Source organism: Arthrobacter monumenti (assembly GCF_054511255.1).
The window spans coordinates 56,550-113,683 of the sequence record NZ_JBTNCY010000004.1; the positions used below are offsets into that span (position 1 = coordinate 56,550).

Below are 57,134 nucleotides of genomic sequence, written 5' to 3' on the forward strand. Positions count from 1 at the left end.
GCGGATTCGGCGTACTGCTGGCGTTGGGCATCCTCGTACATTGCCCAGGCGATACCGGCGGTCAGGCACAGGACGAAGATCAGTTGGCCGGCGAAAAACCGGCGGGCGATACTCCAGGAATGCAAAAAGGGTCCGTTCTCAGCAAGGGCGTTTCAGTTGCGCCATGAACATTATGAACTCAAGCGTGATGGTCGTCACTGGTTCAAGCAACATGGTGGCTGAAGTAGTAAGGCCAACCGGCGCCCGTTTCCGGACATAAGGACACACGTTGAGCGACACACTGATATTGATCCACACAGCCATCTCCATCCTGATTATCGTCGGGTTGATTCTCGGCGCCAAAATGCACGAAATCCTCGCCATCACCATCGGCGCCCTCTATCTGGGCGTCGCAACCGGACTGGGTTTCCTCAACACAGCCGAAACTGTCTCTATCGGATTCGGCGACATCATGGCCGATATCGGGCTGTTGATCGTTTTCGGCGTGCTGCTGGGTTCCCTCCTATCGGCCGTCGGCGCCCTGGAAAGACTCACCTCCGCACTGCTGAGAGTGTTCGGAGCGGAACGATCACCGTACGTATTCGGCATGTCCATGAGCACCGTTTTCCCCGCCATCTACACCGACGTCCTGCTGGTTCTCACCGCTCCGCTGGGTAACAAGATTGCCCCTCGGATCCAACGAAATGGAACGCCGTCGATGGCCGCGGCTCTGGTGCTCGGCTCCGAGCTGGGGCTCGTCCTGGTCGTGCCGGGTGCAGGAGCGCTGGCCGTTGCAGGTCTGTTGGATGTGCCGCTGAGCCAGATGCTCCTCTGGGGATTGGTGGTTGCGCTGCCGACGGCTTTCGTCAGTATTTTCGTCTACCGGTGGCTTCTAAAGCGTGGGCTGTGGAACGCAGAAAAGGACGAGATTCCCGCAGCAACCGAAGATGTAATCGTGGAACGCGATGATGAGCAGCAGTCCCGGCTTCCGCTTCCCGTACTCCTGTTGCCACTGCTGATCTCCGTCGCTCTCATCGCCATGGGAGGCATCGCGGCGGCGGCCGGAATTGAAACCGGAGTCATCGCATTCCTCGGTCATCCAATGGTGGCGCTCCTCCTCGGCCTGTTGTTCGCGTACTTCATTGCGTGGCGTTCGCTGGGCAACGACGTCATCAACAAAGCGTTGGATAAAGCACTCCGTGATGGAGGCCCGATTCTGGTCATCACAGGATTGGGTGGAGCCCTCGGCGCCGTGATCAGCGAGAGTGGACTCGAGGACATCCTCGCCGGCTACTTCTCGGTCAACGCACTCTCGCCCCTGATTCTGGCCTGGCTGATCGCCGTCATCCTGCACGCAGCAATCGGCTCCACCTCGGTCGCTGCGATTACCGCGGCGGGTATCCTTGCTCCCGTGATGGGTCAGATCGGCGTCTCGCCACTGCTCATTGCCCTGGCCGCCGGTTCCGGTGCTCTATTCGCACTGCACGTCAACAGCAACTTCTTCTGGATGACGCAGAAACTGTTGAACCTTTCCACGCAGGGGACTCTGAAGGTCTGCACGATCATCACCTCGATCGCCTCTGTCGTCTCGCTGCTCTGCGTGCTCGGACTCAGCCTGGCTCTCTGATCGGGAGCCGGCGGGCAGGCGAAATTCGGGGGATAGGAGAGTCGAAAATGGAGCACGTCGGAATTAGCGGTTCCGGGTATTTCTCACAGAATTATGTCCCGCCCGGAGTCGCTGTCGCGCTCCAGATCGAGTTCGACGTCGAAATGGGCACTCAGGAGGTACTCAATCAATGACTCCTTGCGGCTCCAAAGATTGTCCTGCGTCTGCGATTCCTTCACGGCAGCACCTTCCTGATGGTCTGAGACCACCATAAGCACCTTCTCACTGATTTTCGAGAGGACGAGTACGCAGTCAGAGGAAAGCAGAGCAGCCGCCTATCGCAAAGGGGCTGTCCTCCGGTGGGAGGACAGCCCCTTTGCGGCATGTGGTTCTACGGCGCCATGCTCATGCTCATGGTCCCAATCAAGACCATGAAGATGATGATGCTCAGAATGCCGAAGACGACGTCGATCCAACCAAGAATTTTGCCAGCCGATGATGGCACGTTGAGGGCCTCGGCCTTCTTCGCCTGGACGATGGCCAGCGGGCCAAAAACGATGCCCAGGAAGAAAAGCCCGATGATGCCGAAAACCAGCGAGGTCTGGGCGTGCTTGGAGCCTTCCATGTATTGGCGGGACTGATCGTGTTGGAAGGACTGGTAGTAGCCCGGATTCTGCGGAGCTGATTGAGGCGTGCCGTATGGATTGTTGGTCATAGTTTTCCCCTGGTGATGCTCATGAGTGATCACTGACTGCTGTCAGCGCTGTCAGACTATAGGAGCCCACGCGGAGTGTCTACGAGCCGCGTCCACGGGTTCTAATATGTCAGGCTGCGGCTGTCCTGCTCTGTCTTTGGGGGCCGAATTCTGCGAGCGGATTGCGCAGGACGCCGGATTTCTGCAGCGCGCCGGAGGGGTCCGCGAGATCTACCATCTGCTGGTTATTGCGCAACTGCAGCCGGTTCAGGCAGGACAATTCGAATTCCTCCGCGAACAGGTCGTATTTGGCAAAGGCTTCGGTCAGTTCCGGGTGCTGGTCTTGATAATCGACGACGACGGCGGCGACCGTGCGCCAGAAGTCCTCCTGGTCCAAACGGCCGTCCTCGTCGAGTGTGGCGGCCAGGAAGCGGAAGAAGCAGTCGAAGACGTCCGTGAAGATGGACAATATTTTCTCGCCTTCGGGCACCTCGACCCGGATCCGGGCGACGTCGTCGGGCAGCGTGGACGTATCGCCGAAGAAGGCGATTTCCTCACCGATGTCCTTCATGATTGCGCGCTCCGGGACGCCGTCGCGCAGGACCAGGATCAGATTCTCGCCATGCGGCATGTAGACGAGTTCATGACGGTAGAAGCAGTGCAGCAGTGGAACGAGGTACGCATCCAGATACCTCCGCAACCAGTCGGCAGCGCCCATTCCGGACCGGTCAACCAACGCCGACACGAAAGAGTGGCCGGCTGCGTCCCGGTGCAGGAGGGAAGCCATCGTCGCGAGTTGCCGTCCGGGCTCGAGCGAGGGCAGCGGACTCTCCCTCCACAACGCCGAGAGCATCTTCCGGTAGGGGGATCCGCTTTCGGCCGCGGCTTCGTAATAGTGATTGTGGTATCCGACGGCGGCCGTCTCGCGCAGGATGCTGAAGCCGTGCTGCTGCAAGGTGGCGTCGGAACGGACAAGGTCGTGCACCCAGTCGTTGATGGCCGGAGTGGCGCGCATGTATTCGGGGGAGAGTCCGCGCATGAACCCCATATTGAGAACGGACAGCGCGGTTTTGACGTAACTGGCGGCAGGCCGGTCACGGTTGAAGAAGGTGCGGATGGACTGCTGCGCCTGATAGGTATCAGCACCGGTACCGAGATGGACGATCCGGCGTTGAGCCAGTTCCGCGGCGAAGGTCACGGCGAGTTTGTTCTCCAACTGCCAGGGATGGACCGGCATAAGGAGGTAGTCGGATGGAGAGAGGCCAAGCTCGGTGAGCCGGGCGTCGAAGGAGGCCAGCATCTCTGCGCCAAGCTCCGACTCGAGGTGGCCGCGGTAGCTAAGCAACGGCGTCGAACTGAATACCGCGTTGTCCCGGTGGACGGCCAGCCAGTGCAGTTGGACCGGTGCTCCCGTTTCGGGGGCATACGCGTGGTAGTCGCCGATCCCGAAGCCGAGCCGGCCATTGTTGGCGACGAAGCAGGGGTGGCCTTCGGTCATGGATCGTTCGATGGCTTGGAAATCCTCCGCAGGGTTTGACCCGCGGGTGATGCCGGCTGCGAGTTCGCTGGAGCTGAGCGGGGCGCCGGAGCTGAACGGAGCGCCGGGACTGGCGGGCGCGCCGGAGCTGGCCGGGACAGCCGCGTTCTTGTAGGCATGCCCAGCCAGGGTGCTGCTGATTTCCTCGAGATAGACCGGCAGCATGTCCGGGGGAATGCCAAGCGAAAGCCGGAAATCCATGATGAATTCCAAAGCGTCCAACGGGTGCTCCCGCCCGTCGATGCTGCGCGTGATGCCGTCCGCTTCGATGCTCCAATGGTCGAGCTTGAGGAGGCGTGCGGAAAAGCGGTACTCGGTGCCGTCGTCGTCGGACTGCAGGCAGTAAACGTCGCCTCCCAATGCTTCCGGTGCCAGGAGCCGTTCATGCGAAAACTCGGCGATGGCCTTGCGGACCAGGTGCCGGTTGGCCGCGGCCCAGCGTTCGGGAGTGAGGTGGGAGGTCGGAGTGGTCGTTGCAGTCATGGTGGTGGCGGGTGCCATGGTGGTCGTCGAGGTCATGGATGTGCTCCTTCGGAAACGCCGGCCGGAACGGCGGCAGCGAATTGTTGACGGGTGCAGAAAGACAGCCAGGCGTCCTTGCTATCGACGTGGATGACGCGGTCCTTTTCGAACCCCATGCGGGCATTCAGCGCCTGGATTTTTGTATTGCCGACGTCGGGTTCGACGACGACGCGGTTCACGGCAGGATCGGCGAACAGGAAGTTCAGGACGGAGGTGAAGACGGCCGTCGTGTAGCCGGTGCGAGGGGTGGTGGCCGGGGCGACCAGCAGGTGCATGCCGACGTCGCCGGTCTGCACTGCGTAGTGGTCGCGGAGGGGCGAGTGTCCGGGGGCATAGCGTTCCATCAGGAAGGCCGGCTCCGTGGCTGAGTCGTCGAGCTGCGGAATTTCGAGTCCGAGCCACGCCTCGTGATGCGGGTTGGCGGCGATGCGGGAGTGCTCCTGCTCGACGTCGGCGACGGTGGCCGAGCCCATGCCCCAGAACCGGGCGTACTCCTGGATCATCCAGCCATGCAGCAGCTCTGAATGCCGGGCGGGATCGACGGGAATGAAGGCGAATTTCATTGCGGCACCTCCGCCCCTGCGCCGGCCAGTTCGGGCTCTTCCGGCACGCCGTCCGGAGCGCCGAACTGCTGAAACGCGATCGAACGTTCCACCGGGTAGTACTCCCAGCCGAGCATCTCGCGGATGATGCAGGCGTTGCGGTAGGCGGCCATGCCGAGGTCCGGGGTGGCGAACCCATGCGTGTGCAGTTCGGCGTTTTGCACGTACAGTTCCCCGGGTTCGACGCCGATGCTGTAGTCGCGGCCGACGTCGAACCGACCGTCGTCATCGCGGCGGATCCGGTCCGCGATCCCGGCCAGGAACGGCGGCTCACGGTAGGTGTAACCGGTGGCGAGGACGACGGCGCCGGTCTCCAAGGTGAAACTGCGGTCCTGTTCGCCGTGCCGGAGGTCCAGGATGTGAGAGCCCGCGAGGGGATCGTACCGGGCGGCTTCCAGCGAGGAGTGGGTCAGCAACCGGGTCCGCGGGGGAGCATCCAGGCTCTTGATGTAGAGCAGATCGTAAATTTCGTTGATCAGGTCCTCGTCGATCCCCTTGTAGAGATTCTTCTGCGACTCGTTAACCGCTCCGCGGACGTCCGCCGGCAGGGCGTGGAAGTAGTCGACGTACTCCGGTGACGTCATCTCGAGCGTGAGCTTCGTGTATTCAAGCGGGAAGAACCGTCCGGAGCGGGTCACCCAGTTCAGCTCGTACCCGTACACATCAATCTCCTGCAGCAGGTCCCGGTACAGCTCAGCGGCGCTCTGGCCACTGCCGACAATGGTGATGCTGGACTGGCGCTGCAGTTCCGCCTTGCGCGGTAGGTAGTCGGCGGTGTGCAGGACCAGGCCGCCGGTATTGAGGATGGAAGTGCACGACGACGGCACGTGCGGCTGGGTACCGGTGCCGAGCACGAGCCGGCGGGCATAGCGCACCGTCTCGCCGTTTCCCATGTGTATGGAACGGACTTCGTAGACGCCGTTCCGGTACCGCACTGCGGTCACGCGCTCGCCGAAATGCACGGTGGGCAGCTGCGCGGCGACCCACTGGCAGTACTTATTGAACTCGGCGCGCAGGGGATAGAAGTTTTCCCGGATGTAGAAGCGGTACAGCCGGTCCGATTCCTTCAGGTAGTTCAGGAAGGAGTACCGGGAAGTCGGGTCCGCCATCGTTACCAGGTCCGCCAGGAACGGGACCTGCAGGTGGGCACTGTCCAGCATCATGCCCGGATGCCAGTCGAAGCCGGCGCCTTCGTCGAGGAAGACACCATCGAGTTCGGAAATCGGTGCCGTCAGCGCCGCCAGGCCCAGATTGAAGGGGCCGGCACCGATACCGATGAAGTCGTGGACGTGCGTGCTCATCGTGTCCCTCCTGCAAGGTAGTCATCGCCGACGCGGCGGATCATCCCGAGGATTTCGCGCACGTCGCCGAGGGTGGTTTCGGCGTTGAGCAGCGTCAGTTTCAGATAGTGCCGGCCGGCGGACTTGGTGCCGGCGATCATGGCTTCGCCGGAGCTGGCCAGGGTGCGGCGGATGTGGAGATTGACGACGTCGGCCGCGTCGCCGTCGAGCCCGTCCGGGCAATAGCGGAAGACGAGCGTGCTCAACTGCACCGGGGCGGCCAGCTCGAACTCGCAGTCGGCAGCCACCATCCGGCCGGCGTGTTGGGCCAGGTCGATGGCCTCATCCAGCAGCACGCCAATGCCGTCCGCGCCCAGGGTGCGCAAGGTCAGCCAGAGCTTCAGCGCGTCGAAACGCCGGGTGGTCTGCAGGCTCTTATCCACCTGGTTCGGAATGTCCTCGCGGGCCGCACTTTCCGGATTCAAATAGTCGGCGTGGTAGGTGACGTGCTGGAGCATTGTGCGGTCGCGGACCAGGACGGCGCTGGAGCTAACGGGCTGGAAGAACGTCTTGTGGTAATCCACGGTCACCGAGTCGGCGTCGCCGATCCCGTCCAGGAGATGCCGGTGGCGCAGCGAGGTCAACAACCCGCCGCCGTAGGCCGCATCGACATGGAGCCAACTGCCATGTTGGCGGCTGAGCCGGGAGAGGTCCGGGAGCGGATCGAAGCTGCCGAAGTCGGTGGTTCCGGCTGTCGCCACCACCGCCATTGGAACCTCGCCGCGTTTGGCACTGGCCGCCATCGCTGACTCCAGGGCTGCCGGTTTCATCCGCTGATTCGCGTCGCATTCGACCGGAACAACGGCGTCGTAGCCCAGCCCGAGCAGAGAGGCGGATTTCCGGATGCTGAAGTGGCTGACCTCGGAGGTGAAGATCCGCAGTCGCTCCAACAGCGCCGGAAGCCGGGCGGCTCGCAGGGTTGGATCCCGCCGAAGGATGGCGACGGCCTGGTTGCGGGCAATCAGCAGTGCCTGGAGGTTGGACTGGCTGCCGCCGCTGGTGAAGACGCCGTCGGCCGCGGCGCCGAGGCCCAACCGGTCCGCTGTCCAGCTGATCAGGCGGCGCTCGATCAGTGTGGCGCCGGCGCTCTGATCCCACGTGTCCAATGAGGAATTCACCGCGGAAAGAATGGCTTCACCGACCAAGGCCGGTATGACGACCGGGCAGTTCAGGTGGGCGGCGTATTTACTGTTGTGGAAGTAGACCGCGTCGCGCAGATAGAGATCCTCCAACTCGGCGAGGGCGGACGGCATGTCCTCGATGGGCGAGTCCAGGTCCACCGCCTCCACGAGAGGAGCCAACCCGTCCGGGGTGATACCGGTGAAGGGCTTTGCCGTGCGGGAAATTTTGTCGGCAACGAGGTTCACCCCCTGTTGGACTTCGTCGGCGTACCGGGACACGTTGCGTTGGTTGAAAAGCTGGTTTCCGGCAGCAAGCGCCAACTCAACCCCCGAACCGAAGTCCTCGCGGGTTTCTGTAGCGGAGTTCAAGGTCATACGACTCCCTCAATAACTGTGATCGACAAGAAGTGCCCACAAGTTGGTGGGCAGGATAGGTAACCCTTACTTTGGTAAGCCTTACCTATGTCGACCTTTGGCGTCAAGCCGATGACGCGGTACGGGAGGGACTGGTGTTAGCTGTCGAGCAGGCCGCGCACGTCCTCGGCGGTGAGCTGCGTGGAGAAGACCGCGTCGTCGTCGAGCACGGACGAGAAGAGCTGGCTCTTGCGTTCCTTCAGCGCCATGACCTTTTCCTCGATGGTGTCCTTGGCCACCATCCGGTAGACCATGACGTTCTTGGTCTGGCCGATCCGGTGGGTCCGGTCGACGGCCTGGGCTTCGGTGGCGGGATTCCACCAGGGGTCCAGCAGGAAGCAATAGTCTGCTTCGGTCAGATTCAGGCCGAACCCACCGGCCTTGAGGCTGATCAAAAACACCGGCGCCTTGCCGTCCTTGAACTTGGCGATCACTTCGGCCCGCCGCCGGGTGGAGCCGTCGAGGTAGCAATAGTCGATGCCGGCCGCGTCGAGCCGTTCGGCGGCTTTCTTCAGGAAGCTGGTGAACTGGCTGAAGATCAACGAGCGGTGTCCCTCGGCGACGACGTCCTCGAGTTGCTCGAACAGCACATCGAGTTTGCTGGACGGGACGGCGGCGTACTCCTCGTCCACAAGCGACGCATCCAGGCTGAGCAGCCTTAGCAGGGTCAGGGATTGGAAGATCGTGAACCGGTTCTTGTCCATATCCTCGACCAGGCGCAGGATCTTCTGCCGCTCACGTTGCAGGTGCGTCTGATAGATTTTCTGGTGCTTGGCTCCGAGCTCCACATCGAGCACTTGCTCCTGCTTCTCGGGCAGGTCGGAGGCCACGGCTTCCTTGGTGCGGCGCATCATCAGCGGCCGGATCCGGCGTCGTAATTGGCCCAGCAGTTCCTTGTTCTCGCTGCGCTCGATCGGACGCTGATACAACTCCGCGAACTTGGTGCTGATCGGAAAGAGGCCGGGCGCGACGATCGAGAAGATCGAATGCAGCTCCATCAGGTTGTTCTCCATCGGCGTGCCGGTGATCGCCAGCTTGAACGGCACGTCCAGATCCTTGGCGCAGCGGTGCACCTTCGCCGTCCGGTTCTTGACGAACTGAGCCTCGTCCAGGATCAACCCGCCCCACCCGTGTTTTTGATAGGCGGCAAAATCGAGCCGGAACAGGGTGTAGGAAGTGATGACGACGTCGGCCCCGGCAGTAATTTCCGCCAGCGGACGGCGGCCGCGGGCTTGAGTATCGGTAATACCGACGACGTTGAGGCCGGGCGCGAACCGGTTGGCTTCGGAAACCCAGTTGGGCACCACCGACGTCGGTGCGACGACGAGGAACGGCTGCACAGGGTTTGCAGCGGGCTGACCCGGGATTGTTGGGCGATGCCCCGGGTTCGCGGTGGAAGACGCCGTCGCCCGTTCCTTGCGGTGGACCAACAGAGCCAGCGCCTGCAGCGTCTTGCCCAGTCCCATATCGTCGGCCAGCACACCGCCCAACCCGTGATGCCAGAGGAACGCCAGCCAGTTGAAGCCGTCCAGCTGGTACGGGCGCAGTTCGGCATGAACCCCGGCCGGAACCGGGGTTTGCTCCACCGCTTCAAGTTCCAACAGCCCGGTTACCGAAGCCCGCCAGGCACGTGCCTGCTCGGTCTCCTCCGCCAGTTCCTCCAGCTCCGCCCACAGTCCAGCCTGGTAGCGGCTGATCCGCAGTCCGTTCTCCACATCCGCGCCGGGTTCCTCGCCCCGGACGCCGCGCAACTGGCCGGTCTTCCGGTCCTGCAAGGTGAGCGCCTCGTCGATGAGGCCGCGCAGCCGGTCGAAAACCGGTTGGTCCATCGACAGGTACGTCTTATCCACCAGCAAGAGCTTCTTAGCCCCCTTGGTCAGCGCCTTGAAGATGTCGTTGAACGGAATCTTCCGTCCGGCCACCGTGACGATAACGCCCAGATCGAACCAGTCGCTCTGCTCGGTCTCGACCGTGCTCACGGTGAGTTCCGGAGTCTCGGTAAGTTCCCGGTAGTCAGGGCGCTCGCCGACGATGTCGACGCGGACGCCGTCGAGCTCTTCGATCCGGGGCAGGGTCTGTTCGGTGAAGTCCACGGCGTCGAAATTCTGGAAGGTGGACTTGGCCGGCAGTTCGCTGCTGTGCAGGACCTTGCACACCGCTCCGGTCAATTCGGTCTCTGCCGCATTGTCCCGGTAGCCGGTTTCACCCGGTTCCGGATAGAGACCCTTGCGGCCGGTGGTCCCGCCGTGGACGTACTCCCAGTCCCAATTGGTTTCGAGCGTGTGGGCTGGCCCGTAGGTGGCGGTGAGGACCAGAACCGGCGGAACGATTTCGGGGAAATCGACGGAGGAGTCGCTGCTGGTGATCTCGACGGTCCTGCTCAGCGGCGGGTAGAAATCCTCGAGGAACTTTTCCACCTCGGGTGCCGGAATCGCCACGGTTTTGCCGCTCAGCAGCAGTTGGCGTTCCTGCTCGGAAATAGGTTTCGCGGTTGGCGCCAGCGTGATGACCCGGGGGTTGGCGGGCGTGTAGCTGTAGACGCCGTGATGGTTGATGGCGCCGGAGGTTTCCAGCGGGTGGCGGTGGCCGTCGATCTCGAGGGTCGGCGTCAGGCTGAGCCCGCCGTCGTCGTCGCCGTTAATTTGTTCTTTCCGCGCGTCGAGTCCCAGCACGGCCTGCCGTCCGACGACGATAGTCAGGTCTTTGCGCGCGCCCACCAGTTCGATTCCGAGCCGCTCCGCCTCGGCGAAGAGCTGCCAGAGCAGGGGGCTGCTGAATTCGTCGAGGTAGAGCCAGTCGTTGTCCTCGCCGTAATACGCAAGGCCGTTTGCGCGGTGCAGCGGTGCGAACTGGCTGAACCAGCGGTGCTGCTCCGGGTCGAAGTTCAGGCCATACGTCTTGTAGCTGATGGTGTTCCAGCGCAGGTTGTTCTTGACCCAGCGGCCCTTGCTGTTCCACATCACCGGACGGACTGCCGGCCGGAGACGGTCCACGGTGGTGTCCCGTTCCCGGGAACCTCCCGAGCGCCACGGCAAGGGGACGCGCGACGGCGGTGCGGCCAGGTCGAATTGCAAGCCCAGCCGTGTGGTTGCTGATCCAGCTGAGCCGGTTCCTGTGGGAGCTGCCGGAGAAGCCCGGGCGCCGTCGTCGTTCCCGCTGATCAGGCCGGTCAGCGACTGCTGCCAGTCAGGTCTTGAGGCGGGTTCCGGTTCCGGCTCATGGAATGAGTTGGCTGCCATGACGTGGGCCGTGTTGGCGTCGAGCAGGGTCGCGGCTACGTGCTTGCAATCGAAACGCATGGGGCAACTGCACGAGCTGAAATCCGTGCGGAAGCGGCCATTGTTCAGGCGGATTAGTTGGATCCTGCAGCGGTAGGGGACCGCGGCGGTTCCGTGCACCGTGCTGCGCAGTTGCCCGGAGCCTTCATCCCACTCCATATCGGCAATTGCGCCGCCCTTGGCGTACCCCTGTGCCCGCGCGAACGCGGCACCGCCGACCAGGCGGATGATCTCGTTGACGTCCACTAAGGGAAAGCTCGAGGATGGCACGGAAATCATCCTTCCACGTGCATCCGACACGGTATCGAACTGTTATGAAACAGGCGTTGACAGGGAGGGCGGACGGGCAGACACTGTAGGCAGTTGCACGGGCACCGAATTGCAGCAGTAGTTCCCGCCCGTACACATGGGGTTGGGGAAAAGCTGGTTTGTGATGCATTACCGTCATGCCATTCTATCTGCATTGTCTGCGTTGGCTCTTGCCATCGGCGTCCTGATACCGGCGGCGCCATCGGCGTCGGCTGCGACTTACAACATAAACCGCGGGCCCAACTACACGGGCCGTGTTGTGCTGACCTTCGACGACTGTCCGCGAACGTTGAGCGCGTATGTGAATGTCATGGCCTGGGCCAGGCGGACCAACACCGGGCTGGTGGTGGCTCCGACCGGCGATTGCCAACGGAAATTCCGCACGCTCAACGGTGTGAATCTGGCAACGGTCGCCAGGCAAAACGGGCAGTACGCCATCAACCACAGCATCAGCCATCCGGACCTGCGCACCCTCAGTTGTGCCGGCGTCGCGCGTCAACTGGGGGCGCCCGGCGTCGTTACCAACTACGGCCGGCCACCTTACGGGGCGATGAACGCGGCGGTCTCGTGTGGTTACCGGCTCGCGGGGATGCGGCCGTGGCTGTGGAACGTGGATACTCAGGACTGGACAGGCCGGACCCGCGCGCAGGTCGTCGCCCACACGGTCCGGTTCGCTACCCGCGGCAGCACCGTGCTGATGCACATGCAATGGAACGGTTTCAATCCGACGGCGATTGCCCAGATGAAATCCGGACTTGCCGCAAGGGGGCTACGGGTCTGCCGGGCCTATCGGGGGACAGACAATGTGGGGCCAGTGGTGGCCAGTCCGACCTACCTGCCGGCCAGGCTGCAGTGCTGATTCGGTGCTTCGATTATCCGGCCCTGGTCCGGCTGCCAAAAACTCACAGCTGGCATTAAGGTTCTACCGGGTCTTTTCCCTGACTCGGTCCGTACATTCTTAATTACCTCATGAAGGTGCGAGTGATGAGGATCGGTCTTCCCCCAGACTGATCCCGGTGCCGGTGAACGACTGGAGTGTTTCCCCCAACTACTCCGACCGCTCACCGGCACCATTCTCATTTAAGGTCAGGCTATTGAGTCGGTCCTCGCAGAATCATTCCTCTCAGAGCATGTTCAACCCCCCTACATTCGCGGCAGATCTACGATCCATCATTTATCCTGAGCCGATGAGGAAGTGGACGGTGCTGACATCGGCGGCGTTGGGACTTGCCGGACTCGCGGCGTTTCTGACGTGGCGCGGGCCTCGTCTGCCGCCCGGCACCGAGAGAACGATTGCCCGCATCCGCGCCGGCCCAGTGACGGGAGTCGTCAACGGCAAATCGGGGTACGCCCAGTCCGGCGGGGTCCAGATCTGGTACGAATCCATTCCTCCTGTCGGGGCGGAGAAGGGTGTCGTACTACTCAACTCCTCACTCGGTGTGGGCTCGTTGTTCTGGCCGCCCGCGTTCCTGCGCGCCCTGTTGGCGGCGGGATACCGCGTGGTCAGGTACGACCATCGGGGGACCGGTGCGTCGAGTTGGATGACGGACTGGAGCCGAAAGCATCCGTACTCGCTGGTCGACATGGCCAACGATGCGATCGCCGTCCTCGACGAGCTTCGCATCGACCGCGTTCACATGCTCGGGGTCTCCCTAGGTGGTTTCGTCGCCCAAGAGGTCGCGATCGCATACCCCGGGCGTGTCCACTCTCTGACCCTCATGTCAACATCGGCGGATCCAACCGATGCCTCTATGCCCGGGCCTCAGGCCTGGCCACTGATCCGGTCGGCGATAGCGGGCTTTCCGCTGCTGCGGTACCGCTTGCTCGGCGGCGAAACAAATCTCGTGAAGGAGCTCCTCGCGGGGCTGATCGCGCAAGGCGGAGACGAGCCTGTCGACGTGGAAGAGTGGACCAGGATCGTTCTTTACGACCTGCGCGAACGAAACGGACTCAACCTCCGTGCACTGCTGCAGCACCAGGTTGCTGTCGCCGTGACACGCTCCCGATACCCGCTGCTGGCCACGATCACGGCACCCACGCTTGTGGTACACGGGAACGCCGATGCGTTCTCGCCGATCGAGCACGGCCGCCGACTCGCCGCAGCCATCCCAACCGCTTGCGGCCTTTGGCTGGAAGACGCTGGTCACCCGTTTCCATACCCCGACATGTCCGAGGTGATGACGGCGATCACGAGCCACCTCGACGCTGCAGATGGCCCAGGGTAAGGACTGTTCTGGAATCCTGGGCGGGCTACGTTGATCTCTACAACGACGTGGCGCCCCGGAGTTGCTCCTCCGTCTTCTCATTCTGTCGGTGTTCGGTATCAGGATTCAATATTCACGGCTGGCGTTGAGGTCCTATTGAGCCTTTTCCCTGACTCGGTCCGTACATTCTTAATTACCTCTTGTTAGGTGCGAGTGATGAGGACCGGTCTTCCCCCGGACTGGTCCCGGTGCCGGTGAACAATTGGAGTGTTTCCCCCAACTACTCCGACCGTTCACCGGCACCATTCTCTTTAACAACTCCCATTCGCTCCGCTTCCAGGCGGATGGCTTCCTCGCCGCCGATCGCTTCACCCCGGGCCACCATTCCAGCCGTGTCGGACAGCGGAATCTGCTTGAGCTTCAATGCCAGCAGGAACGCGATAACCAGGAATGGAATCAGGTACCAGAAGACGGGCGCCAGCGAGTCCGCGTACGCCGCGACAATCCCATTCTGAACCGTCTCGGGCAGCTGAGCCATCGCGTCGGGACCGAGATTCGCCGTCGCGGATTCCGCGTCGGCGGGTGCGGCGCCGGAGCTGGCAAAGGTCTCTGTCAGGGCATCTCCCAACCGCGAGGTAAAGATGGATCCGAAAACAGCCACACCCAGGGCGGCCCCGACCTCGCGGAAGTAGTTGTTGGTGCTGGTTGCAGTGCCGACGATCGAGGCAGGTACCGCATTCTGCACGACCAGGACGACGACCTGCATGATCAGCCCGAGCCCGGCGCCGAAGAAGAAAAGCATCGCGCAGATAACCCAGATGGGAGTCTCAGCCGTCAACGTCGTCATCCACAACATGGAAGCGACGGTGAGCAGGGTCCCGGCGATCGGATACTTTCGGTAGTTGCCGCTGCGCGTGATGGCGATGCCGGAGTAAATCGACGTTCCCATCATGCCGACCATCATGGGCAGCATCAGCAGGCCGGAAACCGCTGCGGACGTGCCGGAGGACATCTGCAGGAACGTCGGCATGAAGGCCAGGGCGGAGAACATGCCGAGCCCCAGCGTGAACCCGATGGCGGTGCTGTTGACGAAGACCTTGTTCTTGAACAGGCCCAACGGGATCACCGGATCCTCGGCTCGGCGTTCGACGGCGACAAACAGTGCCGCTGACACGACCATGCCTGCGCCGAACAACCAGGTCAGCGGTGAATCCCATCCCTGGTCCTCATTGCCACCGAAGTCGGTGAAGAAGATCAGGCAGGCGGTTGCGATGGACAGCAGCGCGACGCCGGGCAGGTCCAGCTTCTTTTCCGCCCGCTTGTTCGGAATGGTCAAGGCGAAGTAGGCGAGGACGAACGCGGCAATGCCGACCGGAATGTTCACGTAAAAGCACCACTGCCAGCTCAGGTGGTCCACGAAGAAGCCGCCCAATAGAGGACCGGCGACGGCGGATAACCCGAAGATGCCGCCGAGCGGTCCCATATACTTACCGCGCTCGTTGGCGGGAACGATGTCGGCAATGATCGCCTGCGACAGGATCATCAAGCCGCCGCCGCCCAGGCCCTGCACCGCGCGGAAGATCACGAAGCTCCAGAAATCGGTGGCGAGCGAACAAGCCACGGACGCGACGGTGAACAGGGCGATGGCGAAGAGGAAGAGGTTCCGCCGTCCGAGTACGTCGCCGAACTTGCCGTAGATCGGCATCACGATCGTCGTCGCCAGCAGGTAGGAGGTGACAATCCACGCCTGATGTTCGACGCCGCCAAGCTCACCGACGATGGTGGGCATCGCAGTGGAAACAATCGTCTGGTCCAGGCTGGCCAGCAGCATGCCGGCGATCAGGGCGGAGAAGATAATCCAGATCCGTCGCTGGGTGAGCAGGATCGGCTCGGTGCCGGGCGTGGCAGTGATGGTCATGAAGTTCCTTTGAGACTGAGGTGTATAACCGTCGGCAGCTCTCCGTGCAGGAGGAACGGACGGTCAGGAGGCGCGGACGGTCAGGAGGTGAAGAGCGACCGTGCGGCCGCGACGTAATTGGTGAGAATCGTGCGGTAGCTGTCCGAATTGTCCGGGCTGAAATAACGGTGCCCGGCTTTGTGGGACAGACTGGTGAAAACTGTCGTCGTGGCGGTGACTAATGGGTCATCCGCCTCGATCCGCTCCCGTTCGGCGATGAGCGCGGCGATTTCGGATTCCCACTTATCGCGGCTGCCGACAATCTTGAGCAGTAGTGCCGGCTCCTTTTCGACGGCGGCAATCAGCTGGCGGTATTGCGTCCGGTCCAGCGGGGACTGCTCAGCCATGCCGCAGGCGAGATCGATCAGGTCATCGACCAGTCCCGGCGATAGCCGACCGGACGGGGAGTCTTCACCGCCGTTCAGGAATACCTCGGCGACGTGGTCAGGCACGCCGTCTTCATGGTGGCCGATGAGGGCGTCTTCTTTGCTGGGAAAGTAATTGAAGAAGGTTCGCCGGGAGATGCCGACCTGTTCACAGAGCTGCTCGATGGTGAAGTTCGAGAAACCGTACTCCAGCGTCAAGGCGCGTGCCGCATCACTGATGGCGGCTCGCTGGGCTACGCGCTTGCGCTCGCGCAATCCGCCGGAGGTATGAATATCTGCACTATTTGACACAAAGTGTATTTTTGCACCATCAGACCTATGGTGCAAAGTAATGTGCGCACCTTCACACCCGGAGGAGCCTACCCGTCGCGGGGGTATTCATCGTCGTCGTCATCGACGTCGAGATTCTGTTCAGCCACGTCGGCTTCGTTGGCCTCAGCCGGGATACCCCGGCGGCGGTCCGCTTCGTCTTCCCATACGGCGGCCCGGCGCTGCTCAAGAACGTCGGCCTCCGGCGCATCCGGGTCAAGGGGATCGGGCGCTGAGTTGCTCATTTCAAACCTCCCGTACAGACGGCCTGGTCTCTACAATCCAAACACTACTCGCATTAAATGCGCCGGTGGAAGCTGGGGCAGAGCCGTTGTGGAGGGCCTACTGCTCACTGGGCCAGACGGACTGATTAAGGTTGGTCCGGCCAGCCAGGGGGCCTACGGGACCGAACATCGCGAGCCGGTATTCGCGGCGTGCAATTGCTCGCCGGATGCCGGCAACCAGCATCCCCACGCCGGCCAGCCCGACGGCTGTTCCAGTAATGAAGGCCGCCCAGACGGAATGCTCGGACAGGAAAAACGTTTGGGACGCGGCGAACCATGTGGCCATGACGACAGGACCACCGATGAACAGGAGAACGAGACCGGAAATGATGGTTCCAGCAGCTGGTCTGGGTGCCATTGTAAAAACCCCCACGGTTCGAATTTGCGATAGTGTCGGCGCCCCGGGGGTCCACTTCCGCCCGGGGCGCCTATCTCCGTTGTACCCGCCCATCCTGATCTTCAGCGGTGGGATACGCGCAGGTTTCGCACAAGATTCGATCAATTGTTCACTCAGGCCACTTAAGTCACTTAAGTCACGCCGATATGCCCGCAGGTCCTGTTCCGTTGGTGAATTTTTCTCGGTTGTGATGCCGGTTTTGAGGCCTGCCGCATCCTGGCACACCGCATTGGCCGCCCGGCTACCATGGACGGATAATGCGACAGATGAGGTGGAGCGATGTTTCTGGGAATTGATATTGGCACCGGCAGCAGCAAGGCCGTGCTCGTCAGCCCGGACGGTCGCATCCTGGATCGAACGAGCATCACCCACGCTGCCGATTTACCGCGACCCGGATGGGTCGAATTCGATGCCAATACGGTGTGGTGGCCGGAGATTGCTGCTCTGGCTCAGGAGCTTTTATCCCGCAACGATGCCGGAGATCTCCAGGGCGTCTGTGTCAGCGGCATGGGGCCCTGCCTGGTCGTTACTGATGATTCGTTCACACCATTGCGGCCAGCGATCCTTTACGGCGTGGACACACGGGCGACAGAGGAAACCGCGGAACTGACAACAGAGTTTGGACCACAATGGATATTCGATACTTGCGGAAAGGAACTTTCGTCCCAATCTGTCGGACCGAAACTGAGATGGCTGAAGAACCACGAACCCGACACATTCGCGCACGCCACTCATTGGTTCGGCTTGAATTCCTACATTGTCGCAAAGCTCACAGGTGAGTACGTTCAGGATCATCACTCTGCCAGCCAGTGCGATCCGCTTTACGATGTGGCCAACTGCGATTGGGCCATGGATGCAGTGACTGCGGTGGCCGGCCATCTGAAGGTTCCCCGGCTCGTGTGGTCTACGGAGGTCGTCGGGAAAGTGACACCGGCAGCAGCGGAATTCACCGGTATCCCGGTGGAGACACCAGTTTGTGCCGGCACTGTGGATGCTTGGGCCGAAGCCTTCAGCGCAGGAGTCGAGCAGCCCGGGGACTTGATGTTGATGTACGGCTCGACAATGTTTTTCGTCCACATTCTTAGCGAGCCGCGTACTCATCACAAACTATGGGCGTGTTCAGGCGTCACAGAGGGTGCCTTAACACTGGCGGCAGGGATGTCCACCTCCGGAAGTTTGGTCAGCTGGATGCAGCACTTGTTCGGGGATGTTCCCTTGGCGGACTTGATTCAGGAGGCGGAGTCGGTTCCCGCCGGCTCCGAAGGGCTTCTGGTTCTGCCTCACTTTGCCGGGGAGCGGGCGCCTATTCTCGATCCCGATGCACGCGGCACGATTATTGGTCTGACCATGCGGCATGGCCGGGCACACCTGCTCAGGGCCGCCTATGAAGGAATGGCATATGGGATTCGGCAGATCCTGGAACTGCTGGAAAGCACAGGCGAGCCGGTCAGGCGGTTGGTGGCCGTCGGCGGTGGAACCAATGCGCCGTTGTGGACGAAAGTTGTCAGCGACATTACCGGAAGAACGCAGATTGTGCCGCGTCAGACCATCGGCGCCAGCTACGGCGACGCATTGATGGCAGCCATAGGAACCGGGGCAGTCCCCAAAAATACGGTCTGGGCGGAACCAGACCACATCGTTGAACCGGATCAGGACAACGCAGTTGTGTATGAGAGGCTTTTCGCGACCTACTCCACCCTCTATCCGGCCATTCGCGGTCAGATGCACGAATTGGCTGGAATACAGCGTGATACCGCTAGTTGCCCTGAACAGATTCGAGAATTGCCCGGGCAGTCTTTGCGTCCGTAATCAAGCGGCGGAAGTAGCCGGCCCTTGCCCCTGCCGCAATGCTGGTGGCTTTGTGTGTTCCGACGGCGGCCGCGACTGTGTGGGGTATCTGCTTGAGCGTTTCCAAGCGGGTGTTCACCATCCTCGAGCTGCCAGGAAAATCAACGTCGGAGCCGTTATTGTCGAAGAAGTTCAGGCAGACGTCGCCAACCGCCCGCAACAGGGAATCGTCGTCGGCCGGAATGAACCGGGAGATGGAACCGCGGCTCGATGGCGGAGCGCCAATGCCCAACAATGCCATGCTCGCGTTCTCCCATAATCGTTGAATCCGCTGGAATGAGGGGTCCCGGTTGATGCTCGAGTACATGTCCTCCGATGGCAGTGCCTGCGCGAAGAGGAACGCGGGGTGGGCACCTGTTTTTTCTGCCAGCGTGCGGGCGATTTCGTTGGTCTGGTACCAAGGTTCCGGCTCCGCCTGCCCGCCAACCGTCGGAGCGACGACGACGCCGGGCAGCTTGGGCAGCAAGCCTTCGATGATTTCGTAGACCGTGCGGCCGGAAGAGACGAGCAGTACGTCGCCCGGCGATAGATCGACATCCCTGAAGGCGGCATCGACCTGGGGCGCCAGCCCGGTGCGCATGCGTGACGATTGGTCGCCGTCGGCGATGTAGGCCTTTTCCAGACCCAAGCGTCCGGCCAGCTCGTCCGCCAGAAGATGTCCCTCCTGTTCGATGGGATTGATGACGTCAATCTTCACGAGCCCGACGCGCCTTGCTTCAGCCAGCAGGCGGCTCACTGTTGGCCGCGACACTTGCATGGATTCCGCAATCTGAACCTGGTTCGCGTCCTCGAGGTAATACATTCGCGCCGCTTCGTAGAGCGTGGTCAAGGGAAATTTACTGTCCAGGGTGGATTCAGCATTCGCCGTCCCACTCATGATGCCTCCCTGACTGTATTCCGATGACCTTGGCGACTCTATCCCAAGAGATTCCAATTCTACCTCGCCGGTGAACAGAATTTCATACAATATCTCGTTGAGAAATTATGTTCTTGACATATGTTCACGATGAGCTAGGCTATTGAATGTTGACGCAGATCACACACCAGCCAAGGAGGACCGATGTCGACAACATCAATGGAACACTCGAATGCCCCTACCGAAGCATTGCCGCAAGCAATGGCGGCTGTCGTCTGCCACGGACCTGAGGACTACCGGCTTGAGCAGCTCGCCGTACCGGAACCTGCGCCGGGGGAGATGCTCATGAAAGTCGAAGCGGTCGGAGTCTGCGCGAGCGACCTGAAGTGCTATCACGGAGCGGCGAAATTCTGGGGCGATTCGAATCGCCCGGCCTGGGCGCAGAAGGGCGTTACCCCCGGGCATGAACTCGTCGGAACCATTGTTCAGTCCGACCAGGCAGCGGAAGATCTCCACGGCGCCGGTATCGGTGACCGGATTGCCTGCGAACAGATTGTTCCCTGCGGCGAATGCCGCTACTGCCAGCGCGGCCAGTACTGGATGTGCGGTCCGCATGACATGTTCGGTTTCCGCAATTACAACGGTGCGATGGCCCAGTACATGATCGTCCCCTCGAAGGCCCGCGTGCACAAGGTCTCCAAGGAACTCCCGCCGGCCCATGCTGCCTATGCCGAACCGCTTTCCTGCTCACTGCACGGGGTCGAGCGAGCCAACATTAAGTTCGACGACGTCGTCGTGGTGGCAGGGTGCGGTCCCATCGGTTTGGGGATGATCGCCGGCGCCAAGGCAAAGGGGCCGCTCAAGGTGGTCGCTCTGGATATGGTCGATGACAAGCTCGAACTGGCGAAGAAGTGCGGCGCCGACGAAGTCATCAACATCGGCAAGGAAGATGCAGTCCAGCGGATCAAGGACATGACCGAGGGCTACGGCGCCGACGTCTACATCGAAAGCACCGGCCACCCATCCGCCGTCGGGCAGGGCCTGAACCTGCTGCGCAAGCTTGGCACCTACGTCGAATACTCCGTCTTTGGATCAGATGTGTCCGTCGACTGGTCCATCATCAGCGACGACAAGGAACTCGACGTCCTCGGCGCCCACCTCGGCCCGCACTGCTGGCCCGCCGCGATCAAGATGATCGAATCCGGCATCCTGCCCATGGATGAAATATGCACCGACCAGTTCCCACTGGACCAATTCCAGGAAGCGCTGGATCTGGTGTCCGACACCTCCGGAGCCTCCATCAAGGTATCTATCCTGCCCAACTGACATCCTCGCTCAATGGCGTGAGAGGAGATAGATCGTGACCGCAACAGCAGCTACAGGATCCGGGCGGGAAACCCGCCTGGACCGGATCGGCATTCCGCACTCGCTGCGCTGGGGCTTCCTCGGCGTACTGGTGTTCATGACCGGTAACGGGGTGGAGTCCAACTTCATCGCCCCGCATATGGCCGACGCGCTCGGCTCCAACAACCTCGTCCCGACCATCATCACCATGTACGGCGTGGCGGTGCTGGTGTCCTCCTACCTGTCGGGCGCACTCTCTGACCTTTGGGGACCACGGAAAGTGATGACCCTTGGCTTCGCCATCTGGGTGGCATTCGAAGGGCTGTTCCTGATCAGCCTGGCGACCGGATCGACCGTGGGCGTATTCATCACCTACTTCGCACGCGGCTTCGGTTACCCGCTGTTCGCCTTCGCGTTCCTGGTTTGGATCAACGCAATAGTCCCACGCAAACGCAACGGGACGGCCGTTGGCTGGTTCTACGTAATGTTCACCGGCGGTCTTCCCACCTTTGGCTCGCTCTTCGCCCTCATCTTCATCCCGGTGTTCGGTGGCGGCAGCGGCGGCGAATCAGCCACCATGCTGGCATCGACGGCCCTGGTGGCAGCCGGTTATCTCATCACGGTCCTCGGTATCAGGGAAAAGACCGGCACCCGGCGGCTCGCCCCGGAAGGCGAATCTGCCTCACAAGTGATCTTCGGCGGAATCCGACTGAGCTTCAAGCAACCGAAGATCTTCACCGGGTTTGTGGTGCGGCTTATCAACACCGCCCCACAGTATGGAATGTTCATCATCCTGCCGGCCATCATCGGCGGATCACTGGGCTGGTCGCAGACCCAATGGCTGGCGATGACGGTGATCGTCTACGCCTCCAATATCGCCTTCAACGCCGTATTCGGTGCTATCGGTGACAAGTGGGGCTGGCAGCGCACCGTGAAATGGTTCGGCGTGATGGGCTCGGCGTTGGGTCTGCTGGCCTGGTGGTACGTGCCGCACTGGGTCGAGCCCGGCTCCGATTGGGGCTATGTGCTTTCCGTTATTGCCGGCGTGGCCTTCGGAATTCTGCTGGCCGGGTTCGTCCCCATGGGCGCCATCATGCCGGCCCTGACGCCAAGGCATAAGGGTGCGGCCATGGCCATGTACACCACGGCCGCCGGCGGGGCGGCGTTCCTCGGCGGGGCGGTCGTCGCTGCGGTGCTGCCCTGGGGCGGACCCGAAGCGGTTGTCTGGGCGTTTGTGGCTCTGTATGGAGTCGCCTTCTACCTGATGAAGTTCCTGCACGTTCCCGAAGACCCAACGGACCCGGACCTGCAACCAGCGAGGTCAAGCACTGTCCGCGACCATGCCAATTCCACTCAGGAGACCTGATCCATGACCAGGATTTTCAACCGCCCGGACGAGTTCGCCGATGACCAGTTGGCTGGTTTCGTGGACCTTTACGCCGACCGGCTGCGCGGAGTAGCAGGAGGCGTGGTTGCACGGCGCACCACCGACCCCCAGGTGGCAGTGGTGATCGGTGGTGGTTCCGGACATTACCCTGCTTTCGCCGGGCTCGTCGGCCCAGGCTTTGCCGCCGGTGCCGTGGTGGGCAACATCTTTACCTCGCCGTCGGCGGCACAGGTTTATTCCGTCGCCAAAGCGGCCGACCAGGGGCGGGGCGTGATCCTCAGCTTTGGCAACTATGCCGGCGACAACATGAACTTCGGTCTCGCCGCCGAACGGTTGCGCAAGGAGGGGATCGACACCCGCATAGTAGTGGTTACCGATGACGTCGCCTCTGCAGCGGACGAGGAGAAGCGCCGGGGCATCGCCGGAGACTTCACCGTCTTCAAAGTGATGGGTGCCGCCGCCGCTGCCGGCAAGGACATTGACGACGTCGAACGGCTGGGGAGAGCCGCCAACTCCGCCACCCGGACGCTCGGCGTCGCATTTTCTGGCTGCACCATGCCCGGTGCCTCAGCCCCGCTCTTCACCGTTCCGGACGGACAGCTGGGCCTGGGCTTAGGAATTCATGGCGAACCTGGTATCAGGGACGAACGGCTGCCCGGCGCGTCGGAGCTGGGTTCGATGCTGGCGGAACATGTTCTGGAACATGCTCCGGCCGACGCCGGGACCAAGGCCGGCGTCCTCCTCAACGGATTGGGCACCACCAAGTATGAAGAGCTGTTCCTGCTGTGGGGCGTCATTGCCGGCCGTCTGCGCGCTGCCGGTCTGGAGTTGGTGGAGCCGGAGGTCGGTGAGCTGGTTACCAGCCTGGACATGGGCGGTGCTTCCCTCACCCTGATGTGGCTGGACAGCGAGCTTGAGGAACATTGGAAGGCGGATACGTACACGCCCGCCTACCGCAAACAGAAAGCTCCGCTCGCGGCAATGGCCGAAACCGATCTGGAAGATGATGCTTCCACAGGTGTTCAGACGGAAGCTGCGCCGGAGGCCACCGACGCCGCCCGGGAACTGGCCGCCGTCGTCGTCCACGGACTGGAAAACATGGCAGAAACGCTGCACAGCCATGAGAAGGAGCTTGGCGATATCGACGCGGTGGCCGGCGACGGTGACCACGGCCGGGGAATGGTCAAAGGTGTCGATGCTGCCCTCGACGCGGCCCGACGTGCGGCCGCAGCCGGACCTGTTGGGGGTGCCTGGGCATTGAAGCAGGCGGGCCGGGCCTGGGCGGAGCATGCAGGCGGCACCTCGGGCGTGCTCTGGGGGGCCGCGCTGGAAGCGGCAGGCCAGTCCTTGACCGACGGCCGGAGTACGTACTCGGCATCGGATTATGTGGCCGCCGCGGAGGCGTTCTGCTCGGCCATCACGGATTTGGGCGGCGCTGTCCTCCAGGACAAGACGCTGGTGGATGCGCTGGTGCCTTTTGTCGGGACGCTGCAGGAAAACGTCAATAATGGAGCCGGTTTCGCTTCAGCCTGGCAAGCGGCCGCGGTGGTGGCGACGGAACAGGCCAGGGCCACTGCACATTTGAGCCCGAAGGTCGGCAGGGCGCGTCCTTTGGCGGAGAAGAGCGTCGGTACGCCGGACGCGGGGGCCACCTCGTTGGCTCTGCTCGTGTCGGGACTGGCTGATCTGAAAATGTACGCCCGTGCCGAATAGAAACGCCACGGACAGAAGAATTTGTACCGGAAAGGATTGATGAGATGGCAATGAAAATCGTGGTCGGTGGCGATAGTGCCGGCCTTAGTTACAAGGAAGCGCTGAAGGCCGACCTTGAGGCCAATGAGCTCGTTTCCGAGGTCTTTGACTCCGGCGTGGATGAGAACGGCCAAACCGACTATCCGCATATCGCCGTCGACGCCGCCCGGATGGTGGCTGAAGGCAAAGCCGACCGGGCATTACTGGTGTGCGGGACCGGGCTCGGTGTCGCCATCTCGGCCAATAAGGTCAAGGGTATCCGTGCCGTGACCGCCCACGATCCGTACTCTGTGGAACGGGCGGTGCTCAGCAATAATGCGCAGGTGCTGTGCCTGGGTGAGCGGGTCATCGGGCTCGAACTGGCGCGGAGACTCGAGTCCGAGTGGCTGACCTATACGTTCGATGAGTCCAGCGCCTCCGCCGCCAAGGTGGACGCCATCCGCAGCTACGAGGTGGACTAATGAGCAACAATTTCGACGGACGCACAGCAGTCATCACAGGCGCTGCCAGCGGCATCGGCAATGCGGTCGCGCAGTACTTCGCTGATAGGGGTGCCCGCATTATCGGGGTGGATATGGCGGATTCGGTGCACGGAACCATGTGCGCGCTGCCGGGCGGAGACCATCACGGTATACAAAAGGACCTGACCGCCGATGGTGCGGCGGAGGAAGTTGTTGCCGAGGCGATTGAGGCAGCCGGTCCGGTGGACATCCTGATCAATTCAGCCGGTGTGGCATTACTGGACAAGGCGGTGGATCTCCCCCGGGACAAGTGGGACGCAACGATTGCCATCAACCTCACGGCCAGCTTCACCATGGCTCAGGCGGCCGGACGTGCCATGACTGAGCGGGGCTATGGCCGGATCATCAACCTGGCGTCCCAGGCGAGTGTGGTCGGCCTGGACCAGCACGTAGCCTACTGCGCGAGCAAGGCCGGGATTGTTGGCATGACCCGCGTATTGGCCATGGAGTGGGCGGGTCGCGGGGTGACCGTCAACGCGGTTTCGCCGACCGTCGTCGAAACCGCGCTGGGCAAGAAGGCGTGGGCGGGGGAGAAAGGCGAGGCGATGAAGCAGCTAATTCCGGCCGGCCGATTCGCCCAGCCGGCAGAGGTGGCCGCCATGATCGCTTATCTGGCCAGCGACGACGCCGGCATGGTCACCGGAGAGAACATGCTGATCGATGGCGGGTATTCGGCGGTCTGATCAGCCGGCTGTCTCTTTTCCGCGGTGTCGCCCTGCCAGCCGTCGCTATCTTGCGGTGCCGGCCTGCCAACCGGCGTTAATCTGCGGTGCCGACGTGCACCCGGATCGCCTCCTGGAAGGCCGCCGCAGCTTGGTCGGCGAAGGCTTCCGCGACGACAAAGCCGTCCGGCCGGATGAGGAATACCTTGCCGTCGGCCAGCCCTTTCCGCGGACTGGCCGGGAAGGTGAGGACTTCGACGTCGAGCTCGGAACGGAGTGCTTCCAGCCGGCCGGCATTGATGTCCCCATACACGTGGGCCTGCCAGCGGGCAGCCCTCAGCGCTTCGAAATTCTGTCCGGTCCACGGCAGGCGGCGTCCGACGACGCGTCCCCGGCGGCCGCGTGCATCCTCGCGCGCCCGCTCGCTCATCCAGTAGTGGATGCGCACCTGCGAAACGTATTCGAAGAGCCGGGATCCACCTCTCAGCCGGGGTATCACCCGGATGCCGACTGGAGCGGCCAGCGGCAGCAGGAAACGCCGCGCCTGGCGGAGGAAGAAGTTGTCCGAGGTGACGGCGCCGAAGACGCGGTCGGTGGTGCGGGTCAGCCGCAGCGCGACCGGCCGGCGCTCCGCGGCATAGCGGTCCAGATAGGAATCCGGCGCTTCGCCCTTGAGTACCGCCGCGAGTTTGAAGGCGAGATTATGCGCGTCCTGCAGTCCGGTGTTCATCCCCTGCGCGCCCACGGGGGAGTGCACGTGCGCGGCGTCCCCGGCCAGGAACACCGGCCCATCGCGGAAATTGGCAGCCACCCGGTGGTGCACGCGGTAGGTGGAAAACCACGACGACGACTCATAGCTCACGCCGAAAACGCGCCGCAGCATCGGGCGGACAGATGATTCGACGGGTTCATCGTCCTCCCGCCCGGGCTGCTGCCGGACAATGCCGAGCAACCGGTTATGTCCGCCTGGACCCATCGGAAATCCCAGCAACATGTATTCAGCACCGAACCGCAGATTGATCGACGCCGGCAAAAGTCCGGTCACGCCGTGCGCGTCGGCCACGTAGAAGGTGTGCTGGTTGGTGCGGCCTTCGAAAGGTATCTCCCGCAGTTTCCGCACGGCCGATGACGTGCCGTCGGTGCCGACGCAGTACTGTGCGCGGATGCCGGCCCGGCCGCCGGGGCCCTCGACTGTGGCGATTACTCCTGTGCCGCCGTCGTCCATCACCTCATCCTGCAACGCTGTGATCCGCTGTTCCCAACGAACGCCGGAGCCCAGTTTTTGCAGGTGCCCGCTGAGAAGTTCCTCGTTCCGGCTCTGTTCGAAGATGTAGATGTGCGGATACGGAGTGCTGCCGGCGCCGAGGGACAGGAAGCGGACATAGCCGAATGGTTTGGTTTCATACCCCGGAGCGATGCCTTCTGCGATTTCGCTGTCCCGAACCACTTCGGATGCGATGCCGAGCTGGTCGTAGATCTCCATGGTCCTCGCCTGCACGCCGAGGGCGCGCGATTCCCGTGTTGGCCCACTCTTCGAATCGACCAGCACACAGTTGATGTCGAGTTTGGTCAGCCAGTTTGCCAGCGTCAGCCCAGTCGGCCCGGCACCGACAATGAGCACATCAGTACTTTCAACCGATCCGGACATTGCGCCCTCCTGCCCTCGCGAAACAGTTCCAACGCTACTCCGATGCGTTGCGGGCGAGTCACAATTCCGACAAGGAGCTGGTTTCCGCTATAAATCGGATACCAAGTAGGCAAGAATGAAGCGAAACCGTCTTCCTTTCCCGGGGAGACGACTTCACCGTGAACCGCCGCAAAACCCTCGACCCGGCAGGCAGCTCAATACAGAACTGCCAGAGGCCGGACAAAGGAGTCAGCAGTGAGCAAATCCGATTCAGCAGGCCGTGCCCCCCACCGGTTTCGTTCTTTGGCCGCGACTGGAGCGGTGGCGGCGCTGGCCTTGACTGGCTGCACCGGAGAGGACCCGGAGCCCTCGCCAAGCCCGGCACCTGAATCAAGCACTGCTGAAGCCTCGCCGACTCCCACACCGACACCTACCCCAACGAGCGACGAAATCGGTTTCGCCGACATCCCGGGGATTATCGATGAGGTGCAGCCCTCGGTGGTCACCATCTTCACCGAAAGCGGCCTCGGCAGCGGCGTCATCTACAGCAACGACGGACTGATCCTGACCAATGAGCATGTGGTCGGGGACGCCCGGGATGTGGAGATTGGTTTCGCCGACGGCCAGCGGGTGGCGGGACTGGTTGTCGCCACCGACCCGGTCACCGACCTGGCTCTGGTCCAAGCGGACCGCAACAATCTCCCCGCCGCGGATTTCCAGACAGATCTGCCCGAGGTCGGTGAACTCGCCGTCGTGATCGGCAGCCCCCTGGGCTTTGAGAACAGCGCCAGTGCCGGCATCATCTCCGGTCTGCACCGTGAAATCCCGGGTTCGGCGACCAACAGCCAGTCGTTGGTCGACCTGATCCAGACTGACGCCGCCATCAGCCCCGGGAACTCCGGCGGCGCCGTCGTCAACGGCCAAGGTGAGGTGGTCGGTATCAGCGAGGCTTACATTCCGCCGCAGAGCGGCGCCGTTTCGCTCGGATTCGCCATCCCGGCTGCCACCGCCGTCGAAGTTGCCGAGGAACTCATCGAGGACGGCTCAGCCGAGCACGCTTACCTGGGCCTGGTCCCGCGGACGCTCACGCCGCAGATCGCTGAGCAACTGGGTGTGGAGCAGGAATCCGGCGTGGTGGTCCTTTCGGTGGGCGCAGGAACCCCGGCAGCGGAAGCGGGCATTGAGCCCGGCGATCTGCTCGTGTCCCTGAACGGCGAACCACTCGAGAACTCCGAGGATCTGTTGGCCGCACTGCGCCAACTCAATCCCGGCGATACCGTCGAAGCTCAAGTGATCCGCAATGGGGGAAGCCTGGGCGTGGAAATCGAGCTTGGAGAACGTCCTACCGACGAGGATTCGTAGGCCGGTAGCCGGGTAGACCGTGGACAGGTAGGACCCGCGCGGAACGGTTGTGCCCTTTGTGCCCGGCTCGCCTGCTAAGCGATTTCCACTGTGCATTTCTGCAGATGCGCTCTGCATGAATGGAACTTGAGCTGGCTCTCAGGTGCGGACATACTCGAGGGGGCGCGCTTTGTGGTGCCTGTCACAGAATTATGTTCCAACCGTTCGCACCGTGTCAGCGAAGACACTGAAGGAGTTCCAGATGAGTACAGGGAATTTGACGCCGACGCAGAGGGAGGATCAGGACCCCAAATCCTCCGGGCTAAGGAAAGTCGTCGCGGCTTCGATGGCCGGTACGGTCGTTGAGTGGTACGAGTTCTTCCTCTACGCGGCGGCCGCCACGTTGGTGTTCGGTGGATTGTTCTTCCCTGGTGCTGAATCGGAACTGGACGGCATCCTGGCCGCATTCCTCACCTACGCGGTCGGCTTTGTCGCCCGGCCCATCGGCGGCATCGTCTTTGGCCACTTTGGAGACAAGTTTGGCCGCAAGCAGCTACTGCAGGTCAGCATCATCATGGTCGGTGTCGCCACCTTCCTGATGGGCTGCCTGCCGACCTTTGGGTCAATCGGCTACTGGGCTCCGGCGCTGTTGGTCATCCTCCGTTTCGTCCAGGGCTTCGCCGTGGGTGGCGAATGGGGCGGCGCAGTGCTGCTCGTAGCCGAGCACAGCCCGAGCAAGTCCCGCGGATTCTGGGCCAGCTGGCCGCAGTCTGCTGTGCCATTGGGTAACCTGCTGGCGACCGGTGTGCTGTTCGCACTCTCCGCGACTCTCTCCGACGAGGCATTCCTCAGCTGGGGCTGGCGCGTTGCGTTCTGGCTCTCCGCCGTCATCGTGATCATCGGTTACTACATCCGTACCAAGGTCCAGGACGCACCCATCTTCCTCGAATCCCGCAAGGAAGTTAAAGAGGAGAACAAGGGCTACGGTGTTGCCGAGGTCTTCCGCCGCTACCCGCGCGGTGTCTTCACCGCCATGGCACTGCGGTTCGCGGAGAACATCTTGTATTACCTGGTGGTGACCTTCTCGATCACCTATCTGGCCGTCGTCGTCGGCACCGATACCTCCCGGATCCTGCTCCTGCTGCTCCTGGCCCACGTGATCCACTTCTGTGCGGTGCCGATGGTCGGCAAGATGACCGACCGCTTCGGCCGCCGCCCGGTGTACCTGTCCGGAGCCATTCTGGGTGGAACCTGGGGCTTCTTCGCCTTCCCGATGATGGATACCGCCAATGACTTCGTCATCCTGGTCGCCATCACCATCGGCTTGCTGTTCCACGCACTGATGTATGCCGGTCAGCCGTCGATCATGGCCGAAATGTTCCCCACCCGGATGCGCTACTCCGGTGTCTCGCTGGGCTATCAGGTGACGTCCATCGTCGCCGGTTCGCTGGCGCCGATTATCGCGACCGCGCTGCTGGACGAGTTCGGGTCCTCCACGCCGGTGGCGCTGTACCTGATGGGTGCCTGCATCATCACCGCCATTGCGGTCCTGACCCTGAAGGAAACCCGCGGCGTCTCACTGCACGACATTGATGCGGCCGATGCCAAGGGCACGGCAGACCTGCTGGCCGCCGCCAAGAAGTAACAAACCCCCACAGGGTGCCCGGACGGACGCATAGTCTGCCCGGGCACCCGTTTTTCACACGAAGGAAGCACTATGCGCGCCGCCGTCCTGCACTCGACCGTTCCCGCCGGGACCAACTACGCCGAAGCTCGGCCGCTGGTGCTCGAAGACCTGGACCGGCCGGAGCCACGCGCGGGCGAGCTGGGAGTTTCCATCACCTACTCCAGCCTCTGCCATTCGGACCTGTCGGTGGTGGACGGCACCCGCGTCCGGCCACTGCCGATGGCGCTTGGGCATGAGGCTGTCGGGCGGGTCGTCACCGTCGGGGAGCGCGTCGACGACGTCGAAGTGGGCGACCATGTGATCCTGGTGTTCGTTCCGAGCTGCGGCCACTGCCGGGCCTGCTCGGCGGGACGGCCCGCCTTGTGCCACCGGGCGGCGGAGACCAACGGATCCGGCGACCTTCTTCATGGCGGAGCTTTGCTGAAGACCGGAGCGGGGGAGCGGATTAACCATCACCTTGGTGTGTCCGCCTTCGCCGACTATGCCGTGGTGGCCCGGGAATCGGCGGTGGTGATTGACGACGACGTCCCCGACACCGTGGGCGCGATGTTCGGTTGCGCTGTCCTCACCGGAATGGGGGCTGTACTCAACACGGCCGCCGTCGAATCCGGCCAGTCGGTGGTGGTCTTCGGGCTAGGCGCCGTCGGACTCTCTTCCGTCATGGCGGCATCGCTGGCGGGGGCAAGCGCCGTCATCGCCATCGACCCGAATACAGGCAAGCATCAGCTGGCTCTCGACTGTGGCGCCACAGAAGTTGGAACGCCCGACGACGCCGCCCAACTCATTGCCCGTGCCACCGGCGACGGCGTCGATGTGGCGGTCGAGGCTGTGGGTTCGGCAGGTGTCATCGCCTCCTGCCTGGATCTGGTAACCCGGGGCGGCGCCGTCGTCTCCGTCGGGCTGCCGCATCCTTCCGCCGAGCTGACCGTGCCGGCCCTGCAGTTTGCCGGCGCCGGTAAGCGCCTGCTCGGTTCCTACATGGGCGATGCCGTTCCCGGTCGCGACATTCCGTTGTACCTGCAGTACTGGCGGGATGGAAAACTTCCGGTCGAGCTGCTCCATTCGGACACGAAACCGCTCGCCGACATCAATGAGGGCCTTGATGCCCTGTCCGCCGGTCACGTGGTGCGGCGTCTGTTCCAGGCCTGAGCTATCCCTGCCAGCGCGGCCGACACCGTCGATCGTCCAGCCGTCTCACCCGGCCGTCTCAGCTGTCAGGCTGTCAGCACAGCCTGCCGGTCCGCCACTTCCTCCTGGATGGCCTCGATGACGGCGCGCACCAGCACCGAGCGCAGCGACTCCGGCCGCGCCACAGCCCAGATCGGCAGTTGACGCTGAAAGTCGTCGCGCAGCACCGGAACCAAGTCCGGTTTGCCTTGCACTATGAAGTTGGGCAGCAGCCCGATGCCGGCGTGCGCGCGCACGGCCTCGACCTGGGCGAAAATGCTGGTCGCCTGGAAGCTGACCTTCGGGATCGGAAGCTGCGAGGAACCGTGGCCCAGTTCGTTCACCTGCAGTGCCGATTCCACGTAACTGACAAATCCATGGTGCTTGACGTCGTCGAGCGTGGCCGGTGCGCCTTCCGCCGCAATGTATTGAGAGCTGGCGTAGAGCCGCAGGAAGTAGTTGGTCAGGAAGATGGCCCGCGCGTTGGTAACGTTCGCCGGCCCCACCACCACTTCGAGGTCGACGCCTGACCGGTTCTGGCTGACCTTCCGGGTGGCACTGAACATCTCCACGTGAAGTTTGGGGTTCTGCTGCTGCAGCCGCACCAAGGCAGGCGTAACGAACTCAGCGCCGAATCCGTCGACCGTGCTGATCCGCACCAATCCGGATAGTTTGTCTCCGTCCTGGGTCATGCTGTTGGTCAGCGAGCCCAGGGTGGACTCGATCGCTTCTGCCGCGCTGACCGCCTGGCTGCCGAGCCCGGTCAGCTCCCAGCCATGCGGACTGCGCTCCAGTGTCCGGCCACCCAACTGCTTGTCCAGAGCGAGGATCCGGCGCGAAATCGTGGTGTGCGTGGTGCCTAATGCCTCGGCCACGGCGTTGAACCGCCCCAGCCGCGCCACGGTTAACAGGATGAGCAGATCATCCGGACTTGGAAACCGTTTCGAGTCCACTCTTCGCCACCCCGATTGTGTGCATGGATGCACATAGCCTCTGTGAATTTTTCCCTTGATTGCACTGTAACAGCCTGTGATGGTGGTCATAGCAAAGAACGCCGTATGGCAACACAAATAAGCGAGGGAGCTTACGTTATGGCTGTAGTTGGATGGATCGGTCTGGGCAACATGGGCGGCCCCATGTCGGCGAACATGGTCAAGGCGGGACATGACGTCCGCGGCTTTGACCTTAACCCCCAGGCGGTCGCCGCAGCTGAGGCTGGCGGGGTCAAGCCGGTGGCCAGCATCGCCGACGCGGTGAGCGGGGCGGACGTGGTCTTCACCATGCTGCCGAAGGGCGACCATGCCCGCACGGTCTACCTTGAGGCGGATGGTGTGCTGGCGCATGCAGCAACCGGCACTCTGCTGGTGGATTCCTCAACTATCGACGTCGAATCCGCCCGGGCGCTGCACGACGCCGCCGCTGCGGCAGGCTTCCGCTTTGTTGATGCACCCGTTTCCGGCGGAATGAGCGGCGCCCAGGCCGGCACGCTGACCTTCATGGTTGGTGGGGAGGACGGCGCGGTGCGGGACGCGAGCGCGTTCATCGAACCGATGTCCGGCAACATCATCGCCACCGGTGCTGCCACCACCGGCCAGGCCGCCAAGATCTGCAACAACCTGATGTTGTTCATTAACCTGGCCGCCACAGCCGAGGGCGCCGTGCTCGCGGACCGGCTCGGACTGGACAAGCAGGTCTTCTGGGACATCGCCTCGGTTTCGTCAGGCGACAGCTGGGCGCTGCGCACCTGGTACCCGGTGCCAGGCGTTGTTCCCACCGCGGCCTCCAACAACGACTTCGCGCCAACCTTCACCGCCGAACTGGCCAATAAGGACATCAACCTCGCCATCGCCGCGGCAAAGGAAACGGATACTCCACTGGAGATCGGCGAGCACGTCCAGCAGCTGTTCCAGCGCCTGATCGATTCCGGCCAGGCGGGTAAGGACTGCTCGCAGATCATCAAGCTGGTCGACGAGTCCCTGAACCAGGCCAACTAACCCTTATTACAGACTGGAAGTATCTTCATGGAACGCATTCCGCATTACATCAACGGCCGCAAGGTTGCCGACGCCGAGCGCTTCGGCCCGGTCTTCAATCCCGCCACCGGCCAACAGGAGAAGGAAGTCGCGCTCGCCTCCGGCGCCCGGGTCGAAGAGGCCATCGAAGCAGCCCGCGCGGCGCTTCCCGGATGGCGCGCCACCAGCCTCGCCAAGCGCACCAACATCTTCTTCCGCGTCCGCGAACTGATGAACGAGCGCAAGGCCGAACTGGCGGCAATCCTCACCAGCGAGCACGGCAAGGTCCTCTCCGACGCCGAAGGCGAGATCACCCGCGGGCTGGAAAACATCGAATTCGCCACCGGCCTGTCCCACATGCTCAAGGGTGAATACTCCGAGCAGGTCTCCGGCGGAATTGATGTGCACTCCGTCCGCCAGCCAGTCGGCGTCGTCGCCTGTATCACCCCGTTCAACTTCCCGGCGATGGTGCCATTGTGGATGATCGGCAGTGCGCTCGCCTGTGGCAACACCGTGCTGCTCAAGCCGAGCGAGAAGGATCCGTCGTCGGCGGTGTTCATTGCGGAAATCTTCTCCGAGGCGGGACTGCCCGACGGCGTCCTGAACGTGGTGCATGGGGATAAGGAAGCCGTCGATGTGCTGTTGGAGGATCCGCAGGTCAAGGCCGTGAGCTTCGTCGGTTCGACGCCGATTGCCAAGTCGATCTACCAGCGCGCCAGCGAACGGGGCAAGCGCGTCCAGGCCCTCGGAGGTGCGAAAAACCACATGGTGGTCCTGCCCGATGCGGACCTGGCGATGGCGGCCGACGCTGCCATCTCCGCGGCCTACGGTTCCGCCGGGGAGCGGTGCATGGCGGTCAGCGTGCTCGTCGCCGTCGGCAATATTGCCGATGACCTGGTCGCTGCCATCAAGGAGCGGATGGCCACGCTCAAGATCGGCCCCGGCACGGATCCCGCTTCGCAAATGGGCCCGCTCATCACCGCCGAACACCGCGACAAGGTGGCGGAGTACGTTGCCGGCGCAGCGGACGAAGGCGCCACCGTGGTGGTGGATGGCAGCCAGCAGAAGTTCGATTCGGACGGCTTCTTCACCGGCGTCAGCCTGGTCGACCACGTCAAGCCCGGCATGAAGGTGTACGACGACGAGATTTTCGGCCCCGTCTTATCCGTCGTCCGGGTGGAAACTTTCAACGACGCCGTCCAGCTCACCAATGAGAACGAGTTCGGCAACGGCGTCGCGATCTTCACCCGCGACGGCGGCGCGGCACGGCAGTTCGAGTTTGAGATCGAGGCGGGAATGGTCGGCGTCAATGTGCCCATCCCGGTCCCGGTTGGTTCGTTCTCCTTCGGCGGCTGGAAGAGCTCGCTGTTCGGCGATACGCATATGTATGGCCCGGACAGCATCCGCTTCTACACCCGCAGCAAGGTTGTTACCACCCGCTGGCCGGATCCCTCCACCTCCGAAATCGACCTCGGCTTCCCGCAGGTTGTCTGACGGTTAAGAGCATTTGCCTTGTGTGGACACGTTCCGCACAAGGCAAATGCTGTGGAATGAAGAACTCAGGTGGTGCGACTATGCGTGATCAGTTGCGTCACCTCCGCGGTGGCGTGCCATGTAGGCAATGCCCAGGCCGCCCGCGACGACACCGAGCACCAGATGGAGCCAGTTGGTGGCCGCGTTGAATGACAGGAAGTTCGCTCCCGTGGCCAGGTCGATGACCAGTCCGTAGATCCACAACAGGAGGAACAGTGCGCCGCTGCCGAGGAGGAAGTCACGCGCCATCGTCGCGCTCTTGCTCATCGCCACGCCTGCCGCTCCGACGAGCAGGTAGACGATGTTAAGCAGCATCGATACTTGGATTGCGCCCAGAAGCAGCGCCTCCGAACCAGATGCGAATGCCATTTCGCCGTACTGGGTCGTGATGCCCGGGATGAATCCCAGGACGCCTAAAAGCAGAAACACTACGCCGGTTCCGATCGCGGCATTTCTTACATGGCCGCGCGTCATATGCATACCGGATGCACCATGGGATGCCGTAGTCATTTCCCCCTCCTAATTGGTGAGTAGGACCAATTCGGCCGGGCATTGTCCGGCCCGTTGATACGGCGCATCTGGCGCCCTACCAGCGCCTTAATATTACGTCCGAACAGGCCGCGCTGGATATGGTCATAGGTCTCAAATAGGGAACGGAAAACAACGAATTTCGACGGCGGATCGGGCACCTTGAAATAACGGGAGCCGACCGGAGGTTGCACCCGGTAACCCCGGGCAATCAAAACAGTGATGCTTGCTCCGATAACCGCTGCGAAAGGCTTATCCCCGTGACAGTTCCACTCTCCATCCTCGACCTCGCACACATTGGCGAAGGTGTCACCGCCCGGGACAGCTTCGCCGCCAGCGTCTCCCTTGCGCAGCACGCCGAGGACTGGGGCTACCGGCGGATCTGGTACGCCGAGCACCACAACATGTCGACGATCGCTTCGTCCGCCACCAGTGTGTTGATCGGCCATATCGCCAGCCAGACGAAGTCGATCCGCCTTGGCGCCGGTGGCGTGATGCTTCCGAATCACGCACCGCTGACCATCGCCGAGCAGTTCGGAACCCTGGAAACCCTGCATCCAGGACGCATCGACCTTGGCCTCGGCCGTGCGCCGGGCAGCGACCAGAACACGATGCGGGCGCTGAGGCGGGATCCGTCGTCGGCCGAAAGCTTTCCGCAGGATGTGCAGGAGCTGCAGGGCTACCTCGCCGGTGAATCCCTGATCAAGGGCGTGGACGCGATCCCGGGAAGGGGCACCAACGTGCCGCTCTACATCCTCGGCTCCTCGTTGTTCGGCGCCAAACTCGCCGCCGCCCTCGGGTTGCCCTATTCCTTCGCGTCGCATTTTGCGCCCAACGCCTTGCAGGACGCAGTGGCGGTGTACCGAAGGGACTTCCAGCCTTCGGCTCAACTGGAAGAGCCGTACGTCATCGCAGGCGTCAACGTCATCGCAGCCGACACCGACGAGGAAGCGCAGAAGCAGTTCCTCGCCACCAAGAGGCGCCGGGTGACCCAGCTCGTGGGCCGGGGACGCACCTTCACCGACGACGAGGCGGACATGATTCTGGAAGCGCCGGCCGGGCAGCAGGTCCTGCAAATGATGAAATATTCGGCTGTTGGAACTCCCGGCGACGTCAAGGAGTACATCGACGGCTTCGCCAAGCATGCCCAGGCGGACGAACTGATTGTGGCGAGCCAGACGAAGACCACAGACGCCTGGCTGCGGTCATACGAACTGCTGGCGGAGGTTACCGGGCTGGACCAGCGGCAGCCGGCAGCCAGTGCCGGTGACGCACGCTGATCGCTTTCGACGTCGTTCTGGTAAGAACTGAAGTATGACGACTTCCGCCGGTACAGCTTTCCCCGAAGAGGCGATCACCTGCAGCATTGCGATGCGCTGGGGCGACATGGACGCCTACGGACACATCAACAACGTGGAAGTCGTCCGCATCCTTGAGGAAGCACGCATCGGCGCCTTTGGACCTCCGGGTGGAACCGGCAGGCCCGGCCGGGAGCCGGAAGTGCCGTTCTTCTCCTCGCTGCCGGCGGAAACGCAGGCCCTTGTGGTGGAGCACCGCGTGAAGTACAAAGCTTCGCTGGAGTATCGCAACATCCCGTTGAACGCCAAGGTCTGGGTCAGTGATCTGAAAGCTGCCAGCCTGGCAATCAACTACCTGCTCCTGGACCCGGTAACCGACGTCGTATGCGTGACGGCGCAAACCAGCATTGCTTTCGTCTCGGCGGAATCCGGACGCCTGCAACGGATCAGCCCCGAACAGAAAGCCATGGTCGCGCCCTACCAGGCCGCTCCTGTCATGCTTGGTTCCTGATGACGGCGACGGTGCCATTTTCCCTAGATCTCCTGCGGCCTCTTGGCGCTGCGGCCTGCAATAATCTGTTCCCGCAGGATATCCGCGTGGCCGCAGTGCTGCGCGAGTTCCCGAAGCATATGCAGGTAGATCCAACGCATCGGCAAAGGTCCCCGATGATTACCGTAGACCAGGTCGTCGATACTCAGATTCGCTGCTGCCGCGCGGGATGAAGCGCACGCTTCTCTATACCTGGATTGCACCGAACTTATTGTGTCGAGCGCATCAAGGTTGAACGATTCATCGGGGCCGCTTGGACAACCGATTTCCGCCCGGGATTTGCCGGTGATCGCTTCGTTGAACCACACGAGCTCCACAAAGGTTGCATGCTTTAAAAGTCCAAGCAGGGTCGTCTTCGATGGCACGAGATGGGTGCGTGACTCCTCATCCGTGACGTCATGGAGTGAGTCGTGAAGCGCTCGGCGATGATCGTCCAGGAAAGTCTCGAACAGTTCATTTAGAGGACCAGCGAAACCAGCTGGCTCGTGGCTTGCGGGCGTGGTCATGTTTCGACCTTACAGAGAAAGCAAGGAGCACAAACTCCTTGCCATATTCAACATATATCCCGCAACGGGGCTTGCGGCAAGACCCCCGCCGTGCCGCAGAATTCAGTACAGGACTTGTGGACAGGGGAGCAGCAAATGAACGAGCATGCGGTAGTGATCGTGGGGGCAGGTCCGGCGGGGCTCATGCTGGCGGGCGAGCTGGCGCTGTCGGGGACGGATTTCGTCGTCGTGGAGAGGCGCGCCAACCAGGATCTCGCCGGCTCGCGCGCGGGCGGTCTGCACTCTCGGACCATCGAGATCCTCGATCAGCGGGGCATCGCCGACCGGTTCCTCTCCGAGGGGCAGAAGGCTCAGGTGGCCGGTTTCTCCATGATCCGCCTCGACATCAGCGACTTCCCCACGCGACACAATTACGGACTCGGATTGTGGCAGAACCACATCGAACGCATCCTGGCCGGCTGGGTCCACGAACTGGGAGTGCGCGTTGACTACGGACGTGAAGTAACCGGCGTCGCGCAAGACGACACCGGCGTCGACGTTCATCTGTCCGACGGTGGGTCGCTGCGGGCACAATACCTCGTTGGGTGCGACGGCGGACGCAGCGTCGTCCGGAAAGCGGTCGGTATCGACTTCCCCGGCTCAGACCCGAGGACGAGCAGCTTGATCGCCGAGGTCGAAATGCGCGACGAGCCGCAGTGGGGCATTCGCCAGGACGAGGCCGGTATCCACGGGCTGAGCCGGGTGGAGTACGAAATCCGCGACGGCGAGGTGGTCTATTCCGACAGTGGGCCGATACGGGTCATGCTGACAGAAGCGCATATCGGACCCAATAGCGAACCCGGGTTGCGCGACCTCAGGGAGGCGCTGATCGCCGTCTACGGGACGGATTTCGGTGTCCATAATCCAACCTGGATCTCCAGATTCAGCGACATGGCGCGACAGGCCGCGGACTATCGCAAGGGACGGGTTCTTCTCGCCGGGGACGCGGCTCACGTGCACGCGCCCGACGGCGGGCAGGGCCTCAATACTGGCATACAGGATGCGGTGAATTTAGGGTGGAAGCTGGCCCAAGTGGTGAACCGGACAGCGCCGGAGAGTCTCTTGAATACCTACCACGCTGAGCGCCATCCGGTAGGCGCACGCGTGCTGCGCAACACGATGGCGCAAACGGTGCTTCGCCGTCGGGACGACCGCACAAAGGCACTGCATGACACCATTTCCGAGCTCCTTGGCATGGATGAGCCTCGCAAGCGATTTGCCGCCATGATGTCCGGGCTGGACATTCACTACGACCTCGGCGAGGGACATCCGATCCTGGGACGCCGCATGCCCGATCTCGACCTCGTCACGACTGATGGCCCGCTCCGCGTCTACACCCTGCTGCATGATGCGCGGCCGGTGCTGCTCAATTTCGGCGAACCCGACAGCATCAAAATCGCTCCACGGGCGGGCAGCGTCAGGTTGGTCGACGCCGGATTTGCGGGTCAGTGGGAGCTTCCGGTGCTCGGAACTGTCGATGCTCCCACTGCCGTGCTGATCCGGCCCGACGGACACGTGGCCTGGGTGGGAGAGGGAAGCCAGGCAGGGCTGGAGGAAGCCCTGACAGCCTGGTTCGGACCGCCTTCAGTTGGTGACCAACTAGAGTGATTTGGATCACGCCATAGTGTTTCCCCGCACTTTTCGTTACCAAAACGTGACATTGGAAGAAGCGGCGATGTAGTTTGGGGACCGTGCTCCGGCCCGTCATATTGGCCGACACCCTTGGACAGTTTGCCTAACTCTGCCGCTGTCGTAAGGTCCGTTCGCAACACATCACGGCAGAGGCGGGGGAACCAGATATGGGTTCCCAAAAGGAACCCTTGGGGTTAAGCCGCAGAGACATCCGCGTAGTACTGGCTGCGCCGGATGTTATGTGGCCGGGTGTCTCCCATCCGAACCCGACAGCTCACCCCGCAGGCATTGGGAGAGGGACTAATTTGTCTAAGAATCTTCATACAGCGCGTCACCGTTCAAGCAATGCAGGCTTCAAGTCCATCTCGAAGGCTGTGTCTTCCCACCGCGGCGGCATTGGCCGTTCCGTAGCTGCTCTTGCCGCAGCTTCCACTCTGATGGTGGGAATTGGCGCTCCGGCTCACGCCGGAGGAACGGATGCCGGCGCGGCGGCAGGCAGCACCACGGCTCCAGCCGCAGCTTCCGTGTCCACTGCCCCGGCAGCGGGCGGAACAACGACCCATACGGTCCAGGCCGGAGAAACCATTGGCTCCATTGCGGCTCAGCATGGGCTGAACTTTGGCGAAGTCCTGTCACTGAATGGGCTCAGCGCCAGCACGCTCATTTTCCCCGGTGACGAAATTCAGCTGCCCGCGGCCGGTGCTGCCGCTGCCGCCCCCGCTGCTCCGGCAGCCGCTGCCGCCCCCGCCATGGGAGCAGCAGCTTCAGGACCCGCGGCCGCTGCCGAAAAGGCCGCTGAGTCCTCCGTGCAGACCGTGAGCTCCAACGTCACGGAAATTCCGTCGTCGTCCACTAATGCTGCCATTCTTGAATCCGCGAAGTCCCAGCTGGGAGCCATCCAGGACTGCACCGTACTGGGTGAGCAGGCACTGAAGGCGGCCGGCGTCAGTGGTGTCGGAGACGAATCTCCTGAATCCCTGATGTCCTACGGAACGCCGGTTTCGAATCCTCAGCCCGGCGATTTCGTTCTCTATGCTGATGGCGGTGCGGGCGTTCCGCATAACGCCATCTACATCGGTGACGGCAAGGCCATCCACAGTGGATGGGAGGGTAACCAGACCGTTGTCGAGAGCGTTGACATCGGATCCGGACCTTCCTTCTACCGGATCTAGAGTCCGGCACGATTCGGCGCAGGATGGTCAGTACTGGTTGACCTCAAGTCCTGCGTCGAAGATTGCCTCCTGTCAGTGCCCGGCCGGGTTTTCCGGCCGGGCACTGGCTTTTAAAGGGTGCAAGTGACTGCCGCCGCTGGAGAGGGGCAAGGACCGTTCAGGCACTGGCACAATGGCCAGTATGGGAGAGACCGTCAAAGCGCTGGACCTGCACATCGCCATTACCGGTACCAGTCCGGAAATCTGGCGGGACCTGCGCGTACCCGCCGACACGTTGCTCAACACTCTGCATTTGGCCATCCAGCGTGCGTTCGGTTGGAAGGTTCAGCACCTGCACATGTTCAGCATGCCCGACGGTGCAGACGGGCGGCGCCGTTTCACAGGGAGCGAGGACACTGCCGAGGAGCTCGGTTGGGAATTGACGGACGGTGTCACGCTCGAGGATGTTCTCGGCGGGGAAGGCAGCGCATTGGAATACGAATACGACTTCGGGGACAGCTGGGACCATGCGATCACCGTGACCGGCCACGCCTTGGCGCCATCCGGACAACTGATTTGTACCGGAGGTGGCAACCGCGGGCCAGTGGAGGATTCGGGCGGCATCGGCGGCTATCACCAACTCTGCGGCATTCTGGCTGACAAGGCGCATCCCGAGCACGAAGAGATGACCGGCTGGTATGAATTCGTCACGGGGGAGCGGGCCTCCACGTTTGACCCGGCCGAGTTCGACCTCGACGTCGTCAATCAGCGCTTGGACCGGCTGAACGTCCGCTTGGCGCAACAACCACCGACGCCGGAGGAGATGGCCGCCGTCGTTTATCCGGCCAAATGGCTGCTCCAACGGGTGGGAAAGTACGGCCTGGAGCTGACCAAGGATGGATACCTGAAACCTGCCGTGGTTTCGGAGATCATGACGGAACTCGGCTGGAGTGAACGTTGGATAGGCAAAATCAACCGTGAAGCGCAGACACCGCCCGTACTCGAGCTGCACGCGCGGATGCGCGAGTGGAAGCTGCTGCGCAAGTACAAGGGAAGGCTGGTCCGCACACCGGCCGGACGGAAGGTGGCCGACGACGACGCGGCCCTGTGGAACTACCTCGCCGGTGCTCTCTCAGCCGTTGACAACCCGGCGCTTCAGCACGGGGCCGGATTGGTCACCGCTTGGACGTTGGAAGATCAAATGCCGCCCTACTCCATGATTGGTGAAGCCATGGCCCAGGCATTGATGGATGCCGGTTTCCGGATGCCCGACGGCGGACCTGTTCCCGAAGAGGGTGGCCGGGACATTTACCTGGAAATCAAACGTGGCATGGACTGCCTCAGCATCTTCGATCTTGATAGTGGTTTTATCGATCCACGGACGCCGACTGAAGCGGGCACAAAGTTCCTGCTGGAACTGGAACGCCGGCAGAACGGACGTTGATCGGACCGTTCAATCATTGCGTCTGCCACCAAGCCCGACGGGGGGCGGTACGGCGAAGAATGTGCGCGGATCCTGGAGCAGGGCGGGATAGTCGAAGTCGTGGCGGTGCAGTTCTCTGGTGAGCCGCACACTGCGGTGGGCAACGCCGTCGTCGTCAATTTTCAGCTTGCCAAGTGTTCCGGTGGAAAAAAGTTGCCCGCCGCTATCCGGCACTGCCACGGAATCTCCTTCACGTGCGACGGCGGTAAACGCCTCCAACTGCCGGCGCCATTTCGGTGACGGACGTCTTCCCGGCGCGCTGGCCGGCATGGTGACTCCGTGGAGCGGTCCGCCTGGAGTTGCTGCAGCGGAACCTGCGGGGCCGGACCTGTCCCGCCAGACCCACATCCGGTTTCCGGCACCCGGATCCTGTGGATGGGCGGCCACGGCCGGTTCGGGCCAGACGTAGGGGAGGCCGCCGTCGACCCCGGGAAAGCGGATTTGGTAGAACTCCGGCGACTTCAAGATCAGGTTCGACTGGTGGCCGCGGTGGAATTCGCGGTCGCCGAGCCACGGCGGCATTGGGATATCGCCGCCGTCGAGCACCGCCGGCATGAATTCGAGAATGTTTCCCTGGGTGCTGTCCTCGTGACCGCGGCCCACCCATTCGGCCACCATCGCCAGGCCGTACTGCGTCAGCGCCGGCACATAACCACTCCACATCAGCACTGCCGGATGCCGCCGCCAGCCGTAGTCCGGGATCACCAGTGCGCGAAGAATCTGCAGAGTCTCGACGCGCTGCTTCCCGAGCCGGGCCTGATCTAGGACCGCGGCGCTCGCAGCGAAGTCCGGATACGGCAGGAATGTCTGCATGGTGCCAGTGTTCCACGCGCGAAAGCACCCGATGTGCAATCTCCACCAAGTCTCGTGTAGAGTGGTTTGCAGTTGTAGTGTTGCGCATTTGTATTTCGAGCGGCGGGCCCAAACGGGATCGCCGCTTTTTCTGTATGAAGCGGAAAAGAACGCCGCGACTGAGATCCCCCGAAAGTCGGGAAGCGTCTCAACACAGAAGGATGATTAAAAATGGCAACAGGTACCGTGAAATGGTTCAACTCCGAAAAGGGCTTTGGCTTCATCGCTCCCGATGACGGAAGTGCCGATGTTTTCGCGCACTACTCCGCAATCGATGCAGGTGGCTACCGCTCCCTCGAAGAGAACCAGAAGGTTAGCTTTGAGACCGAGCAGGGCCCCAAGGGTCCTCAGGCCGTAAACATCAAGGTCAGCTAATCAGGTGACTTGAGGTTCTGGTTCCAGAACCGATAAAGCAGGGCGGGAAGCAATTCCCGCCCTGCTTTATTTAACCCCGCGTGCGGACGGTTTAACCCCGCGTGCGGAAAGTCAGTTCTGCAACGCCGGATAATCGATATATCCCTCGGCGCCTTGGGAGTAGAACGTCGACGGGTCCGGCGCGTTCAACGGCAGATCTTCCTGCCAGCGGCGGACCAGGTCAGGGTTGGCAATCGCAGGGCGTCCGACGACGACGGCCTCGGCGTGTCCATCGTCGAGGAGTGATAAAGCTTCCTCGCGTGAGGTGATGACGCCGAAACCACTGTTGGCCAGCACCGGACCGTTGAAGCCGGCACGGAGATTCTGCACCAGCGGACCCGCCGGATCCTTGTGCAGGATGCTCAGGTAGGCCAACTGCAGCGGCGCCAGCGCCTCGACGAGTGCGCCGTAAGTCGCCTGCACATCTTCGGCATCGCGCTCGAACGCGTCCTGAATGTTGTGCTCGGGTGAAATGCGCAGTCCGACCCTGCCGGCACCGATCGCCTCCGCAACCGCTGTCACCACTTCGACGACGAATCGTGACCGGTTGGCGGGGGAGCCGCCGTAGTTGTCCGCGCGCTGGTTCGAGGCGGGGGAGAGGAACTCGTGCAGCAGGTATCCATTGGCGCCGTGCAGTTCAACTCCATCCATTCCGGCCGCGATGGCGTTCCTGGAGGCCTTCACGAACTCCTCGATGACCTCCGGGATCTCGTCGGCAGTCAGCGCGTGCGGCACCGGGTAGGGCTGCTTGCCCTCATAGGTGTGCGCATCGCCGTCGATGGCGATGGCGCTGGGAGCCACTGGTTGCAGGCCGCCGTTGGTATCCGGATGGGTGACCCTCCCGGCATGCATGACCTGCCCGAATATCCGCCCGCCCGCGTCATGCACCGCGTCGACCACCTGGGTCCAGCCCTCAAGCTGGTCTTCGGTCACTAGACCCGGCTGGCCGGGAAATCCCTGTCCGGTCTGGCTCGGATACGTTCCCTCGGTGACGAGCAGGCCGAGCGAAGCACGCTGCCGGTAGTGCTCAACGTTCAGCGCACCCGGTATGCCTTCGCGGCCTGAGCGCGAACGGGTCAGCGGGGCCATGATCACCCGGTTGGGCAGTTCAACATCGCCAAGGGTTATGGGGGAAAACAGATTCACAAGCCACTCTTTCTATGGTGTTGGTTCCATAGACACCAACCCGGCCGGCCATGTGGCTATTCCGTTAGAGAGTGGAGTCACAGCCGCGGCCGCTGGGCCCAGCGGATCGCCTTCATGGCCACGTGCAGCTCCAGGCGGGTCCTGCCCTTCAGGGGATCGGAACCGATGACGGAGCGTACGCGGGCCAGCCGGTTGTAGACGCTGCTGCGGTGCAAATGCAGCTGAGCGGCGACGTCGGCGACCGATCCGTCCGTGTCGTACAGCAGCTCCAGCACTGGCAGCAGTTCGCCGTTGCGGTCCTGCTCCTGAAGGTTCCGGAAGTGCACGGACTGTGCCTGCTGACCGCCCCTTCCCGCGGCGAAAAACTGGTACACGCCGGTGTCCCGGTAGTCCGTCAGCGGCCCGATCTGAGGATCGACGGCGGCCGCCTGCACTGCCGACTTCGACTCGGCGTAGGCGTCAGGAAGGTTCCGCAGGTCCGAAAACGGTTCGCTCAGCCCCAGGATGTCCGGCCGTTCCGAGTGTCCGCCCCGCCGTGAGATCTCCGCGCTGTAGCGCTTCAGGACCTCCGCATGTTCGGCGCGTCCGGCCATATCGCGGAACAGGATGACCGCATGCTGCAGAGTGCCTGCGCTGAAGAGTGCGGTCCGCCGGCCGACGGTCGCGTGCAGGGCCGAAATCCGCTGCAGGAGCACGGCCGCCTCCGGGTCCGCCAGTTCCGCCATGGTCGTATCGGGATCCGCACTCCGTTCCATAATGGAGCCGATCACCCAGGGTTGCCGGCCCTGCACTTCCGGCCACCCCGCCACGCCTTCGACGGCGGCATCATCACCGGTGCAGGCGTTCAAGAATTCCGCTTCGCGCCGCCGCCGGGCATCGGACTCCGGCGTATTAGTGTCCAGCAGTTGCCCGGCGAGGCCATCGACCAACGGCCGGATCCCGGGCAGGGCGGCAAGGATGTTATCCGGTGCCTGCTCCGCCTGCTCGTGCAGGACCCAGAGGTACCCGACGCGGAAGCCGCGCACCAGCAGCGGTACGCAGACCCGGCCAAGCATGCCCAGCGATTCGTTGGCCGGCACCACCACCGGACGGACGGAGGTCGCGATCCCGTGACTGAGCTGCCAGGCGCTGACGTCTGAGGGCACCTTCTTGCTCAGTAGGAAGTTGACCCGGACCGGATCCGCCGAAGCCTGATGGCTGCTGTACGCAATGAGTTCACCGTCGAGGTCCTCGACGGAAACACCGTGGTGCAGCTCCTGGGCAATGGCTTCCACGGCCTGCTCGACGTCGGTGCTCTTCATGCCGCCTCCTCGGTTTGGTGCCTGAACCCGGTCTCTGATGTGCAGATCATCGTACAGACAACAGGCGACAGTTGACGCGTGGCAACGCGACATATGTCGATTGTCAACAATACAGCAATGTGGTAACGGTCACGCCGGCCATCTATGCCAACCCGGCCGTTTCCGTCTTGTACGCCCCGGATTGACGCGGATTTTGGTCTCTTTGTGAGTGCTTTCCCAGGCCCACAGAAGCGGCCGTTCATTGCCCCTTCAACTGCTGCGTGGGAGGTAGGACGGGACGACGTCGAATATCGGGTTTTACAGTTAATCCACCGCCTGATTCGGCGCTGTTTCAACCACATGTTTACGGAGATTCCCATGATCATCGGTGTTCCCAAGGAGATCAAGAACAACGAGTTCCGCGTTGCCATCACAGCTTCCGGAGTGAATGAACTGCTTAACCACGGTCACCGTGTGCTGATCGAGGCTGGTGCCGGGACCGGTTCACGGATCGAGGATGCTGAATACGTCGCCGCCGGTGCCGAGATCGTTGCGAATCCCGATGAGGTGTGGTCCCGCGCCGACATGGTCATGAAGGTGAAGGAGCCAATCGCGTCTGAATACCGCCACTTCCGTGAGGGCCTGATCCTCTTCACCTACCTGCACCTGGCGGCCGAGGCGGAGCTGACCCGGGCGCTGGTCGATTCCGGCGTTACCGCCATCGCCTACGAGACGGTCCAGACCGCCAATGGAGCGCTACCGCTGCTCGCGCCGATGAGTGAAGTCGCCGGACGGCTGTCCGTACAGGTCGGCGCGCATTCTTTGAGTGTTCCAGCCGGAGGCCCCGGGGTTCTCCTCGGCGGGGTTCCCGGCGTCCATCCGGCCAAGGTAACCGTCATCGGTGCAGGTGTGGCCGGTACCAATGCGGCCGCGATGGCCGTTGGCATGGGCGCCGATGTGACCATCCTCGACGTCAACATCAACCGGCTGCGCGAGTTGGACGCCCAGTATGCAGGCCGGCTGAAGACCATCGCCTCCAACAGTACGGAGATTGAGCGCGCGGTCGTGGAGTCGGACCTGGTGATCGGTTCCGTCCTGATCCCCGGCGCACGCGCCCCCAAGCTGGTCACCAAGGACCTGGTTGCCAAGATGAAGCCGGGCAGCGTGCTGGTCGATATCGCGGTGGACCAGGGTGGTTGCTTCGAGGGCAGCCGTCCGACCAGCCATGCGGAACCGACGTTCCCCGTCCATGGCTCGACTTACTACTGTGTGGCGAATATGCCTGGTGCGGTGCCCAACACCTCCACCTATGCCCTGACCAATGTCACGCTGCGTTACGCCGTCGCGCTGGCGGATCTCGGCGTCGAAGCTGCGATGGCGAAGGATCCGGCACTTGCTGCCGGACTCAACGTGGCCGGCGGCGAAATCACCCACCACTCCGTGCTGGAGGCCCACGGCCCGATGACACCGAACCTCAAGCGTGAACTGACGAACGCCTGAACCTCACTATCGGTGAATCAGGGGATGGCCAGGCTGTCGTCCCCTGATTCGTCTTGGCCCATAGGCGCCGCCGGGGTCAGGTTGTAAGATTGTCTGCAACAGGACAGGCGGTATTTCCTTCGTCTGCCGCGGACCGACAGCAAGGAACCCCATGGCAAGCCACAGATTTATCGAACCTTTGGTTCAGGAATCCACTCCGGCGATCATCGCCCGCAAGCTCCGCTACGCAATGGGGCGCGGCGATCTGGAGCCCGGGCAGCAGCTGGTGGAGGCGGAATTGGCCGCGGAACTTGGCGTCAGCCGCGGACCGCTGCGGGAAGCCATGCAGCGGCTCACTCAGGAGGGCCTGCTGGTCAGCATCCGCAACCGCGGTATTTTCGTGACCGAGCTGGAGCCGGCAGATATCAGCGACATGTACCTCGCCCGCACCTCCGTGGAACGCTCGGCTGCGCTGAAGATTATCGAGCTCGAAGGCCGCTATGAAGAGGTTGCGGCCGCGCTGAGGCAGGTGACCGGCAAGATGGCGAAAGCAATCGACGCCGGCAAGCGCGGCAGGGCGCTCAGTGACCTCGACATCGAGTTCCACGAGTTGCTGGTCCGGCTGGCCGAAAGCCCCCGGTTGTCCAGCATGCACGCCACATTAATAACGGAGACGCGGATGTGCATGGCCATCCTGGAGGATACTGGCTACACCCCTGAGGCACGGCTGGCTGAACATGTCGCGATCGCCGACGCCATCGGCGCCCCGGACGTCCCGCTGTTCAACAAATTGCTGGCACACCACATGGACGACGCCGTCGAAAAGATCACCCGTGGCATGCTCGCCGCGGGCAACCCGGAAGGCGAAGCGGCCGATGGCGTGACCGTGGATGCGGCAAGCTGACCGGCAACAGGGGGAGCAAAAAGGAAATATATTGCAAAACCATTGACCAACCGCGATCCATGGGCCACTCTTTTATAAATTGATAAAAAGCTAAACCGTACGCTTCGAAGTGGAAGGGTGCCGGCTGACCAGTTTGAACGGAAACAGGCCTATGGTGGGACAGTTCGAAATATTCGGCGACAGTGTTGTGGGGTTCCGGTTCAGGCTGACGGGCGGAGATGGAGTCCTGGTCATCTCAGGCCGGTTCGATGCGAAGGCGGAAGCAGTCGCCGCCATCGCGGCCGTACGCGAGAATGCAGCCTCGGGGCACATCGTGGACCAGTCGGCAAGGCCGCTGCCTTCGGAGAATCCGCCACCATCATTGCTGATCCGGCGGTGAACCCATGTCTGCTCAGCACTTCGACGATTCTTTGCAGACCCAAGCAGTCTTTCCAGCGCTGACCGGCATTCCCGATTTGCTATCCGACCATGCTGCGGCAAGGTTGCACCGGAAACGCAGCCTCCGCCTCCACCGTGACCGGCCCGTCCGGTTTGCGGGGGAGGAACCCGCCCGGAATCCGAGACTCGACGTCCTCGTCGGTGTAAACCTTGACGGAGGCACTATCCGGATCGTAGTGCGCGGCACGGTGACCGGTCAGAATCTCAGAGCCGTGTATGTCCTGGCCAAACGGGCCAATGCAGTTGCAGAAGACTTGGACATCGTCGTCGACTTCAGGGACGCTGCGGTTGAATCCGGACCCTTGGAAGAGATTCTTGCGGTCTCGAGGGAAGGGCAGCTTCCGACGTCGGTGGACCCGTTTGAGGCCCCCTGCCGGCTGCTGGTGCTCCAACCTGTAGCGACAGTGCTGGTCGAATAACCCAGTCCCTGACTGGAGCAGAGACGATGCATATTGCCTACATGGTGGACTGTGCTGCCGTTGACGACTCCTGGAGATCCTGCTGATTGTTGTCCATCAGGGTCTGAAGCAGCAGCCGGGCATGATCAAGCAGTCCGGAAACTTCCCGGCATGTCAGTCGGTATGACACTTGCCCGTCCGGACGGGAAGAAGCGATCAGATGGCTCCGGCGCAGCACGCCAAGATGCTGTGAAAGGTTTGACGCCTCAAGGCCGGTTCTCGTGCGTAACTCCCCAACCGTCATGGAGTCAGCGGCATTGAGCATCTGAAGAATCATCACCCGTGCAGGATGCGCCATCGCTTTGAACAGATCCGCTTGGAAATCCGCAAGGCGTTCAGGAGAACGGGGACTGCTGTTCATGGAACGCCCTTCAGCTCGATATTCTCAATGCAACCGTTCTGAAGTGGAAAAACACCTCAGGAGATAGAAAGGTCTGTCTCGAAGATAATCTAACACCATTACGACCCCTAATGGCATATTCGACCATGTTGTAGACAGAACTGTCTTTCCGGGACGCAGGAATGTACCGTTGATGGCATGAGGGGGCTGACAGAACCGCCTGACACGGTTCAGGCGAAGGAGAGAGTGCTCTCGTCGGCCTATACGCTCTTTGCCCAACGCGGAGTCCGCGGGGTGGGCGTCGATGAAATCATTGCCGCAGCGGGTGTTGCCAAGGCCACGTTCTACCGGCATTTTCCGTCCAAAGACGCGCTGGTGCTGGCCTTCCTCGAACGCCGCGAGGAAGTCTGGACCCGCAACTATATTGTCGCGGAAGCCTGCAAGAGGGGCAGCACTCCGGAAGAGCGGCTGATGGCAGTCTTCGACGTCTTCCACGATTGGTTCCAGCGCGACGACTTTGAGGCATGCTCGTTCATCAATGTACTGCTGGAGATGGGACCCGAAAACGTGCTGGGGAGGGCCAGTATCGAATACCTGGCCCGGATCCGCGAACAGATCGGCATCCTTGCCGCCGAGGCAGGACTTCGTGACATAGACGGGTTTACCCGGTCGTGGCACATCCTGATGAAGGGCTCAATCATCTCCGCGACCGAGGGCGATACCAAGGCCGCCCGGCGGGGCCAGGAAATGGCGCGCTGGCTGATAGAGAACCACCGCGCCCAGTCCTGACCCCGGTTGGGAGGACCTACGGGGTCTTGGCCGCCGCGTCGTACCTGGCGCGGCCCGCTTCAGCAGCCTCGCGGTTCAGGTCCACATACTTCGTGTTTGCCAAACCAAGCGATGCCGGCACACCGGGAAGTTCTTCCCCGCGCAGCGATGCCTGCGAGGTTTCCCGCATGCACAGGATGCTGATAAAGCCGATGAGACCGGCGATCGCCATGTACCAGCCCGGCACCAGTTGGTTCCCTGTGGTTTCTATCAGCTGGTTCGCAATAGTCTGCGAGGGCCCGGCGAAGAACGCCGTGGAGAAGTTGTAGGCGATGGCAAAACCGGTGTAGCGCACCGCCGTCGGGAAGAGTGCCGGCAGCGTGGAAGAGACCGAGGACACCAGGATCACCAACAGCAGGCCCAGAACCGCAAGCCCGATGAACTGCAGAATCAGGTTCGGCAGGCCAAGCAGCATGATGGCCGGCACCGACAGCAGCATGTAGCCGACGGCGGCGGTGAGCAGCAGCGGTTTGCGTCCGACCCGGTCCGACAGCGCCCCCATCGGCGGAATGGCCAGCAGCATCAAGACCATGATCGCCACCAGCATCCAGTTACCCTGGGCGGTGCTGTGGCCGAGCTGGCCGCTCAGGTACGTGGGCATGTAGCCGAGGATCAGGTAGAAGGCCACATTCAACAGCACCACGAATCCGGCCAGGACCAGGATCTGCCGCCAGTTATTCCGGAACACATGCCGCAGCGGTGAACGCGTGGTTTCGGCGTGCTCAGAGGCCTCGGAGAACACCGGTGCCTCGACCAGCCGCGTACGGATCCACAACGCGGTCAAACCCAGCGGAATGGTGAGCAGGAACGGCAGCCGCCACCAACCGTCCTGCATGCCTTGGTCGCCGACGATCGTGATCAGCGTGGTGCAGACAATCGCGGCCAGGATGAATCCGACGGTGGTGCCGAATTCCAGGAAGGAACCGAGGAAACCGCGGCGCCGGTCCGGAGCGGACTCGGCCATGTAGACGGCTGCCCCGCCATACTCTCCACCGGCCGAGAAGCCCTGCACCAACCGGCAGAGAAGCAGCAGGACCGGGGCGAGGATGCCAACTGTCTCGAGCGTGGGGAGCAAGCCGATAGCCCCGGTCGCCAGCGTCATCATGGTGACGGTGAGGACCATGACCTTCTGCCGGCCGACCTTGTCGCCCAGCGGCCCCAGAATGATGCCGCCCAGCGGGCGGACCAGGAAGGACAGCGCCAGGGTGGCAAGCGTCAGCGTGACGCCGAGGCCGCCGTCGCCATCTTCGGATCCGAAGAAGTTGGTGGCCATGTAGATCGTCAGGTAGCCGTAAACGCCGTAGTCGAACCACTCGACCGCATTGCCGAGCGCGGAACCCAGGATGGACTGATGGAGGGTGCGCTTGCCTTCCGCCGTGCTCGGCTCTGCCCCGGGGGCTGTCCTGGGGCCGGGGTCCTCGTTCAGTGACGGGGAAGTGGTCACAGGGTTCCTCCTTCGAGGAGCTGGTTTGCGGAGGTGTATGCCCCTGCCGGGACGCCTGCCTGGGAGCCGGCGCTGGAGCCGGCGGGCAGACCGGCCTCGAAGTCTACTGTGAAGGACAGCTCGGACTTTGCCTTTTCGATGGCGGCGGCGAGCCGGATGATGCCGGTTTCCGTGCGCTCCGGCGTGCAGGACGCAAAGCACAGCCGGAAGGCATCGGAGAACCGGCCGCCGGGGGAGAGCGCCGGTCCCGGAATGAAGGCGACGCCTTCGGCCAGCGCGATGTCGAAGAGCCGCTGGGTGTCGATCTTCGCGTCTTCTCCCTGCAGTGTCACCCACAGGAAGAAGCCGCCGTCCGGGCTGGTGGTGCGTACCCGGGAGCCGAGGTGCCGGTCGATGCTGGCCTGCATGGCATCGCGGCGGCCCCGGTACTCGGAGCGGAGCCAGGCGAGGTGGTCATCGAGCCGGCCGCGGCGGATGAATTCCGCGACCAAATGCTGGGCCGGAACATTCGTGCAGGTGTCCATCGCCTGCTTGGCGTTGATCACCAGTTGCTGCAGCGCCGGATCTGTTTCCACCCAACCGGCCCGCAGCCCCGGTGCCAGGATCTTGGAGAAGGTCCGGACGGAGAAGATCAGCGGATCGTTCGGGCTGAGCTGATTGAAGCTGGGCAGGTCTTCACCTTCGAAGCGCAGCAGACCGTACGGGTCGTCGTCGATAATCACGGCATTCCAGCGGTGCGCCAATTCCAGCAGGCGCCGGCGCCGCGGAGTGGAAAGCGTGGTACCGGAAGGGTTCTGAAAGTTCGGGATGGTGTAGATCGCCTTCGGCGTCCGGCCGGAAGCGGCAACCAGTGCCTCCAGCTCATCAACGATCATGCCGTCGTCGTCCACGGGCACTTCAAGGAGTTCCGCACCGTAGCTGAGCGCGGTGGCCGAGCCGTTGGTGTACGTCGGACTCTCCACCACCACCAGGTCGCCGGGGTCGACGAAAATCTTGAAGGCCAGGTCCAGGCCTTGCATGCCGCCGGAGGTGATGGTGATGCGCTCGCGGGCGGTGGGATCGGCGGTGGTGGCCAGATATTCGGTCAGTGCATCGATCAGCTGCGGCTCACCCTCGGTGGCGCCGTAGGTGTAGGTGGAGGCGTCGTAGACGTCGGCAGGGACACTGTTGAACAGCTCCACCGGAATGGCTTCGCTGGCCGGAGCGCCCATGGCAAACCGGACGATGTCGTGGGTCTGCGCGGCCAGCAGCGAGGTGCTGGAATCGATGATGGAGCCGACCAGCTGGTCCGCCCGCCGGGCAAGGGGGAATTGGGAAAGTGACATGGGGGTGGTCCTAGCTGTTGATCTGGATCAGGCCGCGCTTGTAGGTGGTGAAAGTTTCCACGCCGGTGGGCGTGATCCGGATGGATTCGGAGAGCCCGTAGCCATAGTTGTCCATCCACATGCCACAGATCAGGTGGAAGGTCATGTTTTCGAGCAGCACGGATTCGTCCTCGCCGCGGATGCTGATGGTGCGCTCGCCCCAGTCCGGCGGATAGCCGATGCCGATCGAGTAGCCCAGCCGGGAGTCTTTTTCGTAGCCGTACTTGAAGATCGTCCGGTTCCAGACGGCAGCTACCTCACGCACCGGAACGCCGTCGCGGATAACGTCGAGCATTGCGTTCATGCCTTCGCCCGTAGCGTCCGCCAGGCGGGTCAGTTTGTCGGTGGGCTGGCCGGGCATGAAGGTCCGGTTCAACGGTACGTGGTAGCGGTTGTAAGCGCCGGCGAGTTCAATGACGACGGCCTCGTTGGTCCGCAGCCGGTCCTCGCTCCAGGTCAGGTGCGGGGTATCGGCGGATTCGCCGGTGGGAATCAACGGCACGATGGCGGTGTAGTCGCCGCCGAATTCCTCTGTGCCCTTGATCTGGGCATTGGTGATGGCCGCCGCCACGTCGCACTTCCTTGTGCCGACCTGGATGGTCTCTTCGGCCGCGGCCATGGCGTTGTTGGTGATGACGGCTGCCGCGCGCATCAGCTGGATCTCGGCGGGCGACTTGATCGAGCGGACCCAATTGACCAGTTCGAAGCAGTCCACCAGCGTCCATTCCGGAAGGGCGTTCACCAGTGAGCGGTGCGCCTTCGGGGAGAAGAAGTGCGAGTCCATCTCCAGGCCGACGCAGCCCTTGGCGGCCGGTGCGACCAATCGGCGCTCGCGGAGGGCGAAGGCGACCCAATCGAAGGGGTGCAGATGCGAGCGGTGCACATAGCTTTCCGGGTAGCCGACAATACTCTCGCTGGGAAGCCAGGAGGTGCGGAAAGCGCCGAAGGCGTCCATCTGCCGGCTGAACAGAATCATGTCGCCGTCGGCGGGGACGAACACCATCTGCGGCGTGTAGAAGGACCAGGCGTTATAGCCGGTCAGGTAATAAATATTCGCCGGATCAGTCACGATCAGGGCACTCAGGCCCTGCTCTTCCATCCGCACTCTGACGGCCGCCAGGCGTGCCTCGTACTCTTCAACGGAGAAGAGCAGCGGGGCGATGTGCTTATTGGTCAATTCAGCCTCCTAAGACGCGGGTGATCCGCATCACGCATTGGTAGATTGTCAACAATCTACATGACTAAGCCGGCCGGAACAAGAGGTGTAAACCCCTTAATTCCGGCCGGCTTTCCAGCCCTGTTGCTGGCGGCGGAAAACTAGGTCCGCGGGATGGCCATGTACTTGGTCTCGAGGAACTCCTCGATGCCCACACGGCCGCCTTCCCGGCCAAGTCCGGAGGCCTTAATTCCGCCGAACGGCGCTGCCGGATTGGAGACAATTCCGGTGTTGAAGCCGACCATGCCGACCTCCAGCGCGTCGCCCACACGGAAACCGCGGTCCACGTCCTGGCTGAAGAGATAACCGACCAGGCCCCAGGGGGTGTCGTTGGCCATTTGGATGACTTCCTCTTCGGTGTCGAACGGAACCACCGGGGCAACCGGGCCGAAAATCTCCTGGCTCATCAGGTCCGCCGACGGGCTGACATCGGACAGGACGGTCGGGGTGTAAAAGTACCCCGGCCCTTCCGGACGCGAGCCGCCACAGACCACCTTGGCGCCCTTGGATGTGGCGTCGTCGACCAGCTCCTGCACCTTGGCCAGCGCCTTTTCCTCAACCAGCGGCCCGACGTCGGTACCAGGCTCCGCGCCATTGCCCACCGAGAGCGAACCCAGGCGATCCGCCAGCCGGCGGGCAAACTCGTCGGCAATCGGACGCTGCACGAAGAGCCGGTTGGCCGCCGTGCAGGCCTCGCCCATATTTCGCATCTTTGCCGCCACTGCACCCTCGACGGCGCGGTCAAGGTCGGCGTCTTCGAAGACGATAAACGGCGCGTTTCCGCCCAGCTCCATCGACGAACGCATCACGTGTTCGGCAGCCTGCCCGAGCAGCCGCACTCCGACCTCGGTGGAGCCAGTGAAGCTGACCTTGCGGGCGATTCCGCTGGACATCCACGGGGACACGACGTCGGAGGCTTTGGTGGTGCAGACGACGTTGAGTACGCCCTTGGGCAACCCGGCCTCAATCAGGATGTCGACCAGTGCCAGCGAGGACAGCGGGGTCAGGTTGGCGGGTTTGAACACCATGGTGCAACCTGCCGCGATGGCCGGTCCGATCTTGCGGGTGCCCATTGCCAGCGGGAAGTTCCATGGTGTGACCAGTACGCACGGGCCGACCGGTTCCTTGGAAACCAGGATGCGGTTCTTGCCATCGCCGGTGGTGGTGACATCGCCGCCGATCCGCACCGCCTCCTCGGAGAACCAGCGGAAGAACTCGGCGGCGTAGGCGACCTCGCCTTTCGCCTCGGCCAGCGGCTTGCCCATTTCGGTGGTCATGATCAGGGCCAGTTCGTCCTGGCGGGCCATGATCAGGTCATATGCGCGGCGCAGGATTTCGCTGCGTTCCCGCGGGGAGGTCTTCGCCCATTCCTTCTGTACCCGGCCGGCCGTTTCGATGGCCCGCCGGGCGTCTTCCGGACCGCCGTCGGCAACAGTGGCGATTACTTCTTCGGTGGCGGGATTGACGACGTCGAAACGGTTGCCGGAAGCGGCTTCGGACCACTCGCCGTCGATAAACAGGCCGGTGCTGACCTTGGCGACGGCGTCCAGCGCCTTTTGCGAGGTGCGGGAGGGGTCGGCCTGCTTGGTGTCGGTGGAAAGAGTGCTCTGGGATGTCATTCGTATGTTCCTTTGTCTTGCAGTGGAAGGGGTAGGGCCGGCAGGGCGGTTCAGTTCTGTCAGGCAGGCCGGCGGGCTCAGATCAGGACCGGGCTCCGGCGGTGGCGGGAACGGCTCCGACGACGGCGCCCACCGCAGCCTCGAAACGCTCCAGTCCCAGGGAAATCTCCTCGGCGGTCACGACCAATGCCGGGATCAGCCGGACCACGTTTCCGGCAGGACCGCAGGTCAGGCTCAATAGGCCCTGCTCGGTGGTCGCCTGCTGGACCGCGGCCGCCGTCGTCGCATCCGGCTTGCCGTCTTCGGTGCTGAATTCGATGCCCTGCATCAGACCCAGGCCGCGAACATCGCCGATCACCGGGAAGTGCGCCTGGATGTCCTTCAACCCGGCCTGCAACTGTTCACCGCGGATCCGCGAATTCTCGACCAGACCCTCTTCTTTCACCACATCGAGGGTGGCAACGCCGGCTGCGGCGGAGACCGCATTCCCGCCGTAGGTGCCGCCCTGCGAACCCGGCCAGGCCTTCGACATCGTCTCGGTGGAGGCAGCGATTGCGGAGATCGGGAAGCCGGAGGCGATGCCCTTGGCGGTGACGATGATGTCCGGGGTTGCAGTGGAGTACTGGTGGCCCCAGAACTTGCCCATCCGGCCGACGCCCGCCTGCACCTCATCGAAGATCAGCTGGATGCCGTGCCGGTCGGCGCGCTCGCGTAGTCCCTCCAGGAAAGCCGGGGGAGTGGGCAGGTAGCCGCCATCGCCGAGGGCCGGTTCGATCAGGAACGCGGCAGTGTCATTCGGTGCGGTGCGGGTCTGCAGCAGGTAGTCCAGCTCCTGCAGGGCGAACTTCACCGCGGCCGCCTCGTCCCACCCGTAGCGGTAGGCGTATGGGAAGGCGGACATGTGCACGCCGGCCATCAGCGGAGCGAAACCGGCGGAGAACTTGGTGCCTGCGGTGGTGAGCGAGGCGGCGGCCACCGTGCGGCCGTGGAAGCCGCCCTGGAAAACCACGATGTTCGGGCGGGCGGTGGCCATCCGGGCCAGGCGGACCGCGGCCTCAACCGCTTCGGATCCGGAGTTCGCATAAAATACGGAGTCGAGCCCGGCGGGGAGGACTTCGCCCAGTTTTTCGGTCAGCGCCAGCAGCGGCTTGTGCATCACGGTGGTGTATTGCGCATGAATGATCTTGCCGACCTGCTCGCGGGCCGCCTCCACCACTTTCGGATGGCAGTGTCCGGTGCTGGTTACGCCGATGCCGGTGGTGAAGTCGAGGTATTCCCGGCCGTCGGTTCCGTAAATCCAACTGCCAAGGGCATGGTCGACGACGACGGGAGTTGCTTGCTTGAGTGCGGGGCTGAGTGAAGTCATGCAAACTATGGTGCAACTCACATTGTCGATTGTCAACAATCGCTGAAGGTTGAGTCTGTGAGTGGGCATTTCCATGCCCCAATTTGGCCTGCGTGGCCCTTGCTTTGAGCCATGGCACAATTC

At 62.7% G+C, this 57,134-nt stretch carries 51 protein-coding genes and 1 riboswitch (1 of these 52 only partly in view); of the genes, 25 read left to right on the top strand and 26 right to left on the bottom strand.

Features of this window, described 5'->3' with window-relative positions; all coding sequences use genetic code 11:
- Positions 1–125, bottom strand: the beginning of a protein-coding gene (locus ACX80B_RS06885) for a sensor histidine kinase (RefSeq protein ID WP_459294435.1). It extends 1,519 nt beyond the left edge of the window; only the first 125 of its 1,644 coding nucleotides appear in the window; it begins with the start codon at positions 123–125; its stop codon lies beyond the left edge, outside the window.
- 143 nt (positions 126–268) lie between these two features.
- On the opposite strand from ACX80B_RS06885, the gene ACX80B_RS06890 reads away from it, so the two are divergent.
- Positions 269–1,606: a GntP family permease gene (locus ACX80B_RS06890; RefSeq protein ID WP_459294437.1), complete on the top strand. Its 1,338-nt coding sequence runs from the start codon at positions 269–271 to the stop codon at positions 1,604–1,606.
- 83 nt (positions 1,607–1,689) lie between these two features.
- On the opposite strand, the gene ACX80B_RS06895 is transcribed toward ACX80B_RS06890, so the two are convergent.
- From ACX80B_RS06895 to ACX80B_RS06925, 7 genes are all read right to left on the bottom strand, one after another.
- Positions 1,690–1,857 carry a hypothetical protein gene (locus tag ACX80B_RS06895; RefSeq protein WP_459294439.1) on the bottom strand — a complete coding sequence of 56 codons (168 nt, stop codon included), beginning with the start codon at positions 1,855–1,857 and terminating at the stop codon, positions 1,690–1,692.
- 119 nt (positions 1,858–1,976) lie between these two features.
- Positions 1,977–2,300, bottom strand: a complete 324-nt coding sequence (locus ACX80B_RS06900) for a hypothetical protein (RefSeq protein ID WP_459294441.1) — start codon at positions 2,298–2,300, stop codon at positions 1,977–1,979.
- 109 nt (positions 2,301–2,409) lie between these two features.
- Positions 2,410–4,335 carry an IucA/IucC family protein gene (locus tag ACX80B_RS06905; RefSeq protein ID WP_459294443.1) on the bottom strand — a complete coding sequence of 642 codons (1,926 nt, stop codon included), beginning with the start codon at positions 4,333–4,335 and terminating at the stop codon, positions 2,410–2,412.
- Complete coding sequence (locus tag ACX80B_RS06910; RefSeq protein WP_459294445.1) at positions 4,332–4,901, bottom strand: GNAT family N-acetyltransferase; 570 nt, start codon at positions 4,899–4,901, stop codon at positions 4,332–4,334. The genes ACX80B_RS06905 and ACX80B_RS06910 overlap by 4 nt, the downstream gene beginning before the upstream one ends.
- Complete coding sequence (locus tag ACX80B_RS06915) at positions 4,898–6,241, bottom strand: lysine N(6)-hydroxylase/L-ornithine N(5)-oxygenase family protein (protein ID WP_459294448.1); 1,344 nt, start codon at positions 6,239–6,241, stop codon at positions 4,898–4,900. The genes ACX80B_RS06910 and ACX80B_RS06915 overlap by 4 nt, the downstream gene beginning before the upstream one ends.
- A complete protein-coding gene (locus tag ACX80B_RS06920; protein ID WP_459294450.1) occupies positions 6,238–7,776 on the bottom strand; it encodes a pyridoxal phosphate-dependent decarboxylase family protein in 1,539 nt (512 codons plus the stop codon). Before ACX80B_RS06920 ends, ACX80B_RS06915 begins: the two co-directional genes overlap by 4 nt.
- A gap of 137 nt (positions 7,777–7,913) precedes the next feature.
- Entirely contained in the window at positions 7,914–11,363 is a 3,450-nt protein-coding gene (locus ACX80B_RS06925; RefSeq protein ID WP_459294452.1) for a DEAD/DEAH box helicase, read from the bottom strand.
- Positions 11,364–11,556: 193 nt separating this feature from the next.
- Here ACX80B_RS06925 and ACX80B_RS06930 point away from each other — a divergent pair, with 193 nt between their 5' ends.
- Together ACX80B_RS06930 and ACX80B_RS06935 are read left to right on the top strand one after the other, a co-directional pair.
- On the top strand, positions 11,557–12,261 hold the full coding sequence (locus tag ACX80B_RS06930; protein ID WP_459294454.1) for a polysaccharide deacetylase family protein: 705 nt from the start codon (positions 11,557–11,559) through the stop codon (positions 12,259–12,261).
- A gap of 328 nt (positions 12,262–12,589) precedes the next feature.
- Entirely contained in the window at positions 12,590–13,627 is a 1,038-nt protein-coding gene (locus ACX80B_RS06935; RefSeq protein WP_459294456.1) for an alpha/beta fold hydrolase, read from the top strand.
- 259 nt (positions 13,628–13,886) lie between these two features.
- On the opposite strand, the gene ACX80B_RS06940 is transcribed toward ACX80B_RS06935, so the two are convergent.
- From ACX80B_RS06940 to ACX80B_RS06955, 4 genes are all read right to left on the bottom strand, one after another.
- Positions 13,887–15,524 (bottom strand): MDR family MFS transporter, encoded by a 1,638-nt coding sequence (locus tag ACX80B_RS06940; protein WP_459294458.1) that lies wholly within the window; start codon positions 15,522–15,524, stop codon positions 13,887–13,889.
- A gap of 80 nt (positions 15,525–15,604) precedes the next feature.
- On the bottom strand, positions 15,605–16,240 hold the full coding sequence (locus ACX80B_RS06945; protein ID WP_459294460.1) for a TetR/AcrR family transcriptional regulator: 636 nt from the start codon (positions 16,238–16,240) through the stop codon (positions 15,605–15,607).
- 68 nt (positions 16,241–16,308) lie between these two features.
- On the bottom strand, positions 16,309–16,503 hold the full coding sequence (locus tag ACX80B_RS06950; protein WP_459294462.1) for a hypothetical protein: 195 nt from the start codon (positions 16,501–16,503) through the stop codon (positions 16,309–16,311).
- 97 nt (positions 16,504–16,600) lie between these two features.
- The gene (locus tag ACX80B_RS06955) at positions 16,601–16,900 is read right to left on the bottom strand and encodes a hypothetical protein (RefSeq protein ID WP_459294464.1); all 300 of its coding nucleotides are present in this window, start codon (positions 16,898–16,900) and stop codon (positions 16,601–16,603) included.
- A gap of 318 nt (positions 16,901–17,218) precedes the next feature.
- Here ACX80B_RS06955 and ACX80B_RS06960 point away from each other — a divergent pair, with 318 nt between their 5' ends.
- Positions 17,219–18,748: an FGGY-family carbohydrate kinase gene (locus tag ACX80B_RS06960; RefSeq protein WP_459294466.1), complete on the top strand. Its 1,530-nt coding sequence runs from the start codon at positions 17,219–17,221 to the stop codon at positions 18,746–18,748.
- Here the strand turns inward: ACX80B_RS06960 and ACX80B_RS06965 are convergent.
- On the bottom strand, positions 18,696–19,664 hold the full coding sequence (locus tag ACX80B_RS06965) for a sugar-binding transcriptional regulator (protein ID WP_459294468.1): 969 nt from the start codon (positions 19,662–19,664) through the stop codon (positions 18,696–18,698). The two genes, ACX80B_RS06960 and ACX80B_RS06965, sit on opposite strands and share 53 nt — an antisense overlap.
- Before the next feature lie 183 nt (positions 19,665–19,847).
- On the opposite strand from ACX80B_RS06965, the gene ACX80B_RS06970 reads away from it, so the two are divergent.
- Genes ACX80B_RS06970 through ACX80B_RS06990 form a run of 5 tightly spaced genes read left to right on the top strand, consistent with a single transcriptional unit; the run spans position 19,848 to position 25,330 of the window.
- On the top strand, positions 19,848–20,969 hold the full coding sequence (locus tag ACX80B_RS06970) for a zinc-binding dehydrogenase (RefSeq protein ID WP_459294470.1): 1,122 nt from the start codon (positions 19,848–19,850) through the stop codon (positions 20,967–20,969).
- 34 nt (positions 20,970–21,003) lie between these two features.
- On the top strand, positions 21,004–22,353 hold the full coding sequence (locus ACX80B_RS06975; protein ID WP_459294472.1) for an RbtT/DalT/CsbX family MFS transporter: 1,350 nt from the start codon (positions 21,004–21,006) through the stop codon (positions 22,351–22,353).
- A gap of 3 nt (positions 22,354–22,356) precedes the next feature.
- Positions 22,357–24,087, top strand: a complete 1,731-nt coding sequence (locus tag ACX80B_RS06980) for a dihydroxyacetone kinase family protein (RefSeq protein ID WP_459294474.1) — start codon at positions 22,357–22,359, stop codon at positions 24,085–24,087.
- 44 nt (positions 24,088–24,131) lie between these two features.
- Positions 24,132–24,587, top strand: coding sequence for a ribose-5-phosphate isomerase (locus tag ACX80B_RS06985; protein ID WP_459294476.1), 456 nt, complete (start codon positions 24,132–24,134; stop codon positions 24,585–24,587).
- The gene (locus ACX80B_RS06990) at positions 24,587–25,330 is read left to right on the top strand and encodes a GolD/DthD family dehydrogenase (RefSeq protein WP_459294478.1); all 744 of its coding nucleotides are present in this window, start codon (positions 24,587–24,589) and stop codon (positions 25,328–25,330) included. Before ACX80B_RS06985 ends, ACX80B_RS06990 begins: the two co-directional genes overlap by 1 nt.
- Before the next feature lie 76 nt (positions 25,331–25,406).
- Here the strand turns inward: ACX80B_RS06990 and ACX80B_RS06995 are convergent, their stop codons facing one another.
- The gene (locus tag ACX80B_RS06995) at positions 25,407–26,957 is read right to left on the bottom strand and encodes an FAD-dependent monooxygenase (protein WP_459294480.1); all 1,551 of its coding nucleotides are present in this window, start codon (positions 26,955–26,957) and stop codon (positions 25,407–25,409) included.
- A gap of 234 nt (positions 26,958–27,191) precedes the next feature.
- Between ACX80B_RS06995 and ACX80B_RS07000 the strand changes: the two genes are divergently transcribed.
- The 3 genes from ACX80B_RS07000 (at position 27,192) to ACX80B_RS07010 (ending at position 31,113) form a co-directional block, all read left to right on the top strand.
- A complete protein-coding gene (locus tag ACX80B_RS07000; protein WP_459294482.1) occupies positions 27,192–28,298 on the top strand; it encodes a S1C family serine protease in 1,107 nt (368 codons plus the stop codon).
- A gap of 241 nt (positions 28,299–28,539) precedes the next feature.
- A complete protein-coding gene (locus ACX80B_RS07005) occupies positions 28,540–29,922 on the top strand; it encodes an MFS transporter (RefSeq protein WP_459294484.1) in 1,383 nt (460 codons plus the stop codon).
- Positions 29,923–29,994: 72 nt separating this feature from the next.
- Entirely contained in the window at positions 29,995–31,113 is a 1,119-nt protein-coding gene (locus ACX80B_RS07010) for a zinc-dependent alcohol dehydrogenase family protein (RefSeq protein WP_459294486.1), read from the top strand.
- Between the two features lie 65 nt (positions 31,114–31,178).
- Here the strand turns inward: ACX80B_RS07010 and ACX80B_RS07015 are convergent, their stop codons facing one another.
- Positions 31,179–32,084: a LysR family transcriptional regulator gene (locus ACX80B_RS07015; protein WP_459294488.1), complete on the bottom strand. Its 906-nt coding sequence runs from the start codon at positions 32,082–32,084 to the stop codon at positions 31,179–31,181.
- Positions 32,085–32,222: 138 nt separating this feature from the next.
- Here ACX80B_RS07015 and mmsB point away from each other — a divergent pair, with 138 nt between their 5' ends.
- Together mmsB and ACX80B_RS07025 are read left to right on the top strand one after the other, a co-directional pair.
- The gene (gene mmsB, locus ACX80B_RS07020) at positions 32,223–33,125 is read left to right on the top strand and encodes a 3-hydroxyisobutyrate dehydrogenase (RefSeq protein ID WP_459294490.1); all 903 of its coding nucleotides are present in this window, start codon (positions 32,223–32,225) and stop codon (positions 33,123–33,125) included.
- Positions 33,126–33,152: 27 nt separating this feature from the next.
- Positions 33,153–34,637 (top strand): CoA-acylating methylmalonate-semialdehyde dehydrogenase, encoded by a 1,485-nt coding sequence (locus ACX80B_RS07025; protein ID WP_459294492.1) that lies wholly within the window; start codon positions 33,153–33,155, stop codon positions 34,635–34,637.
- A 78-nt stretch (positions 34,638–34,715) separates the two neighbouring features.
- Here the strand turns inward: ACX80B_RS07025 and ACX80B_RS07030 are convergent, their stop codons facing one another.
- On the bottom strand, positions 34,716–35,186 hold the full coding sequence (locus ACX80B_RS07030; protein ID WP_459294494.1) for a DUF4383 domain-containing protein: 471 nt from the start codon (positions 35,184–35,186) through the stop codon (positions 34,716–34,718).
- Positions 35,187–35,464: 278 nt separating this feature from the next.
- Here ACX80B_RS07030 and ACX80B_RS07035 point away from each other — a divergent pair, with 278 nt between their 5' ends.
- Both ACX80B_RS07035 and ACX80B_RS07040 read left to right on the top strand, forming a co-directional pair.
- Positions 35,465–36,484, top strand: a complete 1,020-nt coding sequence (locus ACX80B_RS07035) for an LLM class flavin-dependent oxidoreductase (protein WP_459294496.1) — start codon at positions 35,465–35,467, stop codon at positions 36,482–36,484.
- 34 nt (positions 36,485–36,518) lie between these two features.
- Positions 36,519–37,013, top strand: coding sequence for an acyl-CoA thioesterase (locus ACX80B_RS07040; protein ID WP_459294498.1), 495 nt, complete (start codon positions 36,519–36,521; stop codon positions 37,011–37,013).
- Between the two features lie 23 nt (positions 37,014–37,036).
- On the opposite strand, the gene ACX80B_RS07045 is transcribed toward ACX80B_RS07040, so the two are convergent.
- Positions 37,037–37,558: a DinB family protein gene (locus ACX80B_RS07045; RefSeq protein WP_459294500.1), complete on the bottom strand. Its 522-nt coding sequence runs from the start codon at positions 37,556–37,558 to the stop codon at positions 37,037–37,039.
- A gap of 135 nt (positions 37,559–37,693) precedes the next feature.
- On the opposite strand from ACX80B_RS07045, the gene ACX80B_RS07050 reads away from it, so the two are divergent.
- The 3 genes from ACX80B_RS07050 to ACX80B_RS07060 all read left to right on the top strand — a co-directional run bounded on the left by ACX80B_RS07050 (position 37,694) and on the right by ACX80B_RS07060 (position 41,824).
- A complete protein-coding gene (locus ACX80B_RS07050) occupies positions 37,694–39,205 on the top strand; it encodes an FAD-dependent monooxygenase (RefSeq protein WP_459294502.1) in 1,512 nt (503 codons plus the stop codon).
- A gap of 124 nt (positions 39,206–39,329) precedes the next feature.
- Positions 39,330–39,531, top strand: a riboswitch (cyclic di-AMP (ydaO/yuaA leader).
- A 3-nt stretch (positions 39,532–39,534) separates the two neighbouring features.
- Entirely contained in the window at positions 39,535–40,401 is an 867-nt protein-coding gene (locus ACX80B_RS07055) for a LysM peptidoglycan-binding domain-containing protein (RefSeq protein ID WP_459294504.1), read from the top strand.
- 181 nt (positions 40,402–40,582) lie between these two features.
- On the top strand, positions 40,583–41,824 hold the full coding sequence (locus ACX80B_RS07060) for a plasmid pRiA4b ORF-3 family protein (RefSeq protein WP_459294505.1): 1,242 nt from the start codon (positions 40,583–40,585) through the stop codon (positions 41,822–41,824).
- Between the two features lie 9 nt (positions 41,825–41,833).
- Here ACX80B_RS07060 and ACX80B_RS07065 read toward each other — a convergent pair whose 3' ends face one another.
- Positions 41,834–42,676, bottom strand: a complete 843-nt coding sequence (locus ACX80B_RS07065; RefSeq protein ID WP_459294507.1) for an MSMEG_6728 family protein — start codon at positions 42,674–42,676, stop codon at positions 41,834–41,836.
- A 210-nt stretch (positions 42,677–42,886) separates the two neighbouring features.
- Here ACX80B_RS07065 and ACX80B_RS07070 point away from each other — a divergent pair, with 210 nt between their 5' ends.
- Positions 42,887–43,090, top strand: a complete 204-nt coding sequence (locus ACX80B_RS07070) for a cold-shock protein (protein WP_026535091.1) — start codon at positions 42,887–42,889, stop codon at positions 43,088–43,090.
- A 111-nt stretch (positions 43,091–43,201) separates the two neighbouring features.
- Here the strand turns inward: ACX80B_RS07070 and ACX80B_RS07075 are convergent, their stop codons facing one another.
- Complete coding sequence (locus ACX80B_RS07075; RefSeq protein WP_459294509.1) at positions 43,202–44,275, bottom strand: alkene reductase; 1,074 nt, start codon at positions 44,273–44,275, stop codon at positions 43,202–43,204.
- Positions 44,276–44,352: 77 nt separating this feature from the next.
- Positions 44,353–45,576 carry a PucR family transcriptional regulator gene (locus ACX80B_RS07080; RefSeq protein ID WP_459294511.1) on the bottom strand — a complete coding sequence of 408 codons (1,224 nt, stop codon included), beginning with the start codon at positions 45,574–45,576 and terminating at the stop codon, positions 44,353–44,355.
- 357 nt (positions 45,577–45,933) lie between these two features.
- On the opposite strand from ACX80B_RS07080, the gene ald reads away from it, so the two are divergent.
- The 4 genes from ald (at position 45,934) to ACX80B_RS07100 (ending at position 48,795) form a co-directional block, all read left to right on the top strand.
- Positions 45,934–47,055, top strand: coding sequence for an alanine dehydrogenase (ald, locus tag ACX80B_RS07085; protein WP_459294513.1), 1,122 nt, complete (start codon positions 45,934–45,936; stop codon positions 47,053–47,055).
- A gap of 151 nt (positions 47,056–47,206) precedes the next feature.
- Positions 47,207–47,938 (top strand): GntR family transcriptional regulator, encoded by a 732-nt coding sequence (locus tag ACX80B_RS07090; RefSeq protein ID WP_459294515.1) that lies wholly within the window; start codon positions 47,207–47,209, stop codon positions 47,936–47,938.
- A gap of 151 nt (positions 47,939–48,089) precedes the next feature.
- A complete protein-coding gene (locus tag ACX80B_RS07095; RefSeq protein ID WP_459294517.1) occupies positions 48,090–48,317 on the top strand; it encodes a DUF1508 domain-containing protein in 228 nt (75 codons plus the stop codon).
- 4 nt (positions 48,318–48,321) lie between these two features.
- Positions 48,322–48,795, top strand: a complete 474-nt coding sequence (locus ACX80B_RS07100) for a hypothetical protein (RefSeq protein WP_459294519.1) — start codon at positions 48,322–48,324, stop codon at positions 48,793–48,795.
- 37 nt (positions 48,796–48,832) lie between these two features.
- Here the strand turns inward: ACX80B_RS07100 and ACX80B_RS07105 are convergent, their stop codons facing one another.
- The gene (locus ACX80B_RS07105) at positions 48,833–49,195 is read right to left on the bottom strand and encodes an ArsR/SmtB family transcription factor (RefSeq protein WP_459294521.1); all 363 of its coding nucleotides are present in this window, start codon (positions 49,193–49,195) and stop codon (positions 48,833–48,835) included.
- 177 nt (positions 49,196–49,372) lie between these two features.
- On the opposite strand from ACX80B_RS07105, the gene ACX80B_RS07110 reads away from it, so the two are divergent.
- Complete coding sequence (locus tag ACX80B_RS07110; RefSeq protein WP_459294523.1) at positions 49,373–49,963, top strand: TetR/AcrR family transcriptional regulator; 591 nt, start codon at positions 49,373–49,375, stop codon at positions 49,961–49,963.
- A gap of 16 nt (positions 49,964–49,979) precedes the next feature.
- On the opposite strand, the gene ACX80B_RS07115 is transcribed toward ACX80B_RS07110, so the two are convergent.
- The 5 genes from ACX80B_RS07115 to ACX80B_RS07135 form a co-directional block, all read right to left on the bottom strand.
- The gene (locus tag ACX80B_RS07115; protein ID WP_459294525.1) at positions 49,980–51,446 is read right to left on the bottom strand and encodes an MFS transporter; all 1,467 of its coding nucleotides are present in this window, start codon (positions 51,444–51,446) and stop codon (positions 49,980–49,982) included.
- A complete protein-coding gene (locus tag ACX80B_RS07120; RefSeq protein ID WP_459294527.1) occupies positions 51,443–52,771 on the bottom strand; it encodes an aminotransferase-like domain-containing protein in 1,329 nt (442 codons plus the stop codon). Before ACX80B_RS07120 ends, ACX80B_RS07115 begins: the two co-directional genes overlap by 4 nt.
- Before the next feature lie 10 nt (positions 52,772–52,781).
- Complete coding sequence (locus ACX80B_RS07125) at positions 52,782–53,987, bottom strand: M24 family metallopeptidase (RefSeq protein ID WP_459294529.1); 1,206 nt, start codon at positions 53,985–53,987, stop codon at positions 52,782–52,784.
- A gap of 140 nt (positions 53,988–54,127) precedes the next feature.
- Positions 54,128–55,645 (bottom strand): NAD-dependent succinate-semialdehyde dehydrogenase, encoded by a 1,518-nt coding sequence (locus tag ACX80B_RS07130; protein WP_459294531.1) that lies wholly within the window; start codon positions 55,643–55,645, stop codon positions 54,128–54,130.
- 82 nt (positions 55,646–55,727) lie between these two features.
- Entirely contained in the window at positions 55,728–57,011 is a 1,284-nt protein-coding gene (locus ACX80B_RS07135) for an aspartate aminotransferase family protein (protein WP_459294533.1), read from the bottom strand.
- Between the last annotated feature and the right edge of the window lie 123 nt (positions 57,012–57,134).

What these genes read in the sequence shown, in the direction of transcription:
- ACX80B_RS07090 (WP_459294515.1), top strand. Translation starts at nt 47,207, where the DNA reads ATGGCAAGCCACAGATTTATCGAACCTTTGGTTCAGGAATCCACTCCG.
- ald (WP_459294513.1), top strand. Translation starts at nt 45,934, where the DNA reads ATGATCATCGGTGTTCCCAAGGAGATCAAGAACAACGAGTTCCGCGTT.
- ACX80B_RS07060 (WP_459294505.1), top strand. Translation starts at nt 40,583, where the DNA reads ATGGGAGAGACCGTCAAAGCGCTGGACCTGCACATCGCCATTACCGGT.
- ACX80B_RS07135 (WP_459294533.1), bottom strand. Translation starts at nt 57,011, where the DNA reads ATGACTTCACTCAGCCCCGCACTCAAGCAAGCAACTCCCGTCGTCGTC.
- ACX80B_RS07105 (WP_459294521.1), bottom strand. Translation starts at nt 49,195, where the DNA reads ATGAACAGCAGTCCCCGTTCTCCTGAACGCCTTGCGGATTTCCAAGCG.
- ACX80B_RS06920 (WP_459294450.1), bottom strand. Translation starts at nt 7,776, where the DNA reads ATGACCTTGAACTCCGCTACAGAAACCCGCGAGGACTTCGGTTCGGGG.
- ACX80B_RS07040 (WP_459294498.1), top strand. Translation starts at nt 36,519, where the DNA reads ATGACGACTTCCGCCGGTACAGCTTTCCCCGAAGAGGCGATCACCTGC.
- ACX80B_RS07130 (WP_459294531.1), bottom strand. Translation starts at nt 55,645, where the DNA reads ATGACATCCCAGAGCACTCTTTCCACCGACACCAAGCAGGCCGACCCC.
- ACX80B_RS06985 (WP_459294476.1), top strand. Translation starts at nt 24,132, where the DNA reads ATGGCAATGAAAATCGTGGTCGGTGGCGATAGTGCCGGCCTTAGTTAC.
- ACX80B_RS07005 (WP_459294484.1), top strand. Translation starts at nt 28,540, where the DNA reads ATGAGTACAGGGAATTTGACGCCGACGCAGAGGGAGGATCAGGACCCC.
- ACX80B_RS06895 (WP_459294439.1), bottom strand. Translation starts at nt 1,857, where the DNA reads ATGGTGGTCTCAGACCATCAGGAAGGTGCTGCCGTGAAGGAATCGCAG.
- ACX80B_RS06960 (WP_459294466.1), top strand. Translation starts at nt 17,219, where the DNA reads ATGTTTCTGGGAATTGATATTGGCACCGGCAGCAGCAAGGCCGTGCTC.
- ACX80B_RS07030 (WP_459294494.1), bottom strand. Translation starts at nt 35,186, where the DNA reads ATGACTACGGCATCCCATGGTGCATCCGGTATGCATATGACGCGCGGC.
- ACX80B_RS07065 (WP_459294507.1), bottom strand. Translation starts at nt 42,676, where the DNA reads ATGCAGACATTCCTGCCGTATCCGGACTTCGCTGCGAGCGCCGCGGTC.
- ACX80B_RS06970 (WP_459294470.1), top strand. Translation starts at nt 19,848, where the DNA reads ATGTCGACAACATCAATGGAACACTCGAATGCCCCTACCGAAGCATTG.
- ACX80B_RS07080 (WP_459294511.1), bottom strand. Translation starts at nt 45,576, where the DNA reads ATGAAGAGCACCGACGTCGAGCAGGCCGTGGAAGCCATTGCCCAGGAG.
- ACX80B_RS06965 (WP_459294468.1), bottom strand. Translation starts at nt 19,664, where the DNA reads ATGAGTGGGACGGCGAATGCTGAATCCACCCTGGACAGTAAATTTCCC.
- ACX80B_RS07070 (WP_026535091.1), top strand. Translation starts at nt 42,887, where the DNA reads ATGGCAACAGGTACCGTGAAATGGTTCAACTCCGAAAAGGGCTTTGGC.
- ACX80B_RS06900 (WP_459294441.1), bottom strand. Translation starts at nt 2,300, where the DNA reads ATGACCAACAATCCATACGGCACGCCTCAATCAGCTCCGCAGAATCCG.
- ACX80B_RS07120 (WP_459294527.1), bottom strand. Translation starts at nt 52,771, where the DNA reads ATGTCACTTTCCCAATTCCCCCTTGCCCGGCGGGCGGACCAGCTGGTC.
- ACX80B_RS06940 (WP_459294458.1), bottom strand. Translation starts at nt 15,524, where the DNA reads ATGACCATCACTGCCACGCCCGGCACCGAGCCGATCCTGCTCACCCAG.
- ACX80B_RS06990 (WP_459294478.1), top strand. Translation starts at nt 24,587, where the DNA reads ATGAGCAACAATTTCGACGGACGCACAGCAGTCATCACAGGCGCTGCC.
- ACX80B_RS07025 (WP_459294492.1), top strand. Translation starts at nt 33,153, where the DNA reads ATGGAACGCATTCCGCATTACATCAACGGCCGCAAGGTTGCCGACGCC.
- mmsB (WP_459294490.1), top strand. Translation starts at nt 32,223, where the DNA reads ATGGCTGTAGTTGGATGGATCGGTCTGGGCAACATGGGCGGCCCCATG.
- ACX80B_RS06905 (WP_459294443.1), bottom strand. Translation starts at nt 4,335, where the DNA reads ATGACCTCGACGACCACCATGGCACCCGCCACCACCATGACTGCAACG.
- ACX80B_RS07050 (WP_459294502.1), top strand. Translation starts at nt 37,694, where the DNA reads ATGAACGAGCATGCGGTAGTGATCGTGGGGGCAGGTCCGGCGGGGCTC.
- ACX80B_RS06995 (WP_459294480.1), bottom strand. Translation starts at nt 26,957, where the DNA reads ATGTCCGGATCGGTTGAAAGTACTGATGTGCTCATTGTCGGTGCCGGG.
- ACX80B_RS06935 (WP_459294456.1), top strand. Translation starts at nt 12,590, where the DNA reads ATGAGGAAGTGGACGGTGCTGACATCGGCGGCGTTGGGACTTGCCGGA.
- ACX80B_RS06955 (WP_459294464.1), bottom strand. Translation starts at nt 16,900, where the DNA reads ATGGCACCCAGACCAGCTGCTGGAACCATCATTTCCGGTCTCGTTCTC.
- ACX80B_RS06915 (WP_459294448.1), bottom strand. Translation starts at nt 6,241, where the DNA reads ATGAGCACGCACGTCCACGACTTCATCGGTATCGGTGCCGGCCCCTTC.
- ACX80B_RS07100 (WP_459294519.1), top strand. Translation starts at nt 48,322, where the DNA reads ATGTCTGCTCAGCACTTCGACGATTCTTTGCAGACCCAAGCAGTCTTT.
- ACX80B_RS06910 (WP_459294445.1), bottom strand. Translation starts at nt 4,901, where the DNA reads ATGAAATTCGCCTTCATTCCCGTCGATCCCGCCCGGCATTCAGAGCTG.
- ACX80B_RS07095 (WP_459294517.1), top strand. Translation starts at nt 48,090, where the DNA reads ATGGTGGGACAGTTCGAAATATTCGGCGACAGTGTTGTGGGGTTCCGG.
- ACX80B_RS06950 (WP_459294462.1), bottom strand. Translation starts at nt 16,503, where the DNA reads ATGAGCAACTCAGCGCCCGATCCCCTTGACCCGGATGCGCCGGAGGCC.
- ACX80B_RS07045 (WP_459294500.1), bottom strand. Translation starts at nt 37,558, where the DNA reads ATGACCACGCCCGCAAGCCACGAGCCAGCTGGTTTCGCTGGTCCTCTA.
- ACX80B_RS07010 (WP_459294486.1), top strand. Translation starts at nt 29,995, where the DNA reads ATGCGCGCCGCCGTCCTGCACTCGACCGTTCCCGCCGGGACCAACTAC.
- ACX80B_RS07110 (WP_459294523.1), top strand. Translation starts at nt 49,373, where the DNA reads ATGAGGGGGCTGACAGAACCGCCTGACACGGTTCAGGCGAAGGAGAGA.
- ACX80B_RS06980 (WP_459294474.1), top strand. Translation starts at nt 22,357, where the DNA reads ATGACCAGGATTTTCAACCGCCCGGACGAGTTCGCCGATGACCAGTTG.